Below are 57,671 nucleotides of genomic sequence, written 5' to 3' on the forward strand. Positions count from 1 at the left end.
TTGATCCCCAGCGCGGCTCGAATTGCGCCAGCCGCCACACCGCAAATCCAATCCATGCAGCCGATCCCCTGTGGGAGCTGTCGAGCTTTAGCGAGGCTGCGAAAGCGGAGTGTCAGGCACTGAATAAGTCGGCAGTGCCGCCGCCTTTGCATCCTCGCCGGGGCTCGACAGCTCCCACATTTGATCCCCCGCGCGGCTCGAATTGCGCCAGCCGCCACACCGCAAATCCCACCTGCCACAGCCGATCCCCTGTGGGAGCTGTCGAGCTTTAGCGAGGCTGCGAAAGCGGAGTGTCAGGCGCTGAATAAGTTGGCAGTACCGCCGCCTTCGCAGCCTCGCCGGGGCTCGACAGCTCCCACATTGATCCACAGCGCGGCTCGAATTGCGCCAGCCGCCACACAGCAAATTCCACCTGCCACAGCCGATCCCCTGTGGGAGCTGTCGAGCTTTAGCGAGGCTGCGAAAGCGGAGGGCCAGGCGCTGAATAAGTTGGCAGTGCCACCGCCTTCGCAGCCTCGCCGGGGCTCGACAGCTCCCACATTTGATCCCCAACGCTGCTCAAATTGCGCCAGCCGCCACACCGCAAATCCAACCCATGCAGCCGATCCCTTGTGGGAGCTGTCGAGCTTTAGCGAGGCTGCGAAAGCGGAGTGTCAGGCACTGAATAAGTTGGCAGTGCCACCGCCTTCGCAGCCTCGCCGGGGCTCGACAGCTCCCACATTTGATCCCCAGCGCGGCTCTAATTGCGCCAGCCGCCACACCGCAAATCCAACCCATGCAGCCGGAGCTGTCGAGCTTTAGCGAGGCTGCGAAAGCGGAGTGTCAGGCACTGAATAAGTTGGCAGTGCCACCGCCTTCGCAGCCTCGCCGGGGCTCGACAGCTCCCACAGTTGAGCTGCGGTGCGGCTCAAATTGCGCCAGCCGCCACACAGCAAATTCCACCTGCCACAGCCGATCCCCTGTGGGAGCTCTCGAGCTTTAGCGAGGCAGCGATAGCGGTGGGTCAGGCGAAGAAAATATCAGCAGTGCCGCCGCCTTCGCAGTCCGGCGCTACTTACTGCGCCTTGCTGCAATCACGCGGCGTGATGCCTTTCTCTTTTGCATACTGCGCCGCAGACGCTTCAATGATCGGCCGCAATAACCGACGATCAGCCTGCACCCAGTCGCTGATCAGGTTCCAGCGCTGGCCGTCCCATTGCTGGAAGCGCACGGCGCCGCCGCCTTCGTGGTCGGCGCAGGACAGTTTCAGCGGTTGCACCAGGCCTTTGGCGCCCAGCGCCTGCAAGCGCGCATCGTCGAGGTTCAGGTGTTCGAAGCCCCAGCGCACTTGTTCACCGCTCAAGGGGTTGTGGCCGTATTTTTCCTGCGCCAGGCGCAGGGCTTCGACGTTCAGGATGCCGTTGACCACGCCCAGGTTGTAATACACGGTGCCAAAGCGTTTGGGATCGGCGAGGTTGCCCTTGCCGGCGTCGACCACGCTGTGCTTGATGCCCTGCAGTACCGGGAAATCGGTGCCCGAAGGGTGGGTCGTGATCGAGATAAAGCCCTTGGCCGCCGCACCGGCCGGTACCACGTCTTCCTCGGAGTTGCTCCAGATATTGCCGATGATGTGATCCGCCGGGTAGCCGACCTTTTGCGCGGATTTGAGCGCCACCGGGTTCATCACGCCCCAGCCGCGCAGGATCACCCAGTCCGGCTTGAGCCGACGGATATTCAGCCACTGTGATTGTTGCTCATTGCCGGGGTGGGGTACTTCAAGCAGGGTCAGTTCGAAACCGGCATTTTTCGCCAGGGTTTCCAGCACGCCGTTGGTTTCCTTGCCGTACGGAGAACCGTGGTAGAGCACGGCAATTTTCTTACCCTTGAGTTTTTCCGCACCGCCTTCGCGTTGGCCGATGTAGTTGATGATCGCCGACACTTCCGAGTACGGGTTGAGCTGCAGCGGGAACACATAAGGGAAAACGCTGCCATCGGTGGAGTCGGTGCGGCCATGGTTGATCGTGATCAGCGGCAGCTTGTCCGCGGTCGAGCGCTCCAGCGTGGCGTAGGCGATGCCCACCGACAGCGGGTTGGTGGCCGCGGCCGGCGCGCCGTTGAGTCCGCCTTTGAGGCGTTCGTAGCACTCGACGCCTTTTTCCACTACGTACTCGGTCTCGCATTCGCTCCAGGTCAGCTTGACGCCGTTTACGCCACCCTGTGAGTTGACGTATTGCAGGTAGTCGATAAACCCCCCGAAGAACCCCGTGCCGCCGGCGGCATAGGGCCCGGCCCGGTAGCTTTGCAGGGGAAAGTACTGTTCGTTGGCGGCCTGGGCGCCGGCCGTGAGCCCGGCGGTGATCAAGGCCAGGCCCAGTGCCAGGCGGCGCAGCGATAAGCGGTGTGTCATGAAGGCGTTTCCTTGGTGGTTAGTGAGTTCAGTAACGCAGCGGCCAGACCCTGGCCCGTTGACGAAAGCGCTGCCACAGGCGAGCCAGGCCTTCCGGCTCCTTGATCAGAAAGGCGATGATCAGCGCGCCGAACAGCATCTTCTGGATGTTTTCCAACTGACCGGCATCCATCAGCCCGGTGGGCAACAGCCCGAAAAGATTGCCCAGCAGTATCGGGAACAGCACGATGAACGCAGCGCCCAGGAAGTTGCCGAGTACACTGCCAAGCCCGCCGATAATGATGATGAACAACACCTGGAATGATCGACTCAGGTCAAAACCGTGGGGCTCCACGGTGCCGAGGTAGGCAAACGCCCACAGCGACCCGGCGACACCGAGGTAGAAGCCGCTGATGGCAAACGCCAGGAGCTTGGCCTTCAACAGGCGAATGCCGATGACGGCGGCGGCTGTATCCATGTCGCGCACCGCCATCCAGTTGCGCCCCAGTTCGCTGCGCACCAGGTTTTTGCCGAGCCAGAACAGCGCCGCCACCACCGCCAGGGTCAGCAGGTAACGACCGCGCGGCGAGCTGCAATCGAGCCCGGCGATCAGCAGCGGTGGCGAGGTGATCACCCCGGAGGCGTTGTCGTTGGTAAACCAGCTGAAACGCGTGAGTACCCACTCCACCACGAACTGCGCGGCCAGTGTCGACACCAGCAGGTAAAAGCCCTTGATGCGCAGGCTGGGCAGACCAAACAGCACCGCCACCAGCGCGGCGATCACGCCGCCCAGGGCAAAACTCACCAGTAGTGGCAGGCCGGGCACGCGCAGTTGCAGGTTGTAGGCGGCAAATGCGCCCACGGCCATGAACGCTGCCGAGCCCAGCGAGAGTTGCCCGGCATACCCGGTCAGCAGGTTGAGCCCCAGGCCCGCCAGGGACAGCACCAGCAGCGGCACCAGGATCGCGCTGAACCAATAGTCGTTGCCCAGCCAGGGCACTGCAAAAAAGGCAAAGCCCAGCAGCAGCCACAGGGCGACGCGGTCCTGGCGCAAGCGAAAGGTGCGGCGCTCGGCCGCGTAGGCGGTACTGAATTGACCGGTTTCTTGATACAGCATGCAGGCATTTCCTTAAAAACGATCAGACCCGTTCGATGGCGCGCTCGCCGAACAACCCGGCCGGGCGCACCAGCAAAAACAGCAAGGCGAGGACGTAGGGCACCCAGTTTTCAATACCGCTGCCGATGATCGGGCCGAGGTAGATCTCGGCGATTTTTTCCGCCGCGCCGATGATCAAGCCACCGACAATCGCGCCGCCAATCGAGGAGAACCCGCCGATGATCAATACCGGCAGCGCCTTGAGCACGATCAGCGACAGCGAAAACTGCACCCCCAGCCGCGCGCCCCAGAGCAACCCGGCCACCAGCCCGACAACGCCTGCCACGGCCCACACCAGCGCCCAGACGCGCGGCAGGCGAATGCCTATCGCCATGGACGCCAGCGGGTCATCGGCCACCGCGCGCAACGACAGGCCCACCCGCGTCTTGTTGAACAGCAGCGACAGCACGATCACCAGCGCCGCAGCGGTGCCGGCGGCAAACAGGTCGAACTGCGACAGCAGCATGCCGCGAATTTCCAGCGGCTCATCGGCGATGCCCAGGTCCAGGCCGTGCACCTGGGCGCCCCACAGAAATTGGGCGAACCCCTCGATCAGATAGGAAAGCCCCAAGGTGGCCATGAACAGGATGATCGGCGGACGATTGACCAGCGGTCGCAGCACCACTTTTTCGATCAGCAAGGCCAGCACCACCATGCTCGCCAGGGTCAGCACGAAGGCCAGCGCAAAAGGCACGCCGCGCTCGAGCAGGCTGACAAAGGTCAGCGCGGCGAACAGCACCATGGCGCCCTGGGCAAAGTTGAAGACGCCGGACGCCTTGTAGATCAGTACAAAACCAATCGCCACCAGGGAATACATCACCCCGGCCAGCAAGCCGCCGATCAGCACTTCGAAAAAAAATTGCATGTTCAGGTCCCCAGGTAGGCCGCGATCACATCGGGGTTGGCGCGCACTTGCTCCGGGGTGCCGTCGCCAATCTTGCGCCCGTAGTCGAGCACCACCACGTGGTCGCACAGGCCCATGACCACGCCGATATCGTGTTCGATCAGCACCACGGTGGTCCCCAATTCACGGTTGATGTCGCGGATGAACTGGCTCATCTGCGCCTTCTCCTGGGCGTTCATGCCGGCCATGGGTTCATCGAGCAGCAACAGGTTGGGTTCGGATGCCAGGGCACGGGCCAGTTCGACGCGCTTTTGCAGACCGTAGGGCAGGGTGCCCACCAGTACATGGCGCCAGGGATGGATCTGCAAAAACGCGATCACTTGTTCTGCGTGCAGGCGGTGCGCATCGTCCTCGCGCGGCGCACGGCCCAGGCGCAGCATTTGCTCGATCCAACTGCTGCGGCGCTTGAGGTTGCGCCCCGTAAGCACGTTGTCGAGCACGCTCATGCCCTTGAACAGCGCGATGTTCTGGAAGGTCCGTGCGATGCCGCCTTCGGCTGCCTGGTGCGTGCGCATGCGCCGGCGGGTCTGGCCGGCGTAGCGGATGCTGCCGCTCTGCGGGTGATAGACCCCGTTGATCACGTTGAGCAATGAGCTTTTACCCGCGCCGTTGGGGCCGATCAGCCCGCAGATGTCGCCCGTTTTTACCTCGAAGCTGATGGCGTTGATGGCCTTGATCCCTTTGAACGACAGGGAGATGTCATCGAGCCGCAGTAATACTGAATCAGAGGGTGCGTGCATGGAGGGCTCGGGACAGTAAGTGGTCGGTGGAGGCCTGGCGCGTGGAGGGTTCCTGCCAGTTGCCGGGATGAATGCCCAGCGCGCCAAAGAAGGCTGCGCTCTGCGGACTCAGCGCTGGCCCGACCAGCAAGGGCACGCGCAGGCGGCTCATGCCCAGCACATCCAGCAAGGGCCGGCGTACCAGCCAGTGGCCAAGCCAACGCCGTAGCGGTGACGGCGTCGGCTGCATGCCCCAGCGGTACACCCCGTGGCTGAACGTGCCCGGCAGCGGCAGGCGTTCCTGCACCGATTGCGCCAGGCGCGCATAGGATTCCCGCGTGCCCAGCACCAGGGTCGGGCCCAGTTCCCGGCGGTCGGTATCGCGGGTGGCCAGGGCCTCTGGAAAATTCAGGCGAAAGCCAGCGTGCAGCCAGGGCGCGAGCAGGTAGCGCGCCTGCCCGCTGGCGGCGAATACCCGCGCCGCCAGGGCTTCGTCGTCGCCCCTCACATGGGCTTGCGCCACCAGCGTGCGTGCGCCCGCGAGCAATTGCGCATGGGTCAATTGCAGAGTGGTTTGGGCGTGGAACACAAAGGCGGGCGCGCTGGATTCAGTGGCGCAGGCCGGCGCAACGGCGTCAGCGCTTAAATCGGCATAGGCGATCAAATCGGCCTGTGGCGCGTGTTTCAGGCCGCGTCCGTCGAGGTACAGCGTCACACCGCGTTCACGGAGCTGTTGCAGCGCTTCCAGGTTTTCTGCCAGTACGAAGCCGGGTTTGAGGTTTTCCAGCAGCCCACGGTTGTCGTCGTCGGGATCCAGCAAGGTGACGCTGCCGCCCAGCCACTGCGCGGCCAAGGTCAATAACAGGGCTTCGGGACGGGCCTGGCTGATGATCAGCAGGTTGGCGTCGCGCTCGAAGCCAAGGGTAGACAGGCCTGCGGCGAGGCGGCCGACATCATGCGCCAGTTCGCTCCAGTTACGTTCGTGCCAGATGCCCAGGCGTTTGTAGCGCAGGGCAATCGCCGACCCTCGGGTGTGAGCCTGGTGCAACAGCGCCTGGGGCAGTGTCTGGGGCATGGGTGCATCCTTCGAAGTGATGCGAAGGTGTTTGCACGCGCCATGCCAGGCGGATAAAAGCTTTTATTTCAAAGGCATACGGTTCTCATGCGGGGAGGGGGCATGTGTTGATTCAGCACAAGCTGTCCAGGCACTGTTGTTGCGCCAACACCATGGTCAACGGGGTTCACGCCGGAATCAGCCCCGCGTCCCGATAGCTCTGGACCAGTTCGTCGAACAGCCGCAGATCGGCGCGCTTGCGGCTGCGCCGAGGTCGAGCTCTATCAAAACGCCGAATGGGGCCTGCGCATGCGCGACAAGGCGGTGCGAGGCATGCGCTACTTCGACGCCGTGCTCAAGTCCCGGCCCTACGTCGCGGGCAATGAGTTTTCCATGGCGGACATCGCCGTGCTGGGCGGCATGATCTTCGCCGCGCTGGTGGAACTGCCGGTACCGGCCGAATGCGAGGCTTTGCAGGCCTGGCTTGCCAGGGTGAACGAGCGGCCTAGCGTTCAGGCGTGGCGCGAGATGGTGGCGCAGCCGCGTTAACGGCGATGGCTTGCATGGCCGCCGTGAGACCGGCTGTGGCGCTGGAGAGAGGCGGCGGGCCGGACATGACAAGTCCGGCCGCTGCGCTCATGGACGCCTGGGCCAGCGCGACCACTGATGCGCCAGCCTCATAGGCCTGATCGGCGGCTCTGGCGATGGTTGTCAGGTAAGCGTCGATGTCACTTGCCTTGAACAGGCTCCATGCGCCTGCAACCAACTGCACATCGATCACTGCGTTCGATTGCCTTGCGGCCTTGTGGAAAAGCCGCGATGTAGTCTCAAGCGTGGTTTCGACGGCGCAGAGCACGACGATCTTGTTGCCGGAACGAATCGCCTGGGTTGCCAAGGCTTCATCCGTTCTCAAAATAGGCACCTGGGCGCCTGCCGGGATGCTTTCAATCGAAGGGCCCAAGGTAGAACAGGTGAGTACTACCACATCGGCGCGCCGGGCAAGGGCAAGCAGCGCCGATGCGGTTGATTCGGCAATTTCGTCGGTGAGATGGCCGGCGTGTTCCGCCGCAGCCAGCAGGTCTGCACGCACTTCATGGAGTATCACTTCGGGGTCGATTCCCAGCGCCTTCGCGGCCGTATCAAACACGCCGATATTGCTGGTTGCGGTATGCAGGCAGGCGATTCGCATGGGTGGGTTCCAGTGCTTGAAGTCGCGTTAAGATGCCCCTGTACCTCGCTTTGATCAAGTTCATCTGCCGCATGCGCTCTGGCTGGACGAATTCAGGTCAGCCCATGCCCTGCAGTGAAAGGGCCTGCTCCCGGACGGGTGAAACGCAGGCCAAATGTGGGAGCGGGCTTGCTCGCGAAAGCGGGGTATCAGTCGATACATGCATGACTGACACACCGCTTTCGCGAGCAAGTCGAATCGTCGCACCGCCGCTCCCACAATTAAATCGCAATAAGCCCGCTAAATACTTTTCGCCTGGCGGGCCGTCACTAGAGCAAGCTCCCTTGAATGAAGGTGTGTTTCAACCCCGTGCATGGCTGTTGCGTTCACAGTAAACCAGGATTTTGTCAGCCTCGCATACCCTGGCATAGTCCATCGCCAGGTTGCTCAACGACAACGCATGCATATCCTCGGCCGGCCACAGGCGCCCGGATAAATCGCTTTGATCGAACGTGTAGCAGGCGTCTGCAACCACCGTCACCTCAAAACCCAGGTTGCCGCCAGAACGCGCTGTTGCCTCGACTGAGTTGTTGGTGATCACACCGACGATCACCAATTGCCGGATCGAGCGCGCGTGCAGCCAGCGCTCCAGTCCGCTCGCCGCAAAGGCATCCGGAACGTTCTTCTCCACCACATGCTCATGCGCGAGTGGCTGCAGCGCAGGCTGAAACTCACAACCGGGCTGGCCCGGCCAGAATACCGAGCCGGGGGCGCGGGATATATGCCGGATATGAACGACAGGGCGGCCGGATTGCCTCCATGCACCGAGCAAACGCTCCATTTGCACTTCGGCATCCGGGTTGTTGCGCCGCCCCAGTTTCGGCTGGTTCATGCCTTGCTGCATGTCGATGATCAGCAGTGCTGCGTTGGTGGCTGGCGGTTGCATGGCACGTCCATTTGCGTGTGAGGCTCGAAACATATCAGCCATGGTGTGTGTCTATACAGCGATTTTTTGAACGGCTTCGTCCCCAGCGCGGGGCAAGCCCGCTCACTACAAGTTTCACTGGCGGAATCTGCCCAAGGCCGGGGCTTGATGAACAAAACATTGCAGATCACCAACCGTTACTGCTTTGAACAACTGGGTCTGCACCGAATCATGGCCAATCACTTACCCCGCAATGTGCGAAGTGAGCGTCTTCTGGCGTCGCTGGGTTTTGAAAGGGAAGGGTATGCGCGGGCGTATTTGAAAATTGCCGGGGTTTGGGAAGACCCTATTTTGAGAACGTTGATCAACCCCGGTGAAAACGGTTGATTGGAGTTGAGCACCTGTTGTGTGGGTGTCTCATCCCGTGCCTGCCTGTGGACGATTTACGGGTTAGAACGCGGCCAAATGTGGGAGCTGGCTTGCCTGCGATGTAGACGCTGCGGTGTATCAGGCGTACCGAGTTGATGCCATCGCAGGCAAGCCAGCTCCCACAGAAAAGCGCGCTTCGTGGAAAAACCGGCGCCCGTCGGCCATGAGGACGGGGCCGGAAGGCCCTTGTCAGCGATTGAACCGCTCAACCAACGCATATTGAGTGGCCGCTGTATTGGTCAGCTCCTTGCTCAGGTCCGTGGACTGATGCGCCTGTATCGACGTCTGGTCGGCCAGTTCAGCGATGGTGGTGATGTTGCGGCTGATCTCTTCGGCCACGGCGCTCTGTTCCTCGGTGGCGGCGGCGATCTGGGTGGTCATGTCGGTGATGTGCGACACGGCCTCGCTGATGCCCACCAGCGCCTGGTCGGCTTCCAGTACCCAGGCCACGCCTTCCTGGGCTTGGCGCTGGCCGTTTTGCATGCTGTGCACGGCGTTGTTGGACGACGTTTGCAATTGGGTGATCAACGCGTGGATCTGCGTGGTGGATTGCGAGGTGCGTTGGGCCAGTTGGCGCACCTCGTCGGCCACCACCGCAAAGCCCCGGCCTTGTTCGCCAGCACGCGCGGCTTCAATCGCGGCATTGAGGGCCAGCAGGTTGGTCTGGTCGGCAATGCCCTTGATCACATCCACCACGCTGCCGATTTCGTCGCTGTCCTTGGCCAATTGCGCCACGGTGGCGCCGGTCTCGCCCACCACGGCGGACAGGCGTTCGATGGCTTCGCGGGTATCGCGCGCCACTTCACGGCCACGGCTGGTCAGCACGTTGGCTTGCTGGGTGGCATCGGCGGTGCGCTGTACGTGGCTGGAGACTTCCTGGGTGGTGGCGGCCATCTGGTTGACGGCGGCCGAGACTTGTTCGGTTTCGACGCGCTGGCGGTCCAGGCCCTTGGAACTGGCGGTGGCCAGCTTGTCGGACTGCCCGGCCAGGGCGCTGAGTTGTTCGGCACTGTCCTGCAAGCGGGTGAGGCAGGTTTTCAGGCGCGAGGTCTGGCTGAGAAATGCGGTTTCCAAGCGTCCCTGGGGCCCGCGGGTGTCGCTGTACATTTGCGCGATCAACGCATCCGACGTTGACGGCTCGACACCCTGCAACAACCGCAAGGTACCGCCTTGACGCCAGTGCGAGCAGAGCAGACCCACCGGCAGCGCCACCGCGACGGCCACGGCAATGGCCACCGGTGCACTGAGGAACAGCCCGGCGAGGCTGCCGGCCAGCCCGGTTGCCGCATACGGCACGCAGCTCATGACGGCCGGCAGCCAGGCATCCTGGCGCGGCACGCCCGGCTTGCCCTGGCTGATGCGGCGGTACAGCGCCTGGGCGCGGCGAACTTCGTCGGCGCTGGGCTTGACCCGCACTGACTCGAAGCCCACCACGCTGCTGCCTTCGTAGATCGGCGTGACGTAGGCGTTGACCCAATAGTGGTCGCCGTTTTTCGAACGGTTCTTGACGATGCCCATCCACGGCAGGCCTTGCTTGAGCGCACTCCACATGTGCGCAAACACTGCCGGCGGCACATCGGGATGGCGCACGATATTCTGCGGCGCTCCGATCAGGTCATCACGTTCAAAACCGCTGATATCGACAAAGGCGTCGTTGCAGTAAGTGATGTTGCCCCGCACATCCGTGGCGGAAATGAGTTTTTGCTGAGGCGCGAGGGAAATCTCGCGCTGTGTTACCGGCTGGTTGTTGCGCATTCGGCTGCTCCCTGAATTACCTGAAGGTCATCGGCACCATTTGGGATAAGTTGATGACTGATTGTCGGACGGTATTCAGGGCGCGACGCAAGGGCTCAAGGACGCGAAGCAATCTCATCCAGATGCTGCAACAGATCCAGCGGGTCTTCGTAGACGCGCAGGGCGCCGGCACGCTCAAGCTCACCAATGTCATAGCCGCCGGACAACAGGCCAATGCCGGTGGCTTTTGCACGACGCGCGGCGAGCATGTCCCAGACCGCATCGCCGATCACCAGGCACTCGTCGATCGGTACCCGCATGCGCTCGGCGGCGGCGAGAAACAGGTCCGGGTCGGGCTTGCCGTAGTTCACGTCATCGCGGGTAATGATGTTGACCTGCTCGATGTCCAGCTGCAGCGCCTTGAGGTTGATCTTGGCGGTATCGACACCGCCGCTGGTCGCGATGCACCAGTTGAGGCCGGCCTCGTTGAGGGTCTCGAGCAACTGCAGCGCACCGGGCAGCGCAATGATCTGGCCCTGCAAGCGTGCGTAGGCCTCGGCATGCAGGTCTTCGAGACGCCGGGCTTGCTGCTCGCTGATGTCCAGCCCGGTTTCACGGGACAGCGACTTCAACATCAGCCCGCCGCTCATGCCGATCCTGCGGTGAACGCGCCACATCGCCAAGGGGATGCGCTCGGCGTCCAGCGCTTCTTTCCAGGCGGCGACGTTTTGATAGACGCTGTCGGTCAGGGTACCGTCCAGGTCGAAGATAAATGAAGTTTGCGGTCGCATGGGGCTGTTCTCCAATCAAAACGGGGTGATGGGATATCAGCTTGAGTGACATCACGTGGGTTGGAGTGCCCTGGAGTTTGGGGGTTCGATTTTTCGCACGGCGGCCCGCATAGCGCAAAAGCCTGAACTTTGCGCGCAAACCCCTCATAATGGCGGCCATTTTGTCTACCCGTTATTCTGGTGTGCCCCCATGGAAATCAAGGTCAACTTTCTCGACAACCTCCGGCTCGAAGCCAAGTTCGATGACTTCACGGTGATTGCCGACCAGCCGATCCGCTACAAAGGCGATGGCTCGGCACCGGGGCCCTTCGATTACTTCCTGGCGTCGTCGGCGTTGTGCGCGGCGTACTTCGTCAAGCTTTACTGCAGCACGCGCAACATTCCCACGGACAATATCCGCCTGTCGCAGAACAACATTGTCGACCCGGAAAACCGTTACAACCAGATCTTCAAGATCCAGGTGGAATTGCCAGCGGACATCAGCGACAAGGATCGCCAGGGCATCCTGCGCTCCATCGACCGTTGCACCGTAAAGAAAGTGGTGCAGGCCGGGCCTGAGTTCGTGATCGAAGAGGTCGACAACCTCGACGCCGACGCCCAGGCGCTGTTGATGCCGGCCGCTGCCGGCGCGACACCTACCTACATCGCCGGCAAGGACCTGCCGCTGGAACAGACCATTGCCAACATGTCGGCGATCCTGGCCGGCCTGGGCATGAAGATCGAAATCGCCTCGTGGCGCAACATTGTGCCCAACGTGTGGTCGCTGCATATCCGCGACGCGCATTCACCGATGTGCTTCACCAACGGCAAGGGCGCGACCAAGGAGGGCGCCTTGGCGTCCGCGCTGGGCGAGTTTATCGAGCGGCTCAACTGCAACTTCTTCTATAACGATCAGTTCTGGGGTGAGGAATTGGCCAATGCGCCGTTCGTGCACTACCCGGACGAGCGCTGGTTCCAGCCAGGCCCCGATGACGAACTGCCCAGCGAAATCCTCGATGCGTACTGCCTGAAGATCTACAACCGCGACGGTGAACTGCGCGGCTCGCACCTGTTCGACACCAATTCCGGGAACGAAGCGCGCGGTATCGTGTCGCTGCCGTTCGTGCGCCAATCGGACGGCGAGGTGGTGTACTTCCCGTCCAACCTGATCGAAAACCTCTACCTCAGTAACGGCATGAGCGCGGGCAACACCTTGGCTGAAGCCCAGGTGCAGTGCCTGTCGGAGATCTTCGAGCGCGCGGTGAAGCGTGAAATCATCGAAGGTGAGTTCGCTTTGCCGGATGTGCCGGCCGAAGTGCTGGCCAAGTACCCGGGGATTCTCGCCGGGATCCAGGGCCTGGAAGCCCAGGGCTTCCCGGTGCTGGTAAAGGACGCGTCCCTGGGCGGTGAGTTCCCGGTGATGTGCGTGACCTTGATGAACCCGCGCACCGGCGGCGTATTCGCCTCCTTCGGTGCGCACCCAAGCCTGGAAGTGGCGCTGGAGCGCAGCCTTACCGAACTGTTGCAAGGCCGCAGTTTCGAAGGCTTGAACGACCTGCCGCAGCCAACCTTCGAAGGCCAGGCGGTGACCGAGCCGAACAACTTCGTCGAGCACTTCATCGACTCCAGCGGGGTGGTGTCGTGGCGCTTCTTCAGTGCCCAGTCGGACTATGAGTTCGTCGAGTGGGATTTTTCGGGCGAAGGCGAAGACTCCAATGCCCAGGAGGCCGCCACCCTGTTCGGCATTCTCGAAGGCATGGGTAAAGAGTCCTACATGGCGGTGTATGAACACCTGGGCGCGACTGCGTGTCGGATCCTGGTGCCGGACTACTCGGAAATCTACCCGGTGGACGACCTGATCTGGGACAACACCAACAAGGCGCTGTTTTTCCGCGCGGACATCCTCAACCTGCACAGCCTGGATGACGCCGAGTTGCACGCGCTGGTCGAGCGCCTGATCGAAAGCGAGCTGGACGACTACACCGACATCACCACCTTGATCGGCATCGAGTTCGACGACAACACCGTCTGGGGCCAGCTCACCATCCTGGAGTTGAAGCTCCTGATCTTCCTGGCCTTGAAGCAATACGAAGAGGCCAAGGAGTGCGTGGAAATGTTCTTGCAGTACAACGACAACACCGCCGACCGCGGCCTGTTCTACCAGGCGATGAATGCGGTGCTGGAGATGGAACTGGACGATGACCTGGACCTGACGGACTACGAAGCCAATTTCCGTCGCATGTTTGGTAACGAGCGCATGGACGCGGTGATTGGTTCGGTCAACGGCAGCGTGCGTTTTTATGGCTTGACGCCGACCAGCATGAAGCTGGAAGGGCTGGAGCGGCATCAGCGCTTGATCGAGAGCTACAAGAAGCTGCACGCGGCACGTGCCACCATCACTTCAGCCTGACGCAAATTGCTGTGGGAGCTGGCTTGCCTGCGATGCTGACAGCTCGGTACATCAGGCGTACCGAGTTGATGCCATCGCAGGCAAGCCAGCTCCCACAGGTGATCGGGTTCTACCTGTCAGATGTGTGCCAAGGCCTGGGCCAGGTCGGCACGCAGATCTTCCAGATCCTCAACCCCCACCGACAGCCGCACCAAACCATCACCAATCCCAAGTTGCGCACGCGTGGCCGCCGGGATGCTCGCGTGGGTCATGATCGCCGGGTGTTCGATCAGGCTTTCCACGCCGCCGAGGCTTTCGGCCAGGGCGAATACCTTGACGTTTTCCAGGAAGCGCCTCGCGCCGGCCAGGTCGCTGTTCAGGTCGATGGAAATCATCCCGCCAAACCCGTGCATCTGCCTGCGGGCCAGCTCGTGCTGCGGGTGCGTTGCCAACCCTGGGTAGTAAACCCGCGCCACTTGCGGTTGCTGTTCCAGCCAGGTGGCCAGTTGCAGGGCGTTGCTGCAATGGCGTTCCATGCGCAGCGCCAGGGTTTTCACGCCGCGCAGGGTCAGGAAGGCGTCGAAGGGGCCCGCGATGGCGCCGACCGAGTTCTGCAGGAAACCCAGGCGTTCCGCCAGCGCGGGGTTGTCGCCGACGATGGCGATGCCGCCGATCACGTCGGAGTGGCCATTGAGGTATTTGGTGGTCGAGTGCACCACCACATCAAACCCCAGCTCCAGCGGGCGCTGGACCCAGGGGCTGGCGAAAGTGTTGTCGGCCACGCAGAGGATGCCGCGATCACGACAGATGCGCGCGATGGCGCTGAGGTCGGTGAGGCTCAGCAGCGGGTTGCTTGGGGTCTCGACCCAGACCATGCGGGTGTCGTCCTGCAAGCTGGCCTCAAACGCCGACAGATCACTCAGGTCGACATAGCTGAAGCGGTGCCCGGCGCTGCGTTGGCGCACCTTGTCGAACAGGCGGAAGGTGCCACCATACAGGTCATTGCCGGACACCACGTGGGCGCCGGCGTCGAGCAATTCCAGCACCGTCGAAATCGCCGCCAGCCCGGAGGCAAACGCGAACGCCTGGCTGCCGCCTTCCAGGTCCGCCACGCAGCGCTCCAGGGCAAAACGCGTGGGGTTGTGGGAACGGCCGTAGTCGAACCCCTTGTGTACACCGGGGCTGTCTTGCAGGTAGGTGGAGTTGGCGTAGATCGGCGGCATCAGCGCGCCCGTGGTCGGGTCGGGAGATTGCCCGGCGTGGATCACACGGGTGGCAAATGCGCTTTTATCGGTCTGGCTCATGCAAGGGACCTCCGTAGATGGTTGAGCAGGTCGACGCGGGTGATCAGGCCGTGGAAGCCCGTGGCGTCGGCAATAATGGCGACCAGGCCGCGATCCAGCTCTGCCTGCAACTCGCCAAGGCTGGCGCTGGGGGGCAGGGTTCGCAGGGAGTTGGTCATGGCGCTGGCGACGATCATTTTGAAATGCGCGGCGTCTTGATGCAGGCCCAGCAGGATGTCGGATTCATCGATCACACCGACCAGTTCACGGCCGTCCACCAGCACCGGCAGCTGTGAAACGTCCGCCAGGCGCATGCGCTGGAACGCGGTGAGCAAGGTGTCGTCAGGGCTGACGCTGATCACGCGGCCGTCTTCGAAGCGCCGCGCGATCAGGTCACGCAGGTCGCCGTAGTGCTTGTATTGCAGCAGGCCCGCGTCGTTCATCCATTGGTCGTTGTACACCTTCGACAGGTAGCGCGTTCCGGTGTCGCAGACAAAGGTGACCACGCGCTTGGGCGCGGTCTGTTCGCGGCAATAGCGCAGGGCCGCGGCCAGCAGGGTACCGGTGGATGAACCGCCCAGAATGCCCTCGGCCTTGAGCAACTGGCGGGCGTGATCGAAGCTTTCCTCATCGCTGATGGAATAGGCGTGACGCACGCTGGACAAGTCGGCAATCGACGGGATGAAGTCCTCGCCGATGCCTTCCACCGCCCATGAACCGGGCGTTTCCAAGCGGCCGCTGCGGCTGTACTCCGCCATCACCGAGCCGACGGGATCGGCGAGCACCATGGCCAGCTCGGGCTGCACGCGTTTGAAAAAACGGCTCAGGCCCGTGAGCGTGCCGGCCGAGCCGACACCCACCACAATCGCGTCCAGGTCATGCTGGGTTTGCGCCCAGATTTCCGGCGCGGTGCCGGTCTCATGGGCCAGCGGGTTGGCCGGGTTGTTGAACTGGTCGGCAAAGAAAGAGTCGGGAATATCCTTGGCCAGGCGCGCGGCGACATCCTGGTAATACTCGGGGTGGCCCTTGCCCACGTCCGAGCGGGTGATATGCACCTCGGCGCCCATGGCCTTGAGGTGCAACACCTTTTCGGTGGACATTTTATCGGGCACCACCAGGACGACGCGGTAGCCCTTGGCCCGGCCGACCAGCGCCAGGCCCAGGCCGGTGTTGCCGGCGGTGGCTTCGATAATGGTGCCCCCGGGGCGCAGGCGGCCGTCACGTTCGGCCGCGTCGATCATGGCCAGGCCGATGCGGTCCTTGATGGAACCACCGGGGTTTTGCGATTCAAGCTTGAGAAACAGCGTGCAGGGGCCGGTATCGAACCGGCTGACCCGAACCAGCGGTGTGTTGCCGATCAGTTCGAGGACGGCGGGGCGGGGAAGGCTGGGCATGTCGTCACCTGAATACGGATGGGATGGACAGCAAAAGGCAAAGCATGGGATCGACGATAGGCCGGGATCGGGCAGGTCGCAACCGGACAGTCCGCAGGCTGTCTTTTTTTGGCGCATTGCCGGCCAGGTTTGCCCGTGGCGGCCTGCTAGTCGATCGAGCCCTGTCAGGTGTAAGTCGATCCCCTGTGGGAGCTGTCGAGCCCCAGCGAGGCTGCGAAGGCGGCGGCAATGCTGGCATATTCGTCGCCTGACCCACCGCTTTCGCAGCCTCGCTAAAGCTCGACAGCTCCCACAGGGGATCGGCTTTTGTCGGTTGGATTTGCGGTGTAGCGACTGGCGCCCTTTTCAGCAGCACCGCAGCTCAACTGTGGGAGCTGTCGAGCCCCAGCGAGGCTGCGAAGGCGGCGGTACTGCTGGCATTTTCTTCGACTGACCCACCGCTATCGCTGCCTCGCTAAAGCTCGAGAGCTCCCACAGGGGCCGGCTTTTGTGGGTTGGATTTGCGGTGTGGCGACTGGCTCCTTTTTCAGCAGCACCGCAGCTCAACTGTGGGAGCTGTCGAGCCCCAGCGAGGCTGCGAAGGCGGCGGTACTGCTGGCATTTTCTTCGCCTGACCCACCGCTATCGCAGCCTCGCTAAAGCTCGACAGCTCCCACAGGGGCCGGCTTTTGTGGGTTGGATTTGCGGTGTGGCGACTGGCTCCTTTTTCAGCAGCACCGCAGCTCAACTGTGGGAGCTGTCGAGCCCCAGCGAGGCTGCGAAGGCGGCGGTACTGCTGGCATTTTCTTCGCCTGACCCACCGCTATCGCAGCCTCGCTAAAGCTCGAGAGCTCCCACAGGGGCCGGCTTTTGTGGGTTGGATTTGCGGTGTGGCGACTGGCTCCTTTTTCAGCAGCACCGCAGCTCAACTGTGGGAGCTGTCGAGCCCCAGCGAGGCTGCGAAGGCGGCGGTACTGCTGGCATTTTCTTCGCCTGACCCACCGCTATCGCAGCCTCGCTAAAGCTCGACAGCTCCCACAGGGGCCGGCTTTTGTGGGTTGGATTTGCGGTGTGGCGACTGGCTCCTTTTTCAGCAGCACCGCAGCTCAACTGTGGGAGCTGTCGAGCCCCAGCGAGGCTGCGAAGGCGGCGGTACTGCCAACGTATTCGTCGCCAGACACACCGTCTTTGCAGCCGCCGTTGCCGATCATTGCATTCCAGTGGCCTCTAGACGGGCAGTTGATAGAAGTCGGCAAGTTCGTCCCTGGTCATCGCTCAAGCCCTACGCGCCATCAACAACACCGTCGCCGCCGCCGACAACAAGCCCGCGCAGCAGCGATTGAACAGGCGCTTGCCACGCGGCTCGGCAAACCAGCGACGCATGTGCAGGCCCATATAGGCGTACGCGCTGATGGCGACCCATTCCAACAGCAGGAACAACGCGCCCAACAACGCGAATTGCGCAGTGATCGGCTCGCCGGGCACCACGAATTGCGGCAAAAAGGCGGTGAAGATCAGGATCGCCTTCGGGTTGCCCGCCGCCACCAGAAACTCCTGACGCGCCAACGCCCAAACGCCCACCCTGGCCGTCGCCGATTGCGCCTCCACATCCGGATTAGCCCGCCACAGTTGGTACGCTAAATAAAACAAATACGCCGCGCCCAAAATCTTGATCCCGTAGAACAACAGCTCCGAGGTTTGCAACACCACCGCCAAGCCGGCCGAGGCTAGGGCGATCATGCCGGCGAAGGCCAGCAGCCGGCCAATACCGGCCAGGCATGAGGTGCGGTAGCCGTAGCGGGTGGCGTTGCTGACCGACAACAGGTTGTTCGGGCCGGGCGCCATGTTCAGGGCGAAGCAGGCGGGGAGGAAGAGGGCGAGGGTGGCGAGGTCCATGGCGGCTCCGGGTTCGCGTGGGCGGGAGATGCGAGGATAAGGGCAGTGGAGGCGGTTGGACAACGTGCGCGTTGGGACTTCGACGACACCAACGCGCACGTATCAACTTAGCTCTGGCTTGTAGGCGCTTCTTCGGTGGTTGCAACCTCGGCACGTAAACGTTGACCGATAATGTCCATCACGTCACAGCCGTCACGCAATGGGATTGCCAACAATTGCGCGAAGTCGGAAAGCACGACGGTGTCAGCTTCCAATTCGCTTCGAAGGGCAATGTTTTCCAATACCTGAGTCACGGTGCGTATGCGGTAATCCGCCATCGCTTGCAGTACATCCAGTGGGGCTTCTGAATCAATCAGTAGAGATGCGGGAACCAGATCGATTCCAGTGAGGGGGATGTATCTTTCCATTTTGAAACTCCGATAAGTGCAGTGGTTAACCGCCACTCAGTCGTCGCCAAACGATGGGGTGGCAGCTGTACGCAGGTTGGCGAACCGGTATCGGAGAACCCGGCAGACCCGAAGGTCTCCCGCGCACAGCCACCATCAAGGCAGCTTTGCAGGCGTGCAACAGCATCCACAAAAAGCGCAGTGCTTTTGCATCCGATAGACAGGTCGCCAAACCTGATCGCCATATGGGCGACGGGGCGGACTATAAGCGGCATTGGGTTTTGGGGGGGGGCAACCGGAAGGTTGTAAACGATATGGAGATGGCGGATATCCGGCCCTCAAACTCCCTCCCTCAGAGTTACTTCGGATTCATGAAGTAGGGTCTGGAGCTTTTCGTTTTTGTGTTTAAAAAGAATGTTTTTTGACTGTTCAGGCTAAAGTGATTCAGGATAAATATTATTTTTAAAAAATGAGTAATAGGGGTTTACCAATGAATGAGCTTCCGCTGGTATATCAATACGATAGATGCGACTTCTTTTTTTTAGGTGTGGGTCGAGCTGGGCGCTGCCCTATTACTGGAAAAATTCAACTTTCCGATGGTTTTTCGACCTTTGACCCGCCGCCATCTTTTGCTACCGACGGTGATCAAATCGCCGTATTCCTGCCTGTCGAAAAAATTTGGGTAATGCGCCCCAATAAATTCTGGATTCCGGAAATAATCCCCTACGAGGTAGATCTAGAAAATCCTATTGATGGTCAAATTAGCTTTCGTCAGTATCCTGCTGCTTCGCTGTGCCGCTTCCCTGGTGTACCCAGAATTTTATATCCGCCTAAGCACTCAATGGCTTTATCGGCCAGATTGAAATACATGGAAAGTCGCCTTCAAGAGGTGCTGCGTCTTGATAGTTTGAACAGGCAAGGATTTTTAATGAGTATGGAAGATCATTTCTATGAAAAATTTTCGACCGAAGAATTGATCCTTAATATGAAGCGAGTTGTAGATGAAATATTTATGAATGAATGGGTAAGGCTTGAAGGGCAATCATCTCAGTTTCTGCTAGATCATGTAATACGAGTTTGCGAGCTTCAAGATATTGATAAGCTTCCCGCAAGCCTAACAAAAACTCATCTCATATTAATGAGAGAAGATGATTCGCTTTTTTTCAAGGTGTTGACAGATCTGCGCAATTCATTTGTTCACCATTTTCCAGTAGCAGAAACCTATAGTCTGTATGGCATGCATCGGCCTACAGTCAATACTCTACATGTGCCCAAAGGTAAACTAACAGATATTAGGCTAATAACCGTCTGCCTAGAGGACTTGGTGAAGTCGTTTAATCGTTTTTTAATTAGAATGTTTGGAGAGTAAAGTAGGGAAAAGGCTGACTCTGGCCTTTCTAAATTAATAGATGCATGAGCGGAAGCATCGAAATATTTTTCGATGCTTGCAAACGAAAATAAGTATGTGTGTATTTGGGCGTTAGTTTTTTGTTAGTTGTATTTTTTGTATTAAGACTCACCATTTTGTGATTTTTTGTACCAGTCCCAAAAACCTTTGGCTATCCAGCCCTGTCTTTCGGAAGTGTCAATTTTAAGAATCAATAAGACCCCGTCTGGGTCAACCAATGGCCTTAGTCGTGTTTGCCATTTTTCAACTTCAGATGTGCTTTTTACTACCCAGCAACAGGGGGCGTATTTATACCAATCTAATGATAAATTTATTTTTTCTTCAATTTGGGCTGCTGTGACGCCCTTTTTTGCTCGCAAATAAATATGATAGAAGGAAGTCATTTCTTATCTTCCTTGATTTTTTGTTGAGTAGTGCTTTCTTGGTCGGGCAATAAAGCAATTTCCAGGTTTGCAGACGAACCCTCAATTGGTTCTGGTTGTATTGGTTTTTTTTCTTCCGCTGTTAGGGTGTGATGCGATTTGCTTGCGTGTATAATTTGTTCGTGAACTATGAATTCTGCTCCTTCTAATAATGCTGCTTGCGGGTTGCGATCCGCAAAATTAATTAATCTCCACAGCAAGGAAAATGCTAAAAGAAAAACTGCAGCTAATGCAGCAGCTGAAATCCAGATATTTTTTACAGACCAAGCTATTAACGCGAAAGAAAGCGAGGTGAACACAACGGCAAAAGTGATTTTGCCAACAACTCCGCCTCGCAAAGTGACTTTTGTTAATCCTTCTATGGCTTTGTCAAAACTAAACGGCAAGTTCAAATAAATTTTCCTTCCCTAGTTTGCTGTTAGGCCAGATTGTTGGCCAGTAAGCTTGTGTCGAGTATCACGATATACCGTCGGTAGAGATTTGAACTATGGATGACAGCTCAAGCAGCTCGGAAAAAACGGTGGCTATGGCTCTAGCTGGTTGATTCATGCTACTGATATGCCACTACTTTGTCTAGCTACGGGTGATTTCTGTTCACCAGAACAACATCCTCAACGCCAGCACGATCACGACCCCATTAAAAACCGACTCCATCCACTGGTCGCCCTTCTTCAACGCAAACTTCGCGCCGGCATTTGCACCCAATAGCGTGCCAATCACCAGGCAACCGCCATACTGCCAGTCAATGATGCCGCCGATGCCGAAAATGATCAGCGAGCCCACGGAGAGGACGAGTCCACCGACTTTGCGAGTACCCACCGATTCGCTGATGGTTTTCCTGAAAAAGATAATGAATAAATACGTCGAGAGTTTGGCTTGCCCTCCGAATAACCCGCCGATCATGCCGACTGGAATGAAGAGGATATAGCCAAACAGAAGCCTGATTGCTGAGGGCGGTGTTTCGTCGCTGCGCGTTTTTTTTATAAGGGAGAGTGCCACCAGCAGCAATGTCAGCCCGCCAATTATCTTATGCAGCAGCGCGGGGTCCATCTGCAGAAGAAGGCTCACGCCTCCCAGTGCCCCAGCCAGGCCCAGTGCCGCAGCCGGAACGGCCAGTGCATAATCGACCTTGCCCTGCTGATGGAAGTGCCGCAGTCCGGCAAGCATGGTGCCTACCGAGGCCAGGCGCGCTGTGGCGATCGACGACTGAGGTGCAATCCCCAGCCAGATCATCACCGGGACGGTTAAAAACACACTCCCGCCTGTGTTGGTCCCGACGAATCCCGTGATTATCCCGAGGAAAATCAACCCCGCGCCAGTCAACCACTCATGACTCATCAGGTGCTCGCATAAGATACAAGTGCTTTATTCGCTTAAGTAACCGCACAAACGACCTCCGCAGCCATCTGGTCGACACTCCTCATCCCATCAACCCGCAAGACCGGGACCGTCTGCCGTGACAGCCACGCTTCGTGCCAGGCTCGGTTGCGTCCAGCAAAGTCTGGATCGTCATACTGCGAAGCCCACTCTCGGAAGGCCAGATGGATCTGATGCATATCACCACCCGGTGCGATCCGCTTTCCAAAATGCCCCTTTTCACGTGCGTCCAGGCGTTCAAGGCGAACGGCGGTAGGTGTCACAACGAAGACAATCAGCTCGGCATCGGCGATCAGTGCATCTCCCCAGTTCATGCAAGAGCCGGTCAGCACCCAATCATCATTACCGCATGCCTGCCGCATCAACGACACGCGCTCATTGGGAGGCCGCTTGGTTGTGAACGGTGGGTCCGTGGGCATCCAGTAGAAGTCATCGACATCCACCTGCCTGATATCAAGCCGCGTTGCGAGGTTTCGGCCCAAGGTGGTCACGCCCGCACATGAGGCGCCGGTGATGTAGATCCGCATTTTCCCTCCCGTCGTCATTGGCTGCGGTATGAAGGGTTGAACGGGTGGATCACCGCTCAACCTGCTGGCGATATCGCTCAAGCCTTTGCGGGGCTACTGCTGCACGGTCCAGACCGCCAGTTCATAACCATCGGGATCGGTGAAGTGAAACCTGCTGCCTCCGGGGAACGAAAATGTCTCGCGGGTGATGACAGCGCCCAGGCCTTTGAGCCGCTGCTGCGTGGCGTCGAGGTCATCGGCGTACAAAATGACCAGAGGGCCACCGGGGCGAATGGGCTCCCCGGTCGTGAAGCCACCGGTGAGGCGGCCATCGCTGAATTCGCTATAGCTGGGGCCGTAGTCAACGAATGTCCAGCCGAACGCCTGTCCGTAGAACGCTTTGCTGCGGGCAATATCGCTGACGTTGAACTCGATGTTGTCGATTTGCCGGTCTTTACCGCGGACGCTCATGCTTGCCTTCCTGGCTGATGTGTAGAGCGGCGAGTGTAACGTAAGTTTATTTCTTGATGAATGCGGGAGCTAAGGCGGCAGCGTAGTGCATTGCCTTACGCCGCCGGCCTGCCTCAGACTCAGCGCACAATCGATTGTTCAGGGAAGCATGGAATGGCACTCAGGGTGATGGTGATCGGTGGCTACGGCAACTTCGGCAGCATCGTTTGCCAGCATTTGGCGCAAGCGACGGGCATCGAACTGGTGATTTCGGGACGCGATCCCCATAAGCTGCAGCGCAAACTCGATGAGTTGAACGCGCAGTTCGATACCGTTTACGAAGGCTGGTGTGGCGATGCCATGGGGGCCGGGTTTGCTGGCGTTCTGCGGTCGAACGACATTGGGTTGGTGATTCATACCGGTGGCCCTTTTCAGGGGCAGCCCTATGCTGTTGCCCAGCACTGCATCGAGGCGGGCGTGAACTACTGCGACCTGTCCGACTGCCGCACCTTCGTCAATGGCGTGGGCGCGTTGGATACGCAGGCCAAGCAGGCGGGCGTGGCGATACTCAGTGGTTGCAGTTCAGTGCCGACGCTGTCGTCCGCGATCCTCGATCAGTACCGGTATCGCTTCTCGCGCATCGACTCAATCGAACACGGCATTTCTTCCTCGGCCAAGATGCCGGGCCTGTCGACGGTCGAAGGTGTGCTCGCCTATGCGGGTAAACCGATCAAGCAACTGCGCAATGGCCAGGTGCATGAAGTGATGGGCTGGCAAGATCTGACGCTGCGCAAGTTGCCTCAGCTCGGCACGCGGGTGCTGGCCAATGTGGACGTGCCCGACATGGATATATTCGCCGGCCGGTATGGCGCCCACACCTTGAGTTTCAAAGCGGGGGCGGGACTCAAGCTGGGTGGCGTCGCCAACTGCGTGTTGGCCCACGCGCTGCGGGTCGGGATCGTGCGCAATCATCTGGCCTGGGCTGCACGGCTGCATCGGCTGGGCAGCTGGTTCGAACGATGGGGTGACGGCAAGAGCGCGATGTACATCGATGTTCAGGGCTTGGGTGCCGATGGCCTTCCCTTGTCGTTGGCAGTGCAACTGACCGCCTTGAATGATAAAGGCCCGCAAATCCCCAGTTGCGCCGCTGTCGCGCTGGCGATCAAAATCGCCCAAGGCTATTTGCCGGAACCCGGCGCGCGGCCGTGCGTCGGCGAAGTCACCGTCGACGAGTACCTGACAGCCATCAACGACCCGGCGAACCTGAGCCTGGAGGCGCGTTTCTCTGACGCGCATGCCACGCCACTGCACACAACGCCAGCCCGGCCACATTGAGCGACACAGGGTTGAACGCCGCCCTGAGCATCGCTGGGCTGACCACCGCCACATCCACCAGCAGCCCCGTCAATGCCATCGCCGCCACCGCGATCGGCCAAGCGCTGCGCGGCGAAAGCACGATCCATAACGCCAGGGCAATCTCCGCAACGCCCGCCAGCGTCGCGAACAACTGCACCTGCTCAATCCCATGCGCCTGCATCATCGACCGCTCATCCGCGCTGAGCCACAGCAGCTTCGGCACCAGCCCGTGGTAAGCGAACACGAACGCCAGGCCGCCTCTGGCGATCCAGTTGATACGCGCCAGGGCGTTCACAGCGGTCCCTTCAAAAAGCGCTGCTCATGATCCGGGTGTGGCAAGAGGCAGGTGTCGTATCGGCCGAAGAGCCGATAGCGGTTGCGCGCGATGCGATCGTAAGCCCAGTCCCGAAGCCTGCGCGGGATGGCGCGCAACAACAGTAAGGGACGCCAAGCGGCGGGCAGTTGCGCGATGATTTCGAACACCGCGTCCGAGCGCACCCAATAGTGGTGGTCGCGGATGACCGCCAGGGTGTCGAACTGGTCCAGTGGCAACCCCGCCCAGGCCAGCAAGGCTTGCCCCTCGGGGGATTGCACGGCTGCCAGCTTTATTCGCCGTTGGTGGTCATGGCGAATGAGGAACCTTGCCCAACCGTTGCACAGCTTGCACACGCCGTCGAATAACACCACGGTCTCGCCGGGCTGAAGCAAAGGCGCGGGGGAAGGGCGGGTTTGGGTTGTGGCCATGAGCGTGGGTCCAGTGCGGTCGATTTAGCCTGGATCATACCTGGGTTCTGAGTGATTCGTTGGAGCTGTCGAGCCCCGGCGAGGCTTCGAAGGCGGCGGTATTGCTGGCATTTTCTGCGCCTGAACCACCGCTTTCGCAGCCTCGCTAAAGCTCGACAGCTCCCACAGGGGGTCGGTTTTTGTCGGTTGGATTTGCGGTGTGGCGACTGGCGCCTTTTTCAGCAGCACCGCAGCTCAACTGTGGGAGCTGTCGAGCCCCAGCGAGGCTGCGAAGACGGCGGCATTGCTGGAATTTTGTTCGACTGACCCACCGCTATCGCTGCCTCGCTAAAGCTCGAGAGCTCCCACAGAGATCGGCTGTGTGGGTTGGATTCGCGGTGTGGCGACTGGCGCCCTTTTCAGCAGCACCGCAGCTCAAATGTGGGAGCTGTCGAGCCCCGGCGAGGCTGCGAAGGCGGCGGCATTGCTGGCATTTTCTGCGCCTGACCCACCGCTTTCGCAGCCTCGCTAAAGCTCGACAGCTCCCACAGGGGATCGGTGTTCCTAGCAGCGTTGCAGCCGATTCATGAACCTACCGCGAAACCAACGCCGCTGCGCTTTTTTCCTCTGTGCCCACGTCATGCAAGGAGATCCGCGAGGTCTCCGGCAACGCCAACCCGCCTGCCAGTGCCAGTAACGCCACCGCCATCAGGTAAAACGCCGGTGACAGATTGCTGCCGGTGGTGCTGATCAGCCAGGTCGCGACCAGCGGCGCGGTGCCGCCGAAGATTGTGTAGGCCATGTTGTAGGTGATCGCCGAGGCGGTGTAGCGCGTGCGGGTCGGGAACGTTTCCGATAACAACGCCGCCGTGACCACCCCGCACAACACCGCTCCCACCGCCAGCAACATCACGCCAACAATCGACGCCGCAAACGAACCGGAACTGGCCATCAGGAATGACGGGTACACCACGACGATCAACAGTGCGCACGCGGTCATCACCGTGACCCGACGCCCCACGCGGTCCGAATACAGCCCCGCCAGTGGGCAAATTGCTGCGGCAAAGATCAATGCGATCAGCGACACCAGCAAGGCCAACGCCCGGCTCAGCCCGCCCGCCACTTGCAGGTACGTCGCGAAGTAGGTGGTGAACATATAAAACGACAGCGCCGTCAGCGACACAAAAGCGCCCAGGCAGCAGATCGCCGCACCATGGTTGCGCAAGGTGTCCTTGAGCGGGGAGTGGGCTACCGCGTGTTCCTGCTTCACGGCCTCGAAGGCCGGCGTTTCATCCAGCTTCCAGCGCAGGTAAAGCCCCACCAGCCCCAGCGGTGCGGCGATCAGGAACGGCAGGCGCCAGCCCCAGCTGCCCATCGCCTCGGCGGACAACGACGCTTCAAGGGCGTACGCCACCACGGCTGCGGCGGCGAAGGCGGAAAACGTCGACACCGGCACGAAGCTGCCGTACCAGGCGCGTTTATCACTGGGCGCGTGCTCCATCAGGTAGGCGCAGGCCCCGGCGTATTCGCCCCCGGCCGAAAAGCCTTGGGCGCAGCGGATCAGCGACAACAGGATCGGCGCCGCGACGCCGATGGCGGCGTAAGTGGGGAGCAGGCCGATCAAGGTGGTGGCGGCGGCCATCAACAGGATCGTCATGGCCAAGGTGCGTTTGCGGCCGATCCGGTCGCCGAGCATGCCGAAGAAAATGCCGCCCAACGGCCGGAACGCAAAGGCCACCGCAAACACCGCAAAGGTTTTCAGCAGCGCCGCGCTGGCATCGCCGCTGGGGAAGAATTGTTGAGCGATGGTGGTGGCGAGGAAACCGTAGACGGCGAAGTCAAACCACTCGACGAAGTTACCGATGCCGGCGGCGATGATGACTTTTCGCAGGGTTTGGGGGCTGACCTGTTCGGTGGATGGGCTCGTCATGGGGAAGGCCTCGGTGTGGCGGGGGGATGACCGATTATCCGGGCACGCGCTCGGGCGACGGGGCCCAAAAGAGTCGTCCGCATAGTCAGCAGCGACTTGCTGGCATTGGAGCAGGCAGGAATCGGGCCAGGCCTGGCGCGGGGATGAGGGTTACCGAGGCGCAGACCGAGGGGACTTGCGATACGTCAGCAGCACAATTCCCGTGACGACAATCACACCTCCGGCCAACTGCCCGGCGCTGAGCATTTGATCGAGCACGATCCAGCCCATCAGCAATGTCGCCAGCGGCTCAATGTTCATCACCGGTGCGTTGCGCGGCATATCCAGGCGCGGTACCGAGATGAACAGCACGATAAACCCGGTCCCATACAGCACCACCAACGTGGCCAGTGCCAGCCAGCCGATGCTGGTCGCCGGCGGGTTCAGGCCGCCCGGCAGGGCGCCGCTCAAGCCTGCCAGGTTGATGCTGCCGAACACGATGAAAATCGTCAGCAGGCTGCGCACCGACCCGCGTACCTGGGACAACTTGTGGTCGGTGATCCACAGCGCACAGGCAAATGCACAGGCGGCGCAGAAGGCCAGGCTTACGCCGAGCAGCCATTGCGGGCCGAGTTCGGTGTTGCTTGAGAGTCGACCTGGTACGTCCAGGACGAACACCAGGCCCACCAGGATCAGGCCCATCAGCAAGGCGGTGCGAGCGCTAGGACGCGGGCCGCCGCATGCCCAAGTGAGCAATGCCAGCAAGATCGGGAACACGTTACCCACCAGCAGCGCCAGCGCGACCGGGACACGCGCCACGGCGGAATAAAGGCACAGGCTTTGGGTGGCGATGAGTACGCCCAACAGTCCTTGCCAGCGCCACGCACCTGGCGGCAGGCGCAGGCTTTGGCGTTGCCACAGCACCAGCACGGCCAGCACCAGCAAGGTGCCGCCCGAGCGCAACAGTATGGCCAATAGCACACCGGCGCCATCGTCGAAGGCGACGCGCGCGGCGATATGGTTGCCTGCAAAGGCGCAGCCCATGCACAGCAGGATCAACACGGCGACTTGACGGGAGAAGGGAGCGGGGGCAGGGGGTGTCATGGCAGGCTCAAGCAGTCGGCGCCACCGTCGTGGATGGCAGATTATTTTTAGTTGTCGTACAACGTTGCGAGGGTTTTGTAGCGCGTTTTAAGCGAAGGGGCAAGGGAGGACTTTCTGGAAGACGCATAAGACTTTGAATTAATTCGGTTCGTCTAGGCCGTTCCGACGGGGTGAGTAGATAGATTAAAGCTGCCCATATTGTAGAGATCGTACGACTTGGCGAAGGCATTTCTCCTTCATAGCATGGGGCAATTCGACGACCCCAGTTTCGGCTACCGTAATATTTTTGCTCGACTATGCTTTGCACGTTAAAGGAGCTATTTGACCATCGGACGGCCTCAATATGCAGCATGGCATGCCGATAGACTTGATATGACCCAAGAGGCGGCGTTCCATGTTCAATACCAAAATCAAGAACCAGCTCCAGTCCCAGTCAGCCGAGCTGTCGCAACTGCGCCAACTGCGCGATGGCCTGGACCGTGAGATGCTCATGCTGAGTATCGATTCGGCGTTCAGAATCATTGCCTGCAACGACAATTTTGCCAACGCCTTGGGCTATACGCAGGATCAACTCCTGGGGCGTGCCCTGGACCAGATTGTTCCGCAATACGTGTCCAAGCTGCCGTGCTTTCATAACTTTCGCGCTGCGGTTGCCGCAGGCAAGTCGATCAGTGACGACTACAGGTACCTGCATGCCGACGGTTCCTTGGTGTGGCTGCACGCCCATTGGCGACCCATAACGGATGCGACCGGCACGTTGAGCCATGTCACCTGCTATGCGACGAATATCACCTCCCGCGTGGAGAAAGCATCGGAAAATGCCTCCTTCATCGACGCACTGCTGCGTTCGACGGCGGTGATCGAGTTCGATCTTTCCGGGCATGTCCTCAAGGCCAATGACCAGTTCCTGCGAGCGATGGGCTACAGCCTGGAGCAAGCCAAAGGCAGTCACCACCGGATCTTCTGCAAGCCAGAGGAAACGTCGTCGCAGCAATACAAGGATTTCTGGGCAACCTTGAACAGAGGTGAATTTGTCGCCGGCCGATTCGAACGCGTTGACAGCCGCGGCCAGACCGTATGGCTGGAAGCGACGTACAACCCGGTTTACGACACCGAAGGCAACCTGTGTAAGGTGGTCAAGTTCGCGACGGTGGTCAGCGACCAGGTGGCCCGCGAACAAGAGGTCAGCGGGGCAGCGCATACGGCGTTTGAAATATCCCAGCAGACCGATGTCACCGCCCAACGCGGCGCGGTGGTGGTCAACGACACGATGCACACCATGCGTAAAATCGCGGTGGATATGCAGGCGGCCTCCGGCGGGGTCGAAGCGCTCGGCAAGCAGTCACTGCTGATCAGCTCGATCATCCAGACGATCAGCAGTATTGCCCAGCAAACCAACCTGTTGGCCTTGAATGCCGCGATTGAAGCGGCCCGCGCGGGCGAGCAGGGTCGAGGCTTCGCGGTGGTGGCCGATGAGGTTCGACAATTGGCCGGGCGCACCAGCACGGCGACGGAAGAAATCGCATCGGTGGTCCTGCAGAACCAGAAGCTGGTGGACGAGACCGTGGCCGAGATGGCCAACAGCAAGTCCCAGGCCGAGCAAGGCCTTGAACTGGCCACCCAGGCCGGCCAGGTCATTGTCGAAATTCAGGACGGCGCAAAGAAGGTCGTCGAAGCAGTGGGCAGGTTTGCCACCCAGGTGGCTTAGCCAGAGGGAGAGCCAGCCATGCAAGACAGGTTCAATCTGTCGCGTTTTGTCGAGGCCCAACGCCCGGTGTTCAGTCGCGTCATGGACGAACTGCACGCGGGGCGCAAGACGAGTCACTGGATGTGGTTCATCTTTCCACAAGTGCAGGGGCTCGGTCGTTCCGAGACGGCCCAGCGTTTTGCTATATCCGGCGTGGCCGAGGCACGCGCCTATCTAGAACACGAGGTGCTCGGCCCAAGGCTCGAAAGCTGCGTCAACGCGGTTCTGCAACACCGCGGAACAAGTGCCAGTCAGCTGTTCGGCGCGCCGGATGACCTGAAGTTTCGCTCTTGCCTGACGTTGTTCATGAGTGTCCAGAACGAGTCCAGTGTGTACCAAACCGCACTGGATCAGTTTTTCGACGGTGAACCGGATCGCAAGACACTCTTGCTGCTTGAGGCAGGATAAGCGACAGGGCGCATCAAGCTTGATGAAAGTGCTTGCCCAACGCATCCAGCCGCACTGCAATCGGCGGCAGGCGTTCGCTGCTGCGCGCCAGGGTTTCGACGTCATCGGCCGTGCTTTGGGCGATGCTCTGCACCGACTGCAACCGCCCGACAATCTCCAGGTTGGCCGAGGTCTGCTCGCGCGTAGTGGTCACGATCCGTCCATTCAGGTCGTCGATGTGCGCGATGTCATCGCCCACCGCACGCAGCATGTCCACCGCCACCTGGCTATCTTCCACGCAGCGTTCCACGCCCTGGCGGCTGTCGTGCATGGCTTCGACGGCCTCACGGCTGCCTTGCTGCAAGCCTTCAATGATGGTCTTGATTTCCTGGGTGGACACCGCCGTGCGTTGCGCCAGGCTGCGGACTTCGTCGGCGACCACGGCAAAACCACGGCCTTGCTCGCCGGCGCGGGCGGCTTCGATGGCGGCGTTGAGGGCGAGCAGGTTGGTCTGGTTGGCAATGCTGTTGATCACTTCAAGCACGCTGCCGATCTGTTCGGCTTGCGCGGCCAGGCCTTGCACGGTTGCGTGGGTGCCATTGAGGCGTGACGCCAGTTGAGTGATTTCCTGCTGGGCGCGGCCGACGCTTTCCTGGCCGCGCAGGACCTGCCGGCTGGCCTGGCCGGCGCGATCCACCGCTTGCTCGACGTGCACCGCGATATGGCCCATGGCATCTTCCATACGCTGCATCGAGCCGGTCATCTGGGTGATTTCCGCCAGTTGATGGCGTGCGCCTTTTTCCAGGGTGCCGCTGGCGCTGGCCAGCTCCTGGCCGAGTTCGCCAAGGCCCTGGGAGTCGCGGGCGACGCCATCGATCAGGTGGGTGATCTGCTGCAGGAAGTGATCGAAACGCTTGGCCAGCGACACATGCGCCTTGCCTTCGCCTTGGGCGGTTTGCGCGGTGACCTGGGAGGTGACCGCGAGCATTTTCTCAAGCATTTCCTGGCTCTCGACCGCCTCGGCCTGGCTGTGCACGGCCAGGTAGAGCAGGGCGACGGTTTCCATGACCACGTAGAACGCGTGGACGACGACCATGGCCCAGCCGCCATGGTGTTCCATCACAAACACTGGGAAGCCTTGATGTTGCAGTGCATGGAACACCACGTGGTGCACGGCGATAGTGGCCGCCGCGACCAGGATCGGCAGCCAGTCGCGATAAAACGTCAGCACCGCCAGCAGCGCGAAGATTCCGAAGTGCGCTTCGATCACGCCTTGGGCCTGGTTGATATGCAGCGCCGCCATGACCATCAGGCCTGCACCGAGGACGCAACGCATCACACGGGTTCCACCGATGGCGCGGTACAGCGCGGTCAGCACCACGCTGGTGCCGCCACCGACGACGACAGCTTGCATCAGCGTGTCATGCCAGAACCCCAGCCCCAAGGAGAACAGGAACATCAGCCAGATCAACGCCAGCATGATGCGGTCGGCTTTGCGGTAGTGCTCGAAAAAACGCGTGGGGGTGGGCATTCACACTTACTCCATGGGGGCTGGCCGAAATAAAGCGAGGGCAGGGTGGAGCGAATCGGTGTTTTTTGGTTTTTTTATTGGAATCATGGATGCCAACCGTATATCGGCATCAGGAGGCGGGACTTTAGGAGCGGCTACCTGGGAGGGTAGCCGTTGATGGGTATGTACCGGCTCAGAAGCTGTACTTGGCCGTGACGCCAACACTGCGTGGGTTGCCGTAGGTGTCGGTGGAGCCCCAGATCGGGCTGGTAGCGACTGCCGAGTAGTAGGTGCGGTCGAAGATATTATTCACGTTCAACTGCAGGTCCAGGTGCTTGTTCACTTGGTAACCGGCCATCACGTCCGCAACCGCGTAGCTGCCTTGTTCCAGGCGATAGGTGGTGCTGTTGGCGAGTACCACGTCGTTGTACATGCGGCTCTGCCAGTAGACGTTGCCGCCGATGCGCAGTTTTTCCAGCGGGCCCTGGAAACGGTATGAGGTGGAGAGCTTGAACAGGCGCTCCGGGGTGTCAGTGTCGAAACGCTGGTTGTCGTTGGTCGGCTTGGTGTCCTTGATGTAGTGCGCGCGGGTATAGGTGAAGCCGCCGCCGACTTGCCAGTTTTCGGTCAGAGCGCCCTGCAGTTCGAGGTCGATACCTTGGCTACGCACCAGGCCAGACGCTTCGTAACAGGCGGTGATCGGGCAACCTACCTGGCTGTCGGGCTGGGTTGCGCGGTTTTTCTGGTCGATCTGGAACACCGCCAGGCTGGCGTTGAGCGCGCCGTTGAAATATTCGCCCTTGATGCCGACTTCGTAGTTTTCGCCAACGATAGGCTGCAGCGGCTTGTCCGAGAAATCGCGGCTTGTCTGCGGCGTGAAAATGTCGGTGTAGCTGGCGTACACCGAGTATTGGTCGTTCAGGTCGTAGATCACCCCGGCGTAGCGCGTGAGGTTGCGGGTAACTTTGTAGTCGCCGTCGCCCTGGCGGTCATCGTAGTCGTACCAGTCCACGCGGGCACCGAGGATCACCTTGAGTGGGTCCGCCAGGTTCAGACGGGTCGTCAGGTACACGCCATCCTGGGTAGTGATGCTATGACCTTTGCCGTCACGCACGAAGTTCGGCTTCGCGCCATTGAGCGGGTAGTTGGTGTCGTAGGGGCTGAATTCCTTGGACGTAGCGTCGTAGATGCGTTTGCTGGTGCCCACCACCACTTCATGGGTGCGGCCGAACGCTTCGACCGGCCCGCTGAAGAAGGTGTCCAGGCCATACTGCTTGTCGTCCTGGTGAGACTGGTAGGCGGTACGCGCCAGGGTGGTCTGGTAGCGTGACTGGTAGGTGCCGGTGAACACGCCGTCCAACTGTGATGAAGAACCGGCGACGTGGAGTTTCCAACCGTTGTCGAAGCGGTGCTCGATATCACCGAATACGGTGTCGATGGTCAGCTTTTTGTTTTCCCAGTCGGAGCCGGGGTTGGTGGAGCGGGGCAGGTTCAGGTGATGGCCGTCAGTGCCGAGGGGCAAGCCGCCCCAGAAAAAGTTCGTCTGGTCTTCCTGGCGCGAGAAGCCCAGGGTAGCCGTGGTGTCTTCGCTGAGGTCGGCTTCGCCGATGGCGTAGAACAGGCCGTGGTCGCTTTCTTCACCCTTGCGGAAACTGTTGGCGTCCCGGTATGAACCCACCACCCGGCCACGCAGGGTGCCGTTGTCATTCAAGGCGCTGGAGGCGTCGAATTCGCCGCGATAATCGTCCCAACTGCCAGCGGCACCGGTGATCGACACCTGCGGCGTGGCGGTGGGGCGTTTGCGCACAAAGTTGATTGCCGCCGAAGGGTTGCCGGCGCCGGTGACCAGGCCGGTGGCGCCACGAATCACCTCCACACGGTCGAACATCGCCAAATTGGGCTGCACGCTGTTGGCGTAGCCTGAATAGGAACTGGGGATGCCGTCGAACATCATGTTATCGATATTGAAGCCGCGCGAGCTGTACGTCTGCCGTCCGGGACCGCTGGACTGGCTGAGGAACAGGCCGGGCGTGTTCTTGACCACGTCGTTGACGCTGGTCATGGCTTGGTCGTCCATGCGTTGGCGGGTGATTACCGTAACGGCCTGGGGCGTCTCGCGCATGGTCAGGGGCAGTTTGGTGGCGGTGGCCATCTCGCCCGTGGTGTACGACTGCGTGCCTTCGGTGGTCTGGCCGAGTTGTTCACTGCTGATCTGGGTAGCCCCCAGCTCCAGGGGGGCAGTTTTTTCAGCGTCAGCGGCAAACGCTGCGTGTGAGGTTGCAAGACAGACAGCCAGCGCCACCAAGCTGGGTGAAAAACCGTTGCCGCTACGATGTTGCACAGACATGTAATTGACTCTCCCCAAGTGCCCTCCGTGGCAAATAATAAAGGTGTTGATAATTATTCGCATCAGTCTGGCAGATTGTTTCTTTGGGAAAAAGCCTTTAGCGAGAATTAGTTAACGAATTTTTCACATTGAACAGGCTTGGCAGATCGCCATTATTGAATACGTCCAGCGCCGCGAAGGTGTATCGCAGCGTGCTCTTCGCCCGCTGCGATACAAACCCATCCCTAGAAATCGACGCTGACTCCGAGCGTGCCCCGTGTGCCCCTGACAGCCTGGCTGTCGAGGCTCTGATTGTGACTCACTTCCCCGTAGAGGCTGACGCCTCGCGCTATCATTGCCGTCGCTCCCAGGCTTAGATCCAGCGTGGTGGATTTGCGTTGGGTATCGAAATCCTCGGCGTTGAAGGTCACCGTGCTGTTGCCACGCGGGGTATGCCAGACGTTTGCGCGAACATAAGGGCTGACGGGCAGGTCCTGGATGATGTAGTCGCCGCTGGCGCGTACGCCTGCGCGGACGGTCAGTTGGGAATCGGCGTCATACGAAACCCTGGAAAACGGGTCATTCTGGCTATCGAGTTTCGTCTGGTTCCAGATCACTTGGAACTGCGGCTCGATTTTCGAATTTGGAGTAATTGCACGCGGTTTGCCGACTTCCACCGAAAATGCCAGATCATTGCCCTTGGTCTTCATCTTTATACCGCGTTCCGACTCGTTGTTGCCGCTAAGTCGGGTATGCATCCCTACGACATCCACATAGGTATCATCCGGCGAGATATGGGTAACGGAAAGCCCCACACTGGTGCCGCGCAGCGTGATGTCGCCGGCGTCCCTGTCCGGCATGCCATCGACAAGGCCCTTGACCTTGCCCTTGAGTCGACTCTGCCCCACAAACACACTCAGGTGCTGGGTATTGCCGGCGTCGGTGACTCTTGAAAAAACAGGCGTGCCGACTTGATACCCGCGTATCGAGCTGTCCAGCGAAGTGCTCAAGTCACCGGCAAGATCCTGACGACTGCTACCGCCATAAACGCGTGCCCAACCTGACGGAGCGCGCATGTCTCGCTGCCTGCCTTGTTCTCCCACGCGCTCATGAAAGGTGCCGAGGCCGTTGCGCACGAGCTGTTGAGCAGCCGGGTAGACCGTCGCCGCAAGCGAAACCTCCTGGCGAATAAAGGGCACGGGGCGAATCGTGGCTGCTGGCAACGGGGGGCTGCTTGGCGCAGGCAGTGGGGTGACGGGCCCTTCCACGGGGGTTTCAGAGCGCAGAAACCAACTGTCCTCTGTACCAGCGCTGACACCGCCGCGATACAGGTAATAATTGCGCGGACCGGCCGCTGCGATTCCATTCAATGAAAACGCGCCGCTGCTGCTGGTCGCGCCGTTCTGTGCATCCACCACGCGGATGCCGTCCGCGGTCGTTGCCGCCCCGGTCCCGCCCAGGTTGGTGATCTGGATGGCGGTACTTCCGCTGATCACGCCTTGGTTGACGATAAGCTTGTCGCTGGCGGAGCTGTCATTGCCCAATACCGTTTGCAGCGCAAGTACAGCGCCTTCACCGGTGTAATTGCCATTGATAAGCAAGGTATCGTTGGCGCTCGAACTGCCGGTCGTCATATTGATGACGCCGCTGTTATTGACGTCGACCAATTCGCCAGCAGTGGAAGAAGTGATTACACCCGTATCGACGAGTAACTGGCTCGTGCCATCCAGGCTCAGAACGCCCGTGCCGGTCGCGCTGTCACCCAGCGCCAGCGTGCCGCCCAGTTTCAGATGCGAGTTGTGCAGTTGGATGGCTTCCCAATTGGAAAACAGGCCCGGATCGTCGGCCTTGGTGCTATCCAGCGTCAATGTGTCGTTGCCCAGGCCACCATCGACCAACTGAGCCGCCGCCAGTTGAGAATTGACCAGGTTCTGCAGCAAGGCTGTGTCGTCACCCGCGCCCATCAACACGAACGAGTGAAGGTTTCCGCCCGTCCAGATGAAACTGTCGTTGCCGAAACTGAGCAGCGTCTGCCCGTTGACGTCGCCACCCTCGATGATCACTTGATCGTCACCACCACTTACACTGATATTGCCGCCCACAAACGCGTTGCCCGAGATTCGGAAGAAGTCGTTACCGAAGCCGGCAACCATGTTGCCGATGATGCGTCCTCCCGACATTAAAAAGACGTTGTCATCGAGCTTCATGTCGACGCGGCCGATGGTGCCGCCGGTCATGGTGGCCTCGTCGCCATCCTCGAAGAAGGTCAAAATGGTGCCGCCACTCATGAAAAACTTATCGCGGTTGTCGCCTTGGGCCACGGATAAGACAGTACCGCCACTCTGGGCATAGCTGTCGATGCCGCTTGCCTGCCTGACGGCGCCTACTTGACCGCCCGATATCTGCACAACGTCCGCGCCCGAGCCCTGATCGACGGACCCGGTAACGCTGCCCAGGTTGAGGCGAAAGATATTTGCGCCGTCGCCTTGGTTGAGGTCTCCAATGATCCCCGCGCTGGGCCCATTAATATCCACCAGGTCATTGCCGGCACCATAGGTCACGTTATCGATGACCTGGCCTGTCGCCGTGATATCAAGGGTGTTATTGCCCCCCGTGTCGGTAAAGCCCGGCGCGGTGGCGCTGTTGCAGGTGGAGGTGTCATCACCCGCAGTGTTGGTGATCGTGCAGGCCCCGTAAGAAGCCGGCGGCCACACGGCCATTACGAGCAGGTAAAACCAGGAAAGCGTGCTTACGCGCATGATCCGTCCTCATGTGAAGGAGCATTGCCCCGGCACCTGCAAAGGCAGGCGCGGACCAAACCATGACAACGTGACGCGCGATACGGATCAGGGGACAGCGGGTTACCCGTTTCTGAAAACACCGGCCAATGCAAAGGGTTGGCATGGCTTTCTCGACTGCACCTGAATCCGTGCAGTACTTTTTCCACCATAGCCAGCCGTTGCCCAGACCGCTACTGTCAGAAATAACAGGTACAAAACGAGTCTGGTTTTAAGACAGCACAATCTCATAAGGCTCGCGCATGCGCTCCAGCAACACCTGGGCCAGCATCGGCGCCAAACCGATCTGCGGGTCACCGGCCAACTGGCTGGCATAGGCATGGGCAGCGTGGAGTTTGCGCGCCACGCTCCAGGTGTCCAGGCGCACCTTGCGCGCCCGGTGCCAGGGGATGAGCGCTGCTTCGCGGGCGGGCCAGTGCCAGGCCCGGATCGGCAGTTCATGCAGTTGCGCGCCCACCAGGTTGCAGGCGCTGGCACTGGCGCGACCGACACTGTCGTGGTCGTCATTGCCGTCGTTGCGCCAAGTGCTGAACACCACATCACCGGGCTGCAGGTAGCGCGCGATGAATTGACTCAGTGGCGCTTCCCGCGCGGCCAGGGCGTTATCGCAGAACCCGCCACGGATCCACTTCAGGCTGTGCAAGGGCATGCCGAGGCGGCGCAGGGCCTCGACGCTTTCCTGGGGGCGCACCACGCTCAAGCGGCTGGCCGGCCAGACACTGGAGCCGGGATGGCTGGCGCTGCCATCGGTGATGGAGATCAGTTTCAGCGGGTGTTCCAGCGTGCTGAGCAATTGCAGCAGGCCGCCACAGGCCAGGACCTCATCGCCGGGGTGGGGCGCGATGATGACCACGCGGGCGCCTGGGGGCACCAATGAGGAAGGGGTGATGGGGGGAATCTGCGCCAGTTGAGGGGCGCTGTTCCAGATTTGCGCTGGGCCGCTACGGCCGTCGCTTAAGGAAGCAAGCTTCATGGGTGTCACATCCTTGTCGGTTAACACTGGGCCGTGTCGCGTGGGCGGCTCGACTCGCTGGTATTCACCACAGGCTCCGCCGTAGTGGTTGCCTGCCGCTCCAACTCTGGAGTGCCGGCAAGGCATTCTCAGCATAGACAAGGATGCGGCCTTTGACATTCAGGCACGCCGTTTTTCAGACGGCGTGCCTGAATGTCATTGCCATACTGCTTTATGTCACGCCTCGTCTTCACGCTGCAGTTCGAACAGCAACAGCGAACGGCCGGTGACGCCGTACTCATGTTCGAAATCGAAGCGTTCCTGGCCGCGCACGGCGGGCTCATTGGTGTCGAGCATGCAGGTCCAGAACTCACCCTCAGGCACCGGCGGCAAGCGGAAATTGACCACGTCATGGTGGGCATTGACCACCAGCAGCAGCGTGGCATCGGCGCCGGGCCGGCGAATCCCGGTTTCCTGGGCGCGACCATCCATCAACATGCCCAGGCAGCGGCCGTTGCTGTCTTCCCATTGTTCAGTGCTCATCTCCGAGCCGTCCGGCGACAGCCAAGTGACGTCCTTCACACCGATATCTTCGTTGTAGTCGCCCACCAGGAAGCGGCCACGACGCAGGATCGGGTAGGCCAGGCGCAGCTTGATCAAGCGTTTCACGAACTTGAGCAAGGCCTTGCCGTCCTCGTCCAGGTCCCAGTTGATCCAGCCGATTTCACTGTCCTGGCAGTAGGCGTTGTTATTGCCGTGCTGGGTGCGGGCGAATTCGTCACCGGCCACCAGCATCGGCGTGCCTTGGGACAGCAGCAGCGTCGCGAAGAAGTTACGCATCTGGCGCAGGCGCAGTGCGTTGATTTCCGGGTCGTCCGTCGGGCCTTCGACGCCATGGTTCCAGGACAGGTTGTTGTTGCTGCCGTCCTGGTTGTTCTCGTCGTTGGCTTCGTTGTGCTTGTCGTTGTACGACACCAGGTCGTGCAACGTGAACCCATCGTGCGCGGTGATGAAGTTGACCGAGCTGTAGGGGCGGCGGCCGCGATGGTTGAACATCTCACCCGAAGCCGTCATGCGCGCGGCGAAATCGGCCAATTGTGCGTCGTCGCCTTTCCAGAACGCACGTACGGTGTCGCGGAAACGGTCGTTCCATTCCACCCAACCCGGTGGGAAATTGCCCACCTGGTAGCCGCCGGGGCCACAGTCCCAGGGCTCGGCGATCATTTTCAACTGGCGCAACACCGGGTCCTGGCGGCAGGCCACGAGGAAGCTGTGGCGCTCGTCAAAGCCGTCACGGTAGCGGCCGAGAATGGTTGCCAGGTCGAAGCGGAAGCCATCGACGTGCATTTCCGTGGCCCAGTAGCGCAGCGAGTCAGTGACCATCTGCAGGACGCACGGGTGGCTCAGGTCCAACGTGTTACCGGTGCCGGAATCGTTGATGTAGAAGCGCTTCTCGTCCGGCATCAGGCGGTAGTACGAGGCGTTGTCGATACCGCGCATGGACAGTGTGGGGCCGCGCTCGTTGCCCTCGGCGGTGTGGTTGTAGACCACGTCGAGGATCACTTCGAGCTTCTGCTCATGCAGGTGCGCGACCATTTCCTTGAACTCGGCGATCTTGCCGCTGGCAAGGTAGCGCGGGTCCGGGGCAAAAAACGCAATGCTGTTGTAGCCCCAGTAGTTGGTCATGCCCTTTTCCAGCAAATGCTGGTCGTTGACGAAGGCGTGCACCGGCAGCAGCTCAACCGAAGACACCCCCAACTGGCGGATGTGCTTGAGCACGTCATCTTCCATCAACCCGGCGCAGGTGCCGCGCACCGCCTCGTCGACCGAAGGGTGACGCATGCTGATGCCGCGCAAGTGGGTTTCGTAAATGATCGTACGGTCCCACGGCACCCGCACAGGCTGGTCGTTGCCCCAGGTGTGCGCCGGGTCGATGACTTTGCATTTGGGTACGAAGGGCGCGCTATCGCGTTCATCGAAACTCAAGTCGTCATCCGGGTGGCCAATGGTGTAGCCGAACAGCGCCTCGGACCATTTGAGTTCGCCCACCAGTTGCTTGGCGTAGGGGTCGATGAGCAATTTGTTGTGGTTGAAGCGATGCCCGTTGGCCGGGTCATACGGACCGTACACGCGATAGCCGTAAATCAGCCCGGGGTGGGCGTCGGGCAGGTAGCCGTGGAAGATCTCGTCGGTGTATTCCGGCAGCTCTATACGCTCAAGCTCCACTTCGCCGGTGTCGTCGAACAAGCACAGCTCGACCTTGGTGGCGTTGGCCGAGAACAGGGCAAAGTTGACACCCAGGCCGTCCCAGGTGGCACCGAGGGGGAACGGTAAACCTTCACGCACCCGTGACGGTTCGCCGCCCGGCGTCGCTGGGGTCTTATGGGGTTTGCTCATGAATGTTGCTCCTGGAAGGGGAAAATCTTCGGGCCGAACGGGGCCCTGCCGACGGAAAGTCAGCTGATCGGTATCAAAAACAGAATCCCCTCCTGCCGACGGCGTCGGCAGGAGGGCTATGAAATAACGAGGGTCAGGGTTTGGGCTTTTTCGCCGCCGGCTTTTTAGCGGCCGGCGCCGGAGTCGGTTTGCTCGCAGGCGCAGGCTTGGCTTTTGCGGCAGGCGCTTTGGCGGCAGGCGACTTGGGCGCCGTCTTCGGCTTGGCCGCAGCCTTTGGCTTGCTTGGCGTAAGCGCTTCTGCTTCGGCCAGTTTGCGCGCCATCTCCCAGTGGCGAGCATCTTCACCATGGGGTTTGCCTTCAGATTCCCAGATCTGATGCGCCAGCTCGCGTATGCGTTTGTCTTCAGTACTCATCACAATGCTCCTCGCAGAAATTTTCAGCTTTCTTGATCATCAGAATTGATAAAGACATTGACCGGGAAATCCCCCAGGGCAGCGCTGATCGATAGCTCCTTGTCTGGTGTGACTGCGCCTGTGTGAAAAAGTCCCTTCCAGTTTTGGTTTGGCACGGCGAACGGTAATTTGACCCGGGTATCGCCCCAAACCTGCGCATTGATCTGCGGATGCACACCGTTTTCAAGCAACTCATGCGACCAGCGCGGTACCACCACCAACAGGCGTTTGCCCTCATGTTCGCGACAGAATGCGACCACCCGTTCGGCGTGCTTGCCGACCACTTCCAGCGGTGTATAGGCACCGCTGCGGAACACCTCGGGGTGGGCCTTGCGCAGGGCCAGCACCTGGGCAATCAGCGCTTGCTTGATACGCCCGTCGCGCCAGTTGAACAGCAGCTCGCCCAGGTCCGGTGGCGTGTTCAGCGCCTGTTGCCGTGCGCTGAAATCCACTGGGCGGCGGTTGTCCGGGTCCACCAGGCTGAAGTCCCAGAACTCGTCGCCCTGGTACAGGTCCGGCACGCCCGGCACAGTGATGCGAAGCAAGGATTGCGCCAGGCCATTGAGCGCGCCGGCCGGCGCGATGGCCTGCGCGGCGTCGCCGATGGCGGTACGCAGCGCCTGGCCTTCGTCACTGAGCAACAACCGTGACAGGAAGGCCTCGACGCCCTGTTCGTAGGCCTCGTTGGGCGCGCTCCAGCTGCTCTGCAACTTGGCTTCGCGCAACGCCTTCTGTTGCCATTGCCACAGGCGCTGTTTATACCCGTCAAAGTCAGTGTCCTGGTCCAGCGGCCAGCTACCCAGCAACGCCTGGTAGAGGATCAGTTCATCGCCGGCCGACGGCGCGTTGGCATCGGTACGCAACGGCGCGGCGAGGGCGCGCCACTGTTCGACCTGCTCGACGTACCACGGCGCGCATTCACTGAGCACGGCCAGGCGTGCGCGGGTGTCTTCGCCGCGCTTGTGGTCATGGGTGGCGGTGGCCAGCAGGTTGTCCGGGAACGCCTGCAGGCGCTCGCTGTTGACCTGATGAAACTCGGCCAATGGCGCGCTGAACTGCTCGGTACTGAAGCCAACGTCGTTGCGCGACAGCAAGACCGCCGAGCGATAGAACGCCGTGTCTTCCACCGCCTTGGCGGCGGCGGGCGAGGTCAGTTGCTGGAACCGCACGCAGGCATGCTTGAGGATCTTGCGCTCACGGCCCACCGGGCGATCGCGCCAAGGCTGGCCGCCGAGCCATTTCTCCAGGTGCTCGAGCACCGGCCAGTCGCCTTCGCTCAAGGTCGTGCGCGCGCCTTCCATGGCCTGGCGGAAGATCTTATCGTCGTCCGCGCTGCGGCCACGGGCGCTGATGTAAGTGCGGTACACCGGGAAGTGCACGATCAATTCCTGCAGAGCCCGGCGGATGGCGCCCAAGGTCATGTCGCGAGTCATCACATCGTCGCGCGCTACTTGCAGCAGGGCCTGGGCCACGCTTTCGAAATCGCCGCCGAGGGAGCCATTGAGGATCTGCTGACGCGCCAACCGTGCTTCTTCGATGAACGCCGAAGGCCGTTCGCTGTGGCGGGTCCACAGCTCGGCCAACGGCGCAAAGCCGTTCGGGTCGTGTTGCAACAGCGACAGCTGGTTCATGAACTCATAGCCGGTGGTGCCATCCACTTTCCAGTCTTTGCGCAGGGTTTCGCCTTCGCCGAGGATTTTCTCGACGAAGATCGGCAAATGCCGCTGCGGCGACAACGAATCCACACGGCGGCGCAGCTTGCGGCAGTAACCGCGCGGGTCAGCCAGACCGTCGATATGGTCGATGCGCAGGCCATCCACCAGGCCTTCGCTGATCAGTTCGAAAATCTTGCCATGGGTGGCTTCGAACACGGCGCCGCGCTCGACTCGCAGGCCGCCCAGTTCGTTGACATCGAAGAAGCGCCGCCAGTTGATATCGTCGGCTGCGGTGCGCCAGCTCGCCAGGCGGTAGGCCTGTTGTTCAAGCAGTTGATGCAGGCGTTCGAAGCCCTCCGGCTGGCGGCCGTCGAACTCGGTCAGGCGCTGTTCGATGGCGGGCAGCACTTCGGTGGCGCGTTCCGCCAATGCCTGTTTGAGCCACGCCGCCTCATGGTAGGCGTCGTCCTGGTAGGCGAGGGCGCTGAACTGGTCGGCCAGGGGCTTGAGCGAGTCGCCAGTGCCCAGGATCGCTGCATAATCCCGTGGGCAGATCGGGAAACGGTGTTCGTAATGCTCGACGTAGAACGCACCGTGGCTGGCATCGAAATGCAAGGTCAGCGTGCCGTTCTGCAGGGCTTCGCCGTAGTCGCTGCCGAGGAACGGCATCAGCAATTGGCCCTTGAGCAAGGGGTCGGGCGAATGCCACTGGATATCGAAGAACTCACTGTAGGGGCTCAACCGGCCCCACTCCAGCAGGTCCAGCCACCAGGGATTATCGGCACCGCCCACGGCCATGTGGTTGGAGACGATATCGAGGATCAGCCCCATGTCGTGCTCACGCAGTGCCGCCACCAGGCGGCGCAAGGCGGCTTCGCCACCCAGCTCCAGGTTGACGGTGGTCGGGTCGACCACGTCGTAGCCGTGCATGGAACCGGCGCGGGCGCTGAGCAGCGGCGAGGCATACAGGTGGCTGATGCCGAGCTGGGCGAAATACGGCACCAGCGGCACCGCATCATCGAGGGTAAAACCTTTATGGAATTGCAGGCGCTGGGTAGCGCGCAGGGGCAGTGCTTTCATCGGTCACGCTCATAGGCTTGGTTACGCGCGACGGCCAGCAGCTCAAGGCGGCGGGCAGCGCCGGCATTGTCGAGCAGGCTGGAGGCCTCCCCCGGCAGGCGGCGGCGCCAATTGGGGTGAGTGTCGGTGGTGCCGGGCAGGTTGGCTTGTTCCTCGATGCCCAGCGCATCTTCCAGCGGCAGCAACACCAGCGGTGCACGGGTGTGGCCGAGGTAACGCACGCTGGCGTCGATCATGTGGTCGGTTTCATTGCGGATTTCTTCGACGAAGTTCTGCGGGTCCTGGCTCAAGGCCTGGCGCAGCGCCTGGCGCTCGCGCAGGCGGTGCTCACTCCATTGCTCCACGGTGGGCGCATCGATCAGGCCGAGCTGGACGTTCCAGTCGATATCGCGGCTGTGCCACCAACCGTTGAGCGTCGGCAGGTCGTGGGTGCTGGTGGTGGCCAGCGCATTGTCGGGCCAGTCGAGGATCGGCTTGAACCGGCCTTCGTGGTCTTGCTCGAACAGCAACACACGCATGCCAAGGATCGAGCGGGCGATGAGCTTTTCACGCAGGCCATCCGGCACGGTGCCCAGGTCTTCGCCGAGCACAATGGCCTGGTGGCGGTGCGATTCCAGCGCGAGCAGGCGCAGCAGGTCATCCACCGGGAAATACAGGTACGCGCCGTCCTGCGGCGAGGCGTCCATGGGCATCACCCACAGGCGCTGCAAGCCCATCACATGGTCGATACGCAGGCCGCCGGCATGGGCGAAGTTGGCGCGCAGCATTTCGATGAACGCGCGAAAGCCGTTGCGCTTGAGGCCTTCGGGGGAGAAAGCGGAAATGCCCCAGCCTTGGCCGGCACGGTTGAGGATGTCGGGTGGCGCGCCCACGGTCAGGTCGGCGAGCAATTCATCCTGGCGGCTCCAGGCCTGGCTGCCGCCGCCGTCGGCGCCCACGGCCAGGTCGGCGATCAGACCGACGCCCATGCCGCTGCCGCGCGCGGCTTGTTGCGCGCGCTCCAGACAGCGGGCGATCAGCCATTGACTGAAGGCGTAGTAACCGATTTCATCGGGGTTTTCTTCGGCGAACCTGGCCAGTGCCGGGCTCTGCGGGCTACGCCACTCCCCGGGCCAGTGGCGCCAGTCGAGGCTTTCACCGGCGGCGGCACGCGCCGCTTGTACGGCTTCGAAACGGCAATGGTTTTCCAAGGCTTCGCCACCGGCCTGGCGGAAGCTCAGGAAATCGGCATGTTGCGGGTGATGGCCGTGGCGGAAGTCTTCATACAGTGCGCGCAACAGGCGCTGCTTGGCGTTGGCGGCGGTAGGCCAGTCGATCAGGCTGTGCTGCTCCAGGTCGTGCAGCTCATCGGTCAGGCCGATGGCTTCGATGGCGTTGCGCACTTCGCGCTCGCCCAGGATGCAGCCCGGCGAGGCGTACAAGCTGTTGAGGAATAACCGACTCGAGGGCGAATACGGGCTGAAGCGCCCGGTGTCGGCGCTGAACATCGCGTGCATCGGGCTGATCGCCAGGGCATCCGCGCCGCGCTCGGCGGCCGAGCGCGCCAGGTGTTCCAGCGCCAGGGTGTCGCCAAAGCCGCCATCGCCCAGGCGGCGCAGGGCATAGAGCTGGGCGCTGAGGCCCCAGGCACGCGCGGGTTGGGTGTCGACGGCTTCGGCCACGCTGTAGCAGTGGGCAGGCGCGACGGCGAGGGTGAAGGTCTGGTCGGCGATATGCACCTGGTGATAGCCCAGGGCGATAATGCCGGGCAGGACGGCGTCGCCATCGAGCCGCAGTTCCAGGGTTTCGCCATTCTCAAGGCTGACTCGGCACAGCGTGTCGGGTTCGAAGTAACGCGCCAGGTCCAGGCTTTCGCCGCTGTCGATGGTCATCAAGGGTGGCAGGACTTTGTTCTGCTGTTCCTGCTCCAGTTCGTGCAGGCTGGCGTCGATCTCGGCGTCAGTGTCGGCCGGGTGGCCCAGGCCTTTGAGAACGGCGCGCAGGGCGTCGGGTTTCACTCGTTGCGGGCGGCCGTTTGCGTCGATCCAATCGACGGCCAGTCCCGCTCGGCTGGCGAGGATTTCCAGGTTCGCTTCGCTCAAGGGTGTTCTCCAACAGGGAATAAAGTAACGCGGGCGCTGAAAGGCGGCAGGTGTGCGCCATCGTTGACAGGCGTTTCGAACAGGACATGTTGCGTCGCGGGACGATCCAGGGGCGTAGCGCTGAGGTTCAGATCAATCTGCAACAGGCTGCCGTTGCCCAGGCGCCAGCGCGCACTGACCGCGCCGTCGGCCAGCACCTCGGCGCCCAATGTGGTGCTGCCAGGCAGGTGCGGCACGATGTGCTGGTGGCGCAGGCTCAGCAGGTGGCGGTAGAGCTGGGTGTGCTCGTTCTCGGTAAAAGTAGGCGTGGTCTGCAGGAACGTCGCCAAGGCATTCGGATCGGGGATGCGCTCGCGTCGCTGCGGGTCCTTGAAGGCGGCGAAATCCGCAAATTCATTGCGCCGGCCTTCACGCACCGCTTCGGCCAGTTCGCCATGGTGGTCGGTGAAAAACAGGAAAGGCTCGCCGGAGTTGGATTCATCGCCCATGAACATCAGCGGAATCATCGGCGACAACAGCAGCAGGGCGGTCGCCGCCTGCAAGGCCTGGGGCGGGCAGAGCTGGTGCAGGCGCTCGCCCAGGGCCCGATTGCCGATCTGGTCATGGTTCTGCAGGAACGCCACAAAGGCGCTCGGTGGCAGGTGCCCACTGGGTTCGCCACGCTCATGGCCATGTCGCGTGGTGTGACCCTGGTAGATGAAACCTTCGCCCAGGCAACGTGCAAGCTTGGCCGTAGGCTCCTCGGCAAAATCGCTGTAGTACGCGTCGGTCTCGCCGGTCAGCAACACATGCATGACATTGTGGAAGTCGTCATTCCATTGCGCGTCGAAGTCCCGATCGTCCTGCAGCAGGCTGGCCTGATTAAGCTCGTTTTCCAGCATCAGCCACACGTGTCGGCCGGCGTCCACTTGCTCGCGGACCCGGTGGGCCAGCTCCCTGAGAAAGTCCGGGTTGTCGATGGCATGCACCGCGTCCAGGCGCAGGCCGTCGAAGCGGTATTCAAGCAGCCACATGAGCGCGTTATCGAGGAAGAAATCCCGAACCTGGCGACGATTGAAGTCGATACCGGCGCCCCACGGGGTGTGCACGTCTTCCTGGAAGAAACCCTTGGCGTACTGGCCCAGGTAATTGCCATCGGGGCCGAAGTGGTTGTAGACCACGTCAAGGATCACCGCCAGGCCATGCTCATGGGCGCTGTCGATCAGGTGCTTGAGCTGTTCGGGCGTACCGTAGGAGGCTTGGGGGGCGTAGGGCAGGACCCCGTCATAGCCCCAGTTGCGCTCACCGGGAAATTGCGCCAAAGGCATCAATTCGATCGCGGTGACGCCCAGCTCGGCCAGGCGTGGCAGGTGCTTCTCGACGCCGGCGTAGCCACCCATCGCGCCGACATGCAGCTCATAGATGACCGCTTCGTGCCATGGGCGGCCTTGCCAATGAGCGTTGCGCCACTGGTAGGCGAGCGGGTCGACCACCACGCTCCAACCATGCACGTCCGAGGCCTGGGCCCGGGACGCCGGATCGGGGACATCTTTTTCCCCGTCGATATTGAAGCGGTAGCGCGTGCCCGCCGGGCACGCTATTTCGGTTTCAAACCAGCCTTCTGCCTGCGGCAGCATGGCGACCGATTTGCCCCCTTCCAATTCAACGCTGACATAAAACGCATCTGGCGCCCACAAGGCGAAACGCGTGTGTTGCGCGTCCAGCATGATTGCGCCGTGGGGCCAGGTTTCCAGAGTCCGTAAAGGCATCTATAAAAACCTCTCTTTGATTATTTGACTGATTTCCCCAAGGCCTTGGCGACCAGCTGCTCGTACAGTTCGGCGTAGGGTTCCACCGCCTGGCTCCAGTTGAAGGGCCGCGTCATCGCCCGGCAACGCATGGCGTTGAGCAGGTCAGGGAAGGCGAACACCTTGAACGCACGGCTCAGGGCTTCCTTGTAGCTGTCGACGGTGGACTCATTGAACAGAAAGCCCGTCACGCCGTTTTCGATGGTATCGGCCAAGCCGCCGGTGTTGCGTGCAACCGGCAGCGAACCGAAGCGCTGGGCGTACATCTGGCTCAGGCCGCAGGGCTCGTAGCGCGACGGCATCAACAGGAAGTCACTGCCGGCGAACATGCGACGGGCATCGGTCTCGTTGAAGCCGATGCGCACGCCGATCTGGCCTGGGAAGCGCAGCGCCAGTTCACGCATGGCGTTTTCTTCCTCGGGCTCGCCGCGACCGATAATCGCGATCTGCCCACCTTGTTCGACGATAAAGCTGGCAACGGCTTCGGTGAGGTCCAGGCCTTTCTGGAACACCAGGCGCGACACCACGGCGAACAGCGGGCCGGTGGACTCACTCAAGCCGAACAGCTCGCGCACTTGCGCGGCGTTGATGGCCTTGCCTTCCCAGTCGCCCACGTTGAAATTGTGAGCCAGGTGCGGGTCAGTCGAGGTTTCCCAGCTGTCTTCGATGCCGTTGGGGATGCCGCTGAGCAAGCCTTGCTGGGTCTTGCTGGCCAGGAAGCCGTCAAGGCCGCAGCCGAATTCCGGGGTAGTGATTTCCTGGGCGTACGTGGCGCTCACCGTGGTGATGTGGCTGGAGTAGGCCATACCGGCCTTGAGGAACGACATCTTGCCGTAGAACTCCATGCCTTCCTGTTGCAAGGCATGGGGCGGGATGCCCAGCTCAGGGGTGCAGCCCAGGCTGACCACGCCCTGGTACGCCAGGTTGTGGATGGTGAACAGCGTCGGGGTGCGTGAGCCACGCCAGTGCATGTACGCCGGCGCCAGGCCAGCGGGCCAGTCGTGGGCGTGCACCAGGTCCGGGCACCAGTGGATTTGCGCCAGGTTGGCGGCCATGTCGGCGGCGGCCAGGCCCAGGCGGGCGAAACGAATATGGTTGTCCGGCCAGTCGCGGCCGTTGTTGGCGCCGTAAGGGGTGCCTTCGCGCTCGTAGAGTTCAGGGCAGATCAGCACATAGATGACCAGGCCGTCCTTGAGGTCCATGCGCCCGATCTTGCACGGCGGCAGCGCGGCGTGGCCACCCAGCTCGCCGATGATGTGAATCGGGTTGTCGCTTTCCATCACCTGCGGGTAGCCGGGGATCAACACGCGCACATCGTGCAAGTGAGCCATGGCGCGGGGCAGGGCCGCCGACACATCGCCCAGGCCGCCGGTTTTCACCAGGTCGGCAAACTCGGAGGTAACAAACAGCACCTTCTTTCGATTGGGGTTATGACTGGACACCGGCCGCACCGTATTGAGGTCGACTACTAAAGAGGTCGACCCGCCAACTGGCTGACTAACACGCTCTCCCTGAATACTTGCTGCGGCACTGATCATAGTTCTCTCCAACGTGTTGGTTAGCTAATGGCCCGCTGCCATTAGCTCGATGACCGCTTCCTGCGGCCAAGCGCACAAGCGCACGACAATCTGGCAAGGCGTATGCCAGTTGCACGGTTAACTGAAAAAGATTGGATGGACGGGCATGTAGCGTGAATCGCGGAGTGCTCGCCTTGCCTTAAAACTTGACCCAGGGCCGAGTTGAAAAGTTTAGTTTTTTTGCGGGGTTTTTGTTTTGGAAGGGACCCATCGGTCAAGAGTCTAGGACAGATCCCAGAGCCTGTAGGGTTTTCGAGCGATTTTTGTAGGACAAAAAACTTTTAACCATATGCCCATTGCGAAGGTCCCACGATTCTGTCGTGGGCTGCTTTGGTCTCGCCCAGGTGCGCCGGCCTCTGTAGTGAGCGGGCTTGCCCCGCGCTGGGTGGCGAAGCCGCCCCAAAAAGGGCGACCGGGGTTATCCTGCGGCTCGCCGGTACCATTACGGGGCGGCTTCGCCCCCCAGCGCGGGGCAAGCCCGCTCACTACAAGTGTGTTTTGCGGATGATTATGGTATTGCACCAGCGTGGTGCGTCAGCCGAGCACACGAACGGGCACGCCCGTCGCCCATGCCTGTATGTCTTCGATCATCTGCCCATAAAACTGCCGATAATTCTGTTCGCTCACATAACCTACATGGGGCGTGGCCAGTACATTCGGCAAGTGGCGCAACGGGTGATCCAGCGGCAGTGGCTCCTCGGCAAACACGTCCAGCGCCGCGCCGGCCAGACGGCCGCTTTGCAGTGCCTGCACCAGCGCCGCCTCATCCACGATCGGCCCGCGTGCGGTGTTGACCAGGCGGGCGCCGGGTTTCATCCAGCCCAGCGCCTGGGCATCCACCAGCCCGCGGCTGCGGTCGCTGAGCACCAAGTGAATGGTGAGGATGTCTGCCTGTTCGAACAGCGCCTTCTTGCTGACCCACGTCACGCCCGACTCTGCCGCCCGTTCCGGCGTGAGGTTTTCACTCCAGGCGATCACCCGCATGCCGAACACCTGGGCGAACTGCGCGACTTTCTGGCCAATGCTGCCCAGGCCGAGAATGCCCAGGGTCTTGCCATACAGGTCGCCGCCCAGGCCAACCTGCCAGTGGCCGGCGCGCAACGCGTTGGCTTCGGCCACCAGGTTGCGGGTCGAGGCCATGATCAGCGCCCAGGTCAGTTCCGGCGCCGCCTGTTTATAGCTGTCTGTGCCGCAGACCTGGATGCCCAGGGCCTTGGCGGCGGGGATGTCGATGGCGGCGTTGCGCATGCCGCCGGTCACCAGCAGCTTCAGCGTCGGCAAGCCCTGCAGCAGGGCTTTGTCGAAGGGGGTGCGTTCGCGCATCAGGCAAATCACCTCGAACCCCTTCAAACGCTCGATCAGGGTGGCGGTGTCCGCCGGGTAATCGTGCAGGAAATGCACCTGACCCACCGTGTCGAGCACCGACCAGTCCACCACGCCGCTGGCGACGTTCTGCCAATCATCAATGACCGCGATCTGTACCGACATCACGACATCACCAGTGCCTCGAAAAGGTTGGGCTAAAGGGCGTTCAAACCCTGCAACAGCGCTTTGTGAAACCGGGCCGGTTCTTCCATTTGCGGTGCGTGCCCCAGGCCGGGGAATTCCACCAGGGTGGCATGGGGAATCAGTTCGGCCACTTGCTTGCCCAGCACCGCGTAGTTGCCGAGCCTGGCCTTGACCGCCGGCGGCGCAATGTCCTTGCCGATGGCGGTGTTATCGGACGTGCCGATCAGCAGGAGCGTGGGCATCTGCAGGTTCTTGAACTCGTAGTAGACCGGCTGGGTGAAGATCATGTCGTAAATCAATGCTGAGTTCCAGGCGACCAGCATACGCCCTGGGCCGTTGGCCAGGCCGGCGTACATGTCCACCCAGCGTTCGTACTCCGGTTTCCAGCGGCCGACGTAATAGGTGTTGAGCTGGTACTTGCGGATACCCTCGGCGTTGACTTTAAGCTCACGCGCATTCCACTGGTCGACGGTGAGCGAGGGCACGCCCAGAGCCTTCCAGTCTTCCAGGCCGATAGGATTGACCAGTGCAAGCTGCTCGGTTTGCTCGGGGTACATGAGTGCGTAGCGCGTGGCGAGCATGCCGCCGGTGGAGTGGCCGATGAAGGTGGCCTTTTGAATGCCAAGCTGTTCCAGGAGCTGGTGGGTGTTGGTCGCCAGTTGCTGGAAGCTGTATTGATAGTGGTCGGGTTTGCTGGAGCTGCAGAAGCCGATCTGGTCCGGCGCGATCACACGGTACCCGGCGTCGCTCAAGGCCTTGATCGAGCCTTCCCAGGTGGCGCCGCAGAAGTTTTTGCCGTGCATCAGCACCACGGTGCGAGCGTTGGCCTGGCCTTTGGGCGCAACGTCCATGTAACCCATCTGCAACGTCTTGCCCTGGGATTGGAATTGGAAATGCTGGAGCGGGTAGGGGTATTTGAAGCCTTGGAGTTCAGGGCCATAGGTTGCGGCAAGCACCGGGGCGGCGCTGGCCGTGAGCAGGCCGGCGATACAAAAAGCGCGGATCAGAGGCATAGGCGGGGCTCCGGGAAAGGTGATCGGATGCTGTTGCGAGGAGATTAAGTGGGGATTAACGCCCACTGCAAGGTCACGGCCGCGAGCACGCCGTAGCGAATGCTTTTGGCCAGGGTCACCAGCAGCAGGAATCGCCATAAGGGCTCGCGCATTACCCCGGCGACCAGGGTCAGCGGGTCGCCGATGATCGGCAGCCAACTGAGCAGCAACGTCCAGTGGCCCCAGCGCTCGTAATGTTGGCGCGCTCTGCCCAGCTGGCGATCGCTGACCGGGAACCAGCGCCGCGCCTTGAAGTGTTCAACCCAGCGTCCCAGCCACCAGTTCAGCACCGAGCCGAGCACATTGCCCAGGGTGGCAATGGCCAGCAGCAGCCACAGGTTGAAATGCCCGCTGACGAGCAGGCCCACCAGCACGGCCTCCGATTGCAGCGGCAACAAGGTCGCCGCGCCAAACGCCGCGAAAAATAACCCCAGGTAGGCCGCGATCATTGCGCCGGGTATTCAGCCACCACTGCGTCTTTACCCTCACGGGTCAGGCCGATGACCTGATAGGCCTCACCGCGGCCTTCCACCTCCATGCCGGGCGAGCCCATGGGCATGCCGGGTGCCGCGATGCCCAGCAGGTCGTTGCGTTTGCGCAAGGCCAGCACCTGCTCGGCGGGCACGTGGCCTTCAACGAACTTGCCATCGATCACGGCGGTATGGCATGAGCCCAGGCGCGGTGCCACGCCGAGGCGTTTCTTGACGGCGCTCATGTCGGCTTCCACATGGTCGTTGACCTTGAAACCGTTGCTTTCCAGGTGGCTGATCCACTTTTTGCAGCAGCCACAGTTGGCGTCGCGGTGCACGTCGATGGGGATCAATTCGGCGGCTTGGGCCAGGCTGGTGGCGAACAGGGCTGACAGCAGGGCCAGGCGCAATGGTGTTTTCATGGGAAGGCTCGCGTGCGGGAGGTGGCCGTTGGGATGGCGGCGATCATGACGGCGTCATCGCAGGCAAGCCAGCGCCCACAGGTGAACGGAGGCGCTGGTAATGTTTCTAAATTATACGAGACTCTACGAGAGGCGGGTTTTCCAAGCGATGCTTGAGTTGGCCCAGGGCGACGGTCGACAGCTCGAGCATGCGCGCATGCAAGGTTGCCAGTTGCAGTTCGGTTTCATAGGTGAGCACGCGCTTGAACAGCGTGCCGCCTTGATGGGGCAGCAGGAAAAAATGAATGGAACCATCGACGGCCACCGAGGTGAACACCGCCTTGAATTCGCCGGGGCGTCGGTCGACTTGTACGCGGTAGCTCAAGGGAACCCGCACACCCAGCAGGTCGATGAATTCGGTGAAGCGTGCACCGGCCGCGAGTGATCCGGTGGTGCCGGTGTCGGCACCCAGGGACGTGGGGTGCCATTCGTGCCAGCGATCCGGTTGGGTCACGTAGTCGTAGACGGCTTCGATAGGGGCCTGGATAAAGCGTTCCTGACTGATCCGCTCCAAGCGGACCGACTGCTCGGCTGCGCGCATGGCACACCTCCTGTGTGGCGGTACTAGGTACGTCGAACTGTCAGAATAGCCCCACTCCCGCACATTGCACGGGAGTGTTTAATCCGTTTATCACCGAACCTTGAATCGGCTCATCAAGGCAATCACCCGGCCGTTCGCATCCAGCAGGCTCTGGGTATTGGTTTCAGTGGCATGGCCGCTCTGCACCAGCTCTTCGACCATTTGTCGGATCTGCACCATGCTGCGATTGATCTCCTCGGTCACCGCGCTTTGCTGCTCGGCGGCTGTGGCGATCTGGGTGCTGAGGTTATTGATATGGCTGACGGAACCGGCCATCTCATCCAGGCCTGTGTTCACCCGCGCCGTGGCGTCCGCCGCCGACTGGCAGCTGGCCTGGGTGTTTTCCATGGCCGCGACCGATGAACTGACGCCCGCCGTCAGCCGCGTGAGCATTTCATTGATCTGCGAGGTGCTGGCCTGGGTGCGTGCGGCGAGGGCGCGGACTTCATCGGCGACCACCGCAAAACCCCGGCCTTGCTCGCCGGCCCGCGCCGCCTCGATGGCGGCGTTGAGGGCGAGCAGGTTGGTCTGGCCGGCAATCGCGCCGATCACGCCGAGGGTTTCAGTGATGCGCGCGGCGTCCTGGCGCATGTTTTCCACGCTGTGGGTGGCGCTGGACACTTCGCCGATCAAAGCGCTGACGCTGTTGGACGCTTCACCCACGACCACGCGGGAGCGGTCGGCGTGCTCGTTGGCGCGCTGGGTGAACGCAGCGGTTTCGGCGGCGTTCTGCGCAACGGTGTCGGCCGTGGAGCTCATTTCGGTGATGGCGGTGACCGTCTGGTCGGTCTCCGAGGCATGCCGCACCAGAATCTGGTTGGTGTGCGCCGAGGTCCGTTGCAGTTGTTCAAGGCTCGACGACATGGCGCCGGTGGCTTGGGTGACTTCGCCGATCATGTTCTGCAGGTAGACGATAAACCGGTTCACCGAGTGGCCGATGGCGCCCAGTTCGTCTTCGGCGCGGATGGTGATGCGGCGGGTAAGGTCGGCGTCGCCGGCGGACAGCGCGTCGATATTGGTTTTCAGGGTCGTCATGCGCTGCACCAGTTGGCGGATCGCATACACCGCGAGCAGAACCAGCAGCAACACCATCGGGATTTGCAGCAATGCTAGGGTACCCAGCACGTCATCGCGCTGGGCGGTGATCAGCGAAGTGGGCAGGGCGGTGGCGAGGAACCACGGCGTGCCGGCGATGGGGCGCATGTAAAAGGTGCTGGCCACGCCTTGGTTGTCGAACTCGCTGCGTTGCAGCGCCTGGTCGCGGTTGGCCAGGGCTTTGCTGACCTGGGCGGCGAACGCCGAGGTGCCGGTGAGTTCGCTGATGTTTTTCAACACCACCGGGCTGCTGATGCGCGTGCTGTTGCTGATGATCTTGCCGTCGCCTTCGACGATCAGCATTTGCCCGCCGATGTCTTTTTCTTTGCTGGCGACCAGGTCATTGAAGAAGCCCAGGGTCACGTCGATGGTGGCGACACCGTATGGCGCGCCGTCGCGCTGGATCGCCATGGCGCAGTTGGTGCGTGGCTCCTGGCTGGCGTCGTCCTTGTAGGCGGCGGCCCAGGCGCATTGGCCGCGTGGCGAGGCCAGGCCGCCCTTGTACCAGCTCTGGTCGTAGTAGTTGGGTGCGGGGTCGCTGTTCCAGAAGGTATTGACCGCCAGTTTGCCCGACGCATCACGGTGCCAGAACGTGCTGTGCTTGTTGCGCCCCGGCGTGCGCTGGTTGGGCAACGGCCAGATGCCGCCGCCGAAGACCTTCAGCTCGCCATATTGATCGACCAGCCCGGGCAGGACCTTGTCGATGGCATCGCTGTCGAGCAAGGGGATGGTCTGGGTGATGGTGCGTTGCTGGGACTGGACCTTGTTCAGGTCGCCCTGGATCTGATCCGCCACCTCGTCGATACGGTTGAGCACCACCTGTTCTTCGGTATGGCGCAACGTGGGCGCGACCAACTGGCCGATACCCACTACGGTCAACACAAATAACACCAGGACGAACAGCACCAGGAACAGGGTGTAGCGGGCTTGGATGGAGCGCAGTGGGGGCATGGGATCGTCCTTACGAAGCGTTTATTGTCGACGCGGCTTTTTTAGAGCTTCGTAAGGCTATCGGCTTGGAAAGGCGTAGCTTTAGGTACGCACGTGCAAGAAAAACGGGGCGCCTTTAATGGCGCCCCGTATCGCTGATCCACCTGAAGGCCTTTTCACCTGGGTAGAGATGGGGCGTTCATGAATGGCCCTAGATATCCAGCATCACCATCACTTCCTCGGGGTAGCGTTGGCCGGCTGCCGCATCGCTCGGGAAAATCGCGTCCAGGGCTGCCAGCTCCGTCGGGCTGAGGCTGATCGAAACGGCCGCCGCGTTTTCTTCCAGGTACTTGCGCTGCTTGGTGCCGGGGATCGGAATGATGAAGTCGCCCTGTGCCAACACCCAAGCCAGCGCGAGTTGCCCGGCGCTGACGCCCTTGTCGGCCGCCATCGCTTGCACCTGCTGGACCAGTTGCAGGTTCCTGGCGAAGTTCTCGCCCTGGAAACGCGGGCTGAAGCGGCGGTAGTCATCGGCGCCGAAGTCTTCCGGGCTTTGCAGCGCGCCGGTCAGGAAGCCTCGGCCCAACGGGCTGTAGGGCACGAATGCGATGCCCAGGCGTTGGCAGGTGGCGAGGCAACCGTTGTGTTCCTGGTCGCGGCTCCACAGCGAATATTCGCTTTGCAACGCGCTGATCGGGTGCACCTTGTGCGCGCGTTCCAGGGTCGCGGCGCTGGCTTCGCTCAGGCCCAGGTAACGCACCTTGCCCTGTTGCACCAGCTCGGCCATGGCGCCGACGGTTTCTTCGATGGCCACATCCGGATCGATGCGGTGCTGGTAGTAAAGGTCCAGCGTGTCCACGCCCAGGCGCCGCAGCGTCCCGTCGATGGCTTGGCGCACGTATTCGGGGCGGCCATCCACGCCACGCGACGTGGGCTGGGCCGGGTCACGCACGATGCCGAACTTGCTGGCCAGGAACACTTGCTCACGTTTGCCGGCGATGGCCTTGCCGATCAGCTGTTCGTTGGTGTGAGGACCGTACATGTCGGCGGTGTCGAGAAAGTTGATGCCCAGCTCCAGCGCACGGTGCAGGGTCGCGACGGCTTCCCGGGTGTCGCTGCCGGGCGCGTAGAAATCGCTCATGCCCATGCAGCCGAGGCCGATGGCGGAGACGAACGGGCCGTGGGTGCCGAGTTGACGTGTGTGCATCGGTAGAGCTCCTGTGTGGGTAGGCTCGCATTGTTACGCTCGACAAAGTCGGGATAAACCGGCTAAAAGCACTATCACTATTCGTATTATCTAAACAATCTGCTCAAGGGAGCTGCAACGTGGACCGTTTCAACGCGATGCGCGTGTTCACCCGGATCGTCGAACTGCGCGGCTTTGCCAAAGCGGCCGACAGCCTGCAACTGCCGCGCGCCTCGGTGACGGTGCTGATCAAGCAGCTGGAGGCGCACCTGGGCGTGCAATTGTTGCAACGCACCACGCGGCAGGTCAGCCCCACATTGGATGGCGCCGCGTACTACCAGCGCTGCGTACAACTGCTGTCGGACCTCGAGGAAACCGAAGCGGTGTTTTCGGCGAGCCAGCTGAACCCGCGCGGCATCCTGAACATTGATATGCCCTCGGGTATCGGACGTTTCCTGGTGATCCCGGCCTTGCCCACCTTCAGCGCCCGATACCCGCAGATCGAATTGGAAATCGGCTTGAACGACCGGCCGGTCGACCTGATCCGCGAAGGCGTGGATTGTGTGCTGCGCGGCGGCCTGGCGCTGGACGATTCGCTGGTGGCCCGCCCCCTGGCGATGATGGACCAGATAACCCTGGCCAGCCCTGCTTACCTGGAGCGCATGGGCGTGCCATCAACCCTTGATGACCTGGCCCGCCATCAGATGGTCGAATACGTCTCCAGTACCAGTGGCAAACGGTTTGGCCTGGAGTTTCTCATCGACGCCGAGCTGCGTCCGGTCAACCTGCCCAAGGTAGTCGCGGTCAACAGTGCCGACGGCTACTTCTGCGCCTGCGAGGCCGGGTACGGGCTGATCCAGGCGCCGTACTACCACGCCCGCCAGCAGCTGGCGCTGGGCAAGCTGGTGGAAGTGCTGCCCCAGTTGGCGGTGCCGAAAATGGCCCTGACCGCGCTGTACCCGCCGCACCGCCAGTTGTCCCAGCGCGTGCGGGTGTTTGTCGATTGGCTGGTTGAACTCTGCGCGCAACCCGGCACCGGTTTGCAGCGTCAGGCATCGCCTGTACCATGAGCGCCCGTCGTAGCCGATCGGCGATGCACAGGGGCTACATTTTTCAGGTTCAGGAACCCGTCATGACACAAAAGCAGCGTTTGAAATATTCGATTCTGATTGCCCTGGCCGTCCTGGCGACGATGTTCGGCCTGTCCTACCTGCAGAACACCGGGGTAATCAGCGAGAAGACATTCCAGACCATCGCCATTGCCGTCGCGGTGGTCGTGGTGGTGATCAACGGCGTCATGCGCCGCAAGGTCAAGCTCTAGGCCACGGGTCGCGAATCAGGCGCGACCTTCGAGTACCTTCGCAGCCTCTTCATGGAGGCTGTAGCTTTTGTCGGCATTGAGGGTGATCACGCCCTCGCTGCACAAGCGTTTGAGCACTTCGCGCACGCTGAGAAACGACAACGGGATGCCCAATTCCAGCAAGTGGCTGTGCACGCCGCGCACGCCCAGGGTGCGCTTGTTGTCGGCGGCGGTGAGCAGGGCGTCGATGACCTTCAACCGGATCAGGCTGGTGCGTAAGCCAAAACACTTGAGCAGGTGGCGGATACGCTGGTTGCCTTGCTGTTCGGGTGCCTTGCCGAACGCTTGTGTGCCGCTGGCGAAATTGGCCTCGGCAGCCGGTGAATGTCCATCCGTGGGCACTTGCGGGTTATACATGCAAAAACTCCTTATCAGAGCCTGATCAGGAAAAAATGAGCGCTCTTGGTTAGTAAGACGAACGAGCGAGCGAAATCATGAAGTCCTGGATGTAGAAATTTCGTCAGTATCGGT

Annotated in this window: 47 protein-coding genes and 4 pseudogenes; 10 read left to right on the forward strand and 41 right to left on the reverse strand. The window is 61.2% G+C overall.

All coding sequences use genetic code 11. The features are described 5' to 3' along the window. Window positions 1-1,054: 1,054 nt before the first annotated feature. Genes BLL36_RS22795 through BLL36_RS22815 form a run of 5 tightly spaced genes read right to left on the reverse strand, consistent with a single transcriptional unit; the run spans window position 1,055 to window position 6,219 of the window. Window positions 1,055-2,386, reverse strand: coding sequence for an ABC transporter substrate-binding protein (locus tag BLL36_RS22795; RefSeq protein ID WP_076953796.1), 1,332 nt, complete (start codon window positions 2,384-2,386; stop codon window positions 1,055-1,057). A 28-nt stretch (window positions 2,387-2,414) separates the two neighbouring features. Further along, a complete protein-coding gene (locus BLL36_RS22800; RefSeq protein ID WP_076953798.1) occupies window positions 2,415-3,482 on the reverse strand; it encodes a branched-chain amino acid ABC transporter permease in 1,068 nt (355 codons plus the stop codon). Between the two features lie 22 nt (window positions 3,483-3,504). After that, window positions 3,505-4,386: a branched-chain amino acid ABC transporter permease gene (locus BLL36_RS22805; protein WP_076953799.1), complete on the reverse strand. Its 882-nt coding sequence runs from the start codon at window positions 4,384-4,386 to the stop codon at window positions 3,505-3,507. A 2-nt stretch (window positions 4,387-4,388) separates the two neighbouring features. Further along, on the reverse strand, window positions 4,389-5,165 hold the full coding sequence (locus BLL36_RS22810) for an ABC transporter ATP-binding protein (RefSeq protein WP_076953801.1): 777 nt from the start codon (window positions 5,163-5,165) through the stop codon (window positions 4,389-4,391). After that, window positions 5,149-6,219, reverse strand: a complete 1,071-nt coding sequence (locus tag BLL36_RS22815; protein ID WP_076953803.1) for an AMP-binding protein — start codon at window positions 6,217-6,219, stop codon at window positions 5,149-5,151. Before BLL36_RS22815 ends, BLL36_RS22810 begins: the two co-directional genes overlap by 17 nt. 249 nt (window positions 6,220-6,468) lie before the next feature. On the opposite strand from BLL36_RS22815, the pseudogene BLL36_RS22820 reads away from it, so the two are divergent. Then, window positions 6,469-6,747 (forward strand): annotated as a pseudogene (locus tag BLL36_RS22820) (glutathione binding-like protein); the annotation flags it as partial. Here BLL36_RS22820 and BLL36_RS22825 read toward each other — a convergent pair. Both BLL36_RS22825 and BLL36_RS22830 read right to left on the reverse strand, forming a co-directional pair. Continuing rightward, a complete protein-coding gene (locus tag BLL36_RS22825; RefSeq protein WP_076953805.1) occupies window positions 6,704-7,387 on the reverse strand; it encodes an aspartate/glutamate racemase family protein in 684 nt (227 codons plus the stop codon). The pseudogene BLL36_RS22820 and the gene BLL36_RS22825 sit on opposite strands and share 44 nt — an antisense overlap. A gap of 340 nt (window positions 7,388-7,727) precedes the next feature. After that, a complete protein-coding gene (locus tag BLL36_RS22830; RefSeq protein ID WP_076953807.1) occupies window positions 7,728-8,312 on the reverse strand; it encodes a cysteine hydrolase family protein in 585 nt (194 codons plus the stop codon). A gap of 93 nt (window positions 8,313-8,405) precedes the next feature. Between BLL36_RS22830 and BLL36_RS22835 the strand changes: the two are divergent. Further along, window positions 8,406-8,678: pseudogene (locus BLL36_RS22835) on the forward strand (GNAT family N-acetyltransferase); the annotation flags it as partial. 231 nt (window positions 8,679-8,909) lie between these two features. Here the strand turns inward: BLL36_RS22835 and BLL36_RS22840 are convergent. Together BLL36_RS22840 and BLL36_RS22845 are read right to left on the reverse strand one after the other, a co-directional pair. Then, complete coding sequence (locus BLL36_RS22840; protein ID WP_076953809.1) at window positions 8,910-10,475, reverse strand: methyl-accepting chemotaxis protein; 1,566 nt, start codon at window positions 10,473-10,475, stop codon at window positions 8,910-8,912. Window positions 10,476-10,570: 95 nt separating this feature from the next. After that, entirely contained in the window at window positions 10,571-11,245 is a 675-nt protein-coding gene (locus BLL36_RS22845; protein ID WP_076953810.1) for an HAD family hydrolase, read from the reverse strand. A gap of 190 nt (window positions 11,246-11,435) precedes the next feature. Here BLL36_RS22845 and BLL36_RS22850 point away from each other — a divergent pair, with 190 nt between their 5' ends. Continuing rightward, on the forward strand, window positions 11,436-13,634 hold the full coding sequence (locus BLL36_RS22850) for an OsmC domain/YcaO domain-containing protein (protein ID WP_076953812.1): 2,199 nt from the start codon (window positions 11,436-11,438) through the stop codon (window positions 13,632-13,634). A gap of 116 nt (window positions 13,635-13,750) precedes the next feature. Here BLL36_RS22850 and BLL36_RS22855 read toward each other — a convergent pair whose 3' ends face one another. The 5 genes from BLL36_RS22855 to BLL36_RS22870 all read right to left on the reverse strand — a co-directional run bounded on the left by BLL36_RS22855 (window position 13,751) and on the right by BLL36_RS22870 (window position 18,572). Continuing rightward, window positions 13,751-14,917, reverse strand: coding sequence for a cystathionine gamma-synthase (locus BLL36_RS22855; protein ID WP_076953814.1), 1,167 nt, complete (start codon window positions 14,915-14,917; stop codon window positions 13,751-13,753). Further along, window positions 14,914-16,290: a pyridoxal-phosphate dependent enzyme gene (locus tag BLL36_RS22860; RefSeq protein WP_076953816.1), complete on the reverse strand. Its 1,377-nt coding sequence runs from the start codon at window positions 16,288-16,290 to the stop codon at window positions 14,914-14,916. The genes BLL36_RS22855 and BLL36_RS22860 overlap by 4 nt, the downstream gene beginning before the upstream one ends. Window positions 16,291-17,375: 1,085 nt before the next feature. Continuing rightward, complete coding sequence (locus BLL36_RS31095; protein WP_157697312.1) at window positions 17,376-17,525, reverse strand: hypothetical protein; 150 nt, start codon at window positions 17,523-17,525, stop codon at window positions 17,376-17,378. Window positions 17,526-17,544: 19 nt separating this feature from the next. Continuing rightward, a complete protein-coding gene (locus BLL36_RS22865) occupies window positions 17,545-18,165 on the reverse strand; it encodes a LysE family translocator (protein WP_076953818.1) in 621 nt (206 codons plus the stop codon). Window positions 18,166-18,272: 107 nt separating this feature from the next. After that, window positions 18,273-18,572 carry a hypothetical protein gene (locus tag BLL36_RS22870; protein WP_076953819.1) on the reverse strand — a complete coding sequence of 100 codons (300 nt, stop codon included), beginning with the start codon at window positions 18,570-18,572 and terminating at the stop codon, window positions 18,273-18,275. A 469-nt stretch (window positions 18,573-19,041) separates the two neighbouring features. Between BLL36_RS22870 and BLL36_RS30715 the strand changes: the two genes are divergently transcribed. Next, window positions 19,042-19,920, forward strand: coding sequence for a hypothetical protein (locus BLL36_RS30715; RefSeq protein WP_130925965.1), 879 nt, complete (start codon window positions 19,042-19,044; stop codon window positions 19,918-19,920). A 140-nt stretch (window positions 19,921-20,060) separates the two neighbouring features. On the opposite strand, the gene BLL36_RS30720 is transcribed toward BLL36_RS30715, so the two are convergent. The 5 genes from BLL36_RS30720 to BLL36_RS22895 all read right to left on the reverse strand — a co-directional run bounded on the left by BLL36_RS30720 (window position 20,061) and on the right by BLL36_RS22895 (window position 22,735). Further along, window positions 20,061-20,342: a hypothetical protein gene (locus BLL36_RS30720; protein ID WP_130925966.1), complete on the reverse strand. Its 282-nt coding sequence runs from the start codon at window positions 20,340-20,342 to the stop codon at window positions 20,061-20,063. Beyond that, window positions 20,339-20,773, reverse strand: coding sequence for a hypothetical protein (locus BLL36_RS30725; RefSeq protein WP_130925967.1), 435 nt, complete (start codon window positions 20,771-20,773; stop codon window positions 20,339-20,341). The genes BLL36_RS30720 and BLL36_RS30725 overlap by 4 nt, the downstream gene beginning before the upstream one ends. A gap of 202 nt (window positions 20,774-20,975) precedes the next feature. After that, window positions 20,976-21,719: a sulfite exporter TauE/SafE family protein gene (locus BLL36_RS22885; protein ID WP_231998979.1), complete on the reverse strand. Its 744-nt coding sequence runs from the start codon at window positions 21,717-21,719 to the stop codon at window positions 20,976-20,978. Between the two features lie 35 nt (window positions 21,720-21,754). Next, complete coding sequence (locus tag BLL36_RS22890; protein WP_076953826.1) at window positions 21,755-22,285, reverse strand: ATP-binding protein; 531 nt, start codon at window positions 22,283-22,285, stop codon at window positions 21,755-21,757. A 93-nt stretch (window positions 22,286-22,378) separates the two neighbouring features. Next, the gene (locus BLL36_RS22895; RefSeq protein ID WP_076953828.1) at window positions 22,379-22,735 is read right to left on the reverse strand and encodes a VOC family protein; all 357 of its coding nucleotides are present in this window, start codon (window positions 22,733-22,735) and stop codon (window positions 22,379-22,381) included. Window positions 22,736-22,888: 153 nt separating this feature from the next. Between BLL36_RS22895 and BLL36_RS22900 the strand changes: the two genes are divergently transcribed. Beyond that, entirely contained in the window at window positions 22,889-24,049 is a 1,161-nt protein-coding gene (locus BLL36_RS22900; protein WP_076953830.1) for a saccharopine dehydrogenase family protein, read from the forward strand. Here BLL36_RS22900 and BLL36_RS22905 read toward each other — a convergent pair. The 4 genes from BLL36_RS22905 to BLL36_RS22920 all read right to left on the reverse strand — a co-directional run bounded on the left by BLL36_RS22905 (window position 23,961) and on the right by BLL36_RS22920 (window position 27,806). Continuing rightward, window positions 23,961-24,365, reverse strand: coding sequence for a DoxX-like family protein (locus BLL36_RS22905; RefSeq protein WP_076953832.1), 405 nt, complete (start codon window positions 24,363-24,365; stop codon window positions 23,961-23,963). The two genes, BLL36_RS22900 and BLL36_RS22905, sit on opposite strands and share 89 nt — an antisense overlap. Beyond that, the gene (locus BLL36_RS22910) at window positions 24,362-24,814 is read right to left on the reverse strand and encodes a thiol-disulfide oxidoreductase DCC family protein (protein ID WP_076953833.1); all 453 of its coding nucleotides are present in this window, start codon (window positions 24,812-24,814) and stop codon (window positions 24,362-24,364) included. The genes BLL36_RS22905 and BLL36_RS22910 overlap by 4 nt, the downstream gene beginning before the upstream one ends. 571 nt (window positions 24,815-25,385) lie before the next feature. After that, entirely contained in the window at window positions 25,386-26,723 is a 1,338-nt protein-coding gene (locus tag BLL36_RS22915) for an MFS transporter (protein WP_076953835.1), read from the reverse strand. A 150-nt stretch (window positions 26,724-26,873) separates the two neighbouring features. Next, window positions 26,874-27,806 (reverse strand): EamA family transporter, encoded by a 933-nt coding sequence (locus BLL36_RS22920; RefSeq protein ID WP_076953837.1) that lies wholly within the window; start codon window positions 27,804-27,806, stop codon window positions 26,874-26,876. A 490-nt stretch (window positions 27,807-28,296) separates the two neighbouring features. Between BLL36_RS22920 and BLL36_RS31755 the strand changes: the two are divergent. The 3 genes and pseudogenes from BLL36_RS31755 to BLL36_RS22930 form a co-directional block, all read left to right on the forward strand. Further along, window positions 28,297-28,977: pseudogene (locus tag BLL36_RS31755) on the forward strand (PAS domain-containing protein); the annotation flags it as partial. A 102-nt stretch (window positions 28,978-29,079) separates the two neighbouring features. Continuing rightward, a pseudogene (locus tag BLL36_RS31760) lies at window positions 29,080-29,514 on the forward strand (methyl-accepting chemotaxis protein); the annotation flags it as partial. A gap of 18 nt (window positions 29,515-29,532) precedes the next feature. After that, a complete protein-coding gene (locus BLL36_RS22930) occupies window positions 29,533-29,961 on the forward strand; it encodes a DUF1810 domain-containing protein (RefSeq protein ID WP_076953843.1) in 429 nt (142 codons plus the stop codon). Window positions 29,962-29,974: 13 nt separating this feature from the next. Here the strand turns inward: BLL36_RS22930 and BLL36_RS31495 are convergent, their stop codons facing one another. The 17 genes from BLL36_RS31495 to BLL36_RS23015 all read right to left on the reverse strand — a co-directional run bounded on the left by BLL36_RS31495 (window position 29,975) and on the right by BLL36_RS23015 (window position 55,861). After that, entirely contained in the window at window positions 29,975-31,471 is a 1,497-nt protein-coding gene (locus BLL36_RS31495) for a methyl-accepting chemotaxis protein (RefSeq protein ID WP_076953845.1), read from the reverse strand. Between the two features lie 172 nt (window positions 31,472-31,643). Beyond that, window positions 31,644-33,797, reverse strand: coding sequence for a TonB-dependent siderophore receptor (locus tag BLL36_RS22940; protein ID WP_076953847.1), 2,154 nt, complete (start codon window positions 33,795-33,797; stop codon window positions 31,644-31,646). Window positions 33,798-34,021: 224 nt separating this feature from the next. Then, complete coding sequence (locus BLL36_RS22945) at window positions 34,022-36,535, reverse strand: autotransporter family protein (RefSeq protein WP_076953849.1); 2,514 nt, start codon at window positions 36,533-36,535, stop codon at window positions 34,022-34,024. A gap of 250 nt (window positions 36,536-36,785) precedes the next feature. Beyond that, on the reverse strand, window positions 36,786-37,547 hold the full coding sequence (locus BLL36_RS22950) for a PIG-L deacetylase family protein (RefSeq protein WP_076953851.1): 762 nt from the start codon (window positions 37,545-37,547) through the stop codon (window positions 36,786-36,788). Between the two features lie 216 nt (window positions 37,548-37,763). Beyond that, window positions 37,764-39,923, reverse strand: coding sequence for a glycogen debranching protein GlgX (gene glgX / locus BLL36_RS22955; protein ID WP_076953853.1), 2,160 nt, complete (start codon window positions 39,921-39,923; stop codon window positions 37,764-37,766). A gap of 133 nt (window positions 39,924-40,056) precedes the next feature. Next, window positions 40,057-40,338, reverse strand: coding sequence for a DUF2934 domain-containing protein (locus BLL36_RS22960; protein WP_076953854.1), 282 nt, complete (start codon window positions 40,336-40,338; stop codon window positions 40,057-40,059). A gap of 23 nt (window positions 40,339-40,361) precedes the next feature. Further along, window positions 40,362-43,112, reverse strand: coding sequence for a malto-oligosyltrehalose synthase (locus BLL36_RS22965; protein WP_076953856.1), 2,751 nt, complete (start codon window positions 43,110-43,112; stop codon window positions 40,362-40,364). Continuing rightward, window positions 43,109-45,193: a 4-alpha-glucanotransferase gene (gene malQ / locus BLL36_RS22970; protein ID WP_076953857.1), complete on the reverse strand. Its 2,085-nt coding sequence runs from the start codon at window positions 45,191-45,193 to the stop codon at window positions 43,109-43,111. The genes BLL36_RS22965 and malQ overlap by 4 nt, the downstream gene beginning before the upstream one ends. Continuing rightward, on the reverse strand, window positions 45,190-46,941 hold the full coding sequence (treZ, locus tag BLL36_RS22975; RefSeq protein ID WP_076953858.1) for a malto-oligosyltrehalose trehalohydrolase: 1,752 nt from the start codon (window positions 46,939-46,941) through the stop codon (window positions 45,190-45,192). Before treZ ends, malQ begins: the two co-directional genes overlap by 4 nt. 20 nt (window positions 46,942-46,961) lie before the next feature. After that, window positions 46,962-48,518 carry a glycogen synthase GlgA gene (glgA, locus tag BLL36_RS22980; RefSeq protein ID WP_076953860.1) on the reverse strand — a complete coding sequence of 519 codons (1,557 nt, stop codon included), beginning with the start codon at window positions 48,516-48,518 and terminating at the stop codon, window positions 46,962-46,964. A 573-nt stretch (window positions 48,519-49,091) separates the two neighbouring features. After that, a complete protein-coding gene (locus tag BLL36_RS22985) occupies window positions 49,092-50,045 on the reverse strand; it encodes a D-2-hydroxyacid dehydrogenase family protein (protein ID WP_076953862.1) in 954 nt (317 codons plus the stop codon). Between the two features lie 32 nt (window positions 50,046-50,077). Then, window positions 50,078-51,079: an alpha/beta fold hydrolase gene (locus BLL36_RS22990; RefSeq protein ID WP_076953864.1), complete on the reverse strand. Its 1,002-nt coding sequence runs from the start codon at window positions 51,077-51,079 to the stop codon at window positions 50,078-50,080. Between the two features lie 44 nt (window positions 51,080-51,123). Beyond that, window positions 51,124-51,567: a YqaA family protein gene (locus BLL36_RS22995; protein WP_076953866.1), complete on the reverse strand. Its 444-nt coding sequence runs from the start codon at window positions 51,565-51,567 to the stop codon at window positions 51,124-51,126. Next, entirely contained in the window at window positions 51,564-52,010 is a 447-nt protein-coding gene (locus BLL36_RS23000; RefSeq protein ID WP_076953868.1) for a DUF411 domain-containing protein, read from the reverse strand. Before BLL36_RS23000 ends, BLL36_RS22995 begins: the two co-directional genes overlap by 4 nt. Before the next feature lie 106 nt (window positions 52,011-52,116). Continuing rightward, window positions 52,117-52,590 carry an SRPBCC family protein gene (locus BLL36_RS23005; protein ID WP_076953871.1) on the reverse strand — a complete coding sequence of 158 codons (474 nt, stop codon included), beginning with the start codon at window positions 52,588-52,590 and terminating at the stop codon, window positions 52,117-52,119. 90 nt (window positions 52,591-52,680) lie between these two features. Next, a complete protein-coding gene (locus tag BLL36_RS31990) occupies window positions 52,681-54,675 on the reverse strand; it encodes a methyl-accepting chemotaxis protein (RefSeq protein WP_076953873.1) in 1,995 nt (664 codons plus the stop codon). A 190-nt stretch (window positions 54,676-54,865) separates the two neighbouring features. Beyond that, window positions 54,866-55,861 carry an aldo/keto reductase gene (locus BLL36_RS23015; RefSeq protein WP_076953875.1) on the reverse strand — a complete coding sequence of 332 codons (996 nt, stop codon included), beginning with the start codon at window positions 55,859-55,861 and terminating at the stop codon, window positions 54,866-54,868. 119 nt (window positions 55,862-55,980) lie between these two features. Here BLL36_RS23015 and BLL36_RS23020 point away from each other — a divergent pair, with 119 nt between their 5' ends. Together BLL36_RS23020 and BLL36_RS23025 are read left to right on the forward strand one after the other, a co-directional pair. Then, window positions 55,981-56,910, forward strand: a complete 930-nt coding sequence (locus BLL36_RS23020; protein WP_076953877.1) for a LysR family transcriptional regulator — start codon at window positions 55,981-55,983, stop codon at window positions 56,908-56,910. Between the two features lie 62 nt (window positions 56,911-56,972). Further along, window positions 56,973-57,161, forward strand: a complete 189-nt coding sequence (locus BLL36_RS23025) for a hypothetical protein (protein ID WP_049713137.1) — start codon at window positions 56,973-56,975, stop codon at window positions 57,159-57,161. A gap of 15 nt (window positions 57,162-57,176) precedes the next feature. Here BLL36_RS23025 and BLL36_RS23030 read toward each other — a convergent pair whose 3' ends face one another. After that, window positions 57,177-57,557, reverse strand: coding sequence for a fe2+ zn2+ uptake regulation protein (locus BLL36_RS23030; protein ID WP_076953879.1), 381 nt, complete (start codon window positions 57,555-57,557; stop codon window positions 57,177-57,179). Window positions 57,558-57,671: the final 114 nt, after the last annotated feature.

Source organism: Pseudomonas cedrina subsp. cedrina (assembly GCF_001983175.1).
In the GTDB taxonomy this organism is placed as follows: domain Bacteria; phylum Pseudomonadota; class Gammaproteobacteria; order Pseudomonadales; family Pseudomonadaceae; genus Aquipseudomonas; species Aquipseudomonas cedrina.

Bases quoted from the DNA above. Each gene is read 5' to 3' on its own strand.
- BLL36_RS22990 (WP_076953864.1), bottom strand. From the start codon at position 51,079: ATGCCTCTGATCCGCGCTTTTTGTATCGCCGGCCTGCTCACGGCCAGC.
- BLL36_RS22965 (WP_076953856.1), bottom strand. From the start codon at position 43,112: ATGAAAGCACTGCCCCTGCGCGCTACCCAGCGCCTGCAATTCCATAAA.
- glgA (WP_076953860.1), bottom strand. From the start codon at position 48,518: ATGATCAGTGCCGCAGCAAGTATTCAGGGAGAGCGTGTTAGTCAGCCA.
- BLL36_RS22900 (WP_076953830.1), top strand. From the start codon at position 22,889: ATGGCACTCAGGGTGATGGTGATCGGTGGCTACGGCAACTTCGGCAGC.
- BLL36_RS22805 (WP_076953799.1), bottom strand. From the start codon at position 4,386: ATGCAATTTTTTTTCGAAGTGCTGATCGGCGGCTTGCTGGCCGGGGTG.
- BLL36_RS22920 (WP_076953837.1), bottom strand. From the start codon at position 27,806: ATGACACCCCCTGCCCCCGCTCCCTTCTCCCGTCAAGTCGCCGTGTTG.
- BLL36_RS23005 (WP_076953871.1), bottom strand. From the start codon at position 52,590: ATGCGCGCAGCCGAGCAGTCGGTCCGCTTGGAGCGGATCAGTCAGGAA.
- treZ (WP_076953858.1), bottom strand. From the start codon at position 46,941: ATGCCTTTACGGACTCTGGAAACCTGGCCCCACGGCGCAATCATGCTG.
- BLL36_RS22890 (WP_076953826.1), bottom strand. From the start codon at position 22,285: ATGCGGATCTACATCACCGGCGCCTCATGTGCGGGCGTGACCACCTTG.
- BLL36_RS22895 (WP_076953828.1), bottom strand. From the start codon at position 22,735: ATGAGCGTCCGCGGTAAAGACCGGCAAATCGACAACATCGAGTTCAAC.
- BLL36_RS23030 (WP_076953879.1), bottom strand. From the start codon at position 57,557: ATGTATAACCCGCAAGTGCCCACGGATGGACATTCACCGGCTGCCGAG.
- BLL36_RS23000 (WP_076953868.1), bottom strand. From the start codon at position 52,010: ATGAAAACACCATTGCGCCTGGCCCTGCTGTCAGCCCTGTTCGCCACC.
- BLL36_RS23015 (WP_076953875.1), bottom strand. From the start codon at position 55,861: ATGCACACACGTCAACTCGGCACCCACGGCCCGTTCGTCTCCGCCATC.
- BLL36_RS22885 (WP_231998979.1), bottom strand. From the start codon at position 21,719: ATGAGTCATGAGTGGTTGACTGGCGCGGGGTTGATTTTCCTCGGGATA.
- BLL36_RS30720 (WP_130925966.1), bottom strand. From the start codon at position 20,342: ATGACTTCCTTCTATCATATTTATTTGCGAGCAAAAAAGGGCGTCACA.
- BLL36_RS22860 (WP_076953816.1), bottom strand. From the start codon at position 16,290: ATGCCCAGCCTTCCCCGCCCCGCCGTCCTCGAACTGATCGGCAACACA.
- BLL36_RS22865 (WP_076953818.1), bottom strand. From the start codon at position 18,165: ATGGACCTCGCCACCCTCGCCCTCTTCCTCCCCGCCTGCTTCGCCCTG.
- BLL36_RS22870 (WP_076953819.1), bottom strand. From the start codon at position 18,572: ATGGAAAGATACATCCCCCTCACTGGAATCGATCTGGTTCCCGCATCT.
- BLL36_RS22985 (WP_076953862.1), bottom strand. From the start codon at position 50,045: ATGTCGGTACAGATCGCGGTCATTGATGATTGGCAGAACGTCGCCAGC.
- BLL36_RS22850 (WP_076953812.1), top strand. From the start codon at position 11,436: ATGGAAATCAAGGTCAACTTTCTCGACAACCTCCGGCTCGAAGCCAAG.
- BLL36_RS22915 (WP_076953835.1), bottom strand. From the start codon at position 26,723: ATGACGAGCCCATCCACCGAACAGGTCAGCCCCCAAACCCTGCGAAAA.
- BLL36_RS22855 (WP_076953814.1), bottom strand. From the start codon at position 14,917: ATGAGCCAGACCGATAAAAGCGCATTTGCCACCCGTGTGATCCACGCC.
- BLL36_RS22830 (WP_076953807.1), bottom strand. From the start codon at position 8,312: ATGCAACCGCCAGCCACCAACGCAGCACTGCTGATCATCGACATGCAG.
- BLL36_RS22950 (WP_076953851.1), bottom strand. From the start codon at position 37,547: ATGAAGCTTGCTTCCTTAAGCGACGGCCGTAGCGGCCCAGCGCAAATC.
- BLL36_RS22995 (WP_076953866.1), bottom strand. From the start codon at position 51,567: ATGATCGCGGCCTACCTGGGGTTATTTTTCGCGGCGTTTGGCGCGGCG.
- BLL36_RS22960 (WP_076953854.1), bottom strand. From the start codon at position 40,338: ATGAGTACTGAAGACAAACGCATACGCGAGCTGGCGCATCAGATCTGG.
- BLL36_RS22840 (WP_076953809.1), bottom strand. From the start codon at position 10,475: ATGCGCAACAACCAGCCGGTAACACAGCGCGAGATTTCCCTCGCGCCT.
- glgX (WP_076953853.1), bottom strand. From the start codon at position 39,923: ATGAGCAAACCCCATAAGACCCCAGCGACGCCGGGCGGCGAACCGTCA.
- BLL36_RS31990 (WP_076953873.1), bottom strand. From the start codon at position 54,675: ATGCCCCCACTGCGCTCCATCCAAGCCCGCTACACCCTGTTCCTGGTG.
- BLL36_RS22930 (WP_076953843.1), top strand. From the start codon at position 29,533: ATGCAAGACAGGTTCAATCTGTCGCGTTTTGTCGAGGCCCAACGCCCG.
- BLL36_RS22810 (WP_076953801.1), bottom strand. From the start codon at position 5,165: ATGCACGCACCCTCTGATTCAGTATTACTGCGGCTCGATGACATCTCC.
- BLL36_RS22940 (WP_076953847.1), bottom strand. From the start codon at position 33,797: ATGTCTGTGCAACATCGTAGCGGCAACGGTTTTTCACCCAGCTTGGTG.
- BLL36_RS22795 (WP_076953796.1), bottom strand. From the start codon at position 2,386: ATGACACACCGCTTATCGCTGCGCCGCCTGGCACTGGGCCTGGCCTTG.
- BLL36_RS31495 (WP_076953845.1), bottom strand. From the start codon at position 31,471: ATGCCCACCCCCACGCGTTTTTTCGAGCACTACCGCAAAGCCGACCGC.
- BLL36_RS22800 (WP_076953798.1), bottom strand. From the start codon at position 3,482: ATGCTGTATCAAGAAACCGGTCAATTCAGTACCGCCTACGCGGCCGAG.
- BLL36_RS22825 (WP_076953805.1), bottom strand. From the start codon at position 7,387: ATGCGAATCGCCTGCCTGCATACCGCAACCAGCAATATCGGCGTGTTT.
- BLL36_RS22945 (WP_076953849.1), bottom strand. From the start codon at position 36,535: ATGCGCGTAAGCACGCTTTCCTGGTTTTACCTGCTCGTAATGGCCGTG.
- BLL36_RS22845 (WP_076953810.1), bottom strand. From the start codon at position 11,245: ATGCGACCGCAAACTTCATTTATCTTCGACCTGGACGGTACCCTGACC.
- BLL36_RS30715 (WP_130925965.1), top strand. From the start codon at position 19,042: ATGAATGAGCTTCCGCTGGTATATCAATACGATAGATGCGACTTCTTT.
- BLL36_RS22910 (WP_076953833.1), bottom strand. From the start codon at position 24,814: ATGGCCACAACCCAAACCCGCCCTTCCCCCGCGCCTTTGCTTCAGCCC.
- BLL36_RS22815 (WP_076953803.1), bottom strand. From the start codon at position 6,219: ATGCCCCAGACACTGCCCCAGGCGCTGTTGCACCAGGCTCACACCCGA.
- BLL36_RS23025 (WP_049713137.1), top strand. From the start codon at position 56,973: ATGACACAAAAGCAGCGTTTGAAATATTCGATTCTGATTGCCCTGGCC.